This window comes from Parabacteroides sp. PF5-9 (assembly GCF_029893105.1).
GTDB lineage: Bacteria > Bacteroidota > Bacteroidia > Bacteroidales > Tannerellaceae > JARXWG01.
Window position 1 is genome coordinate 173,014 of sequence record NZ_JARXWG010000003.1, and the last position, 49,389, is coordinate 222,402.

Consider the following 49,389-nt stretch of genomic DNA (forward strand, 5'->3'; position numbering starts at 1 on the left):
AAAATGCGAAAAAGAGTGCTCTATACGCCCCCGTGAATCGGGGGTAAATGTATACTGAGCCTGGAGTCCCACACTGCGTTGTAAGAGTTGTTCCTCCCATTTGGGGTTCATAATAAATGGGGGAAGTGTCTTCTCGGTATGCGTTTCAAAAGGCGATTGAATATCGACCCGGTACTTTTTACCAATCAGGTTATATGTGGATGTCGCAATTTCGTGTGTGCCGGAATTCCGGTTGGTATAGAAAGAGACTTCCGCATTGTCATTCACCTGTCCGTTGTACAGGCGGATTTGGTCTCCGACAAATCCCAGGAATGAAGGTACCTTAAATCCCGGAGGGGTTTGAGGCGAATCGATATCCACCAGCTTACCCTGAATGATATGTCCTTCGTATTCGGGAGCAAAAGCATTCTGGAGCGGTTTCTGAGGTAATTCAGCCAACGATTTATTCCATTGATTGATTGTTATGATATTGGGAGGCAGAACAAAGTCTTTACCTGCAACAGAGAGCGAGAGTGAGTGTATATTTTCAGGTATACCTTGGATGAGTAGTTGCCCTTGACTGCGTGTAGGCAAAGTGCGGCTATCGGTTGTAACGGTAATCGTATTTTCCAAAGCAGAAGGCATTTCTGAGAACAGTAATGTGTCTGTTTGCAACGCTTCATCATTCCGGAATGTATTGATAATACTTATGGGTCGTTGAAAATAGATCGCTTCCCCTTCGTTACGCATATACCGTGTATAAGCGATCAATCGGTAGAAGCCGGTGGATAAAGAGGGTGGTAATTCCATCCATCCCTCACCGATACCGTTGTTGATCTCCACTTTTGCCTGAATATGCGGGTCTGTTTCATCGACCAACTCAACATATCCCACCTTACTGAAATCTAAAGGGATCCCTTCGGCATCCGTCAGGTAAAGTTTCATCCAGAGTAGTTCTCCGGCCAGATAAAGCTGCTTGTCGGTCTGTAGGTATATACGTTCACGAATCTCTTGCGCCGATAGATTTCCCACCTGAAGTAAAATAGCCAGTATGAAGGCTATCCCTTTATTGATCAATTGCTTTTTCATAGGGTCAATCGTTAGAATTTAATATTATAAGAGACAAACGGGATCGGTACCCCGAAAATAGCCATTTTATACCCTTTGACTTTACCCTCTTCTGAGATATAATAGACCGAATACGCATTCTTCCTTCCTGTGACATTATATACACCAAAAGAGATCGAACTATGTGTTAATAACGTTAAGTGATGGCTGGGTTCGATATTAAACGAAACATCCATCCGGAAAAAGTCCGGTATCCGGTATTGGTTCCTGTCGGAGAAATAGACATACTCTCCTCCGGCGTAACTATATTTGGATACAGGCAATGTGATCGGTCGTCCCGTACTGTAATCACAATTCACGGAAAAGCTAAACCGGTGGGTAAATTTATAGTTTCCTACCAGTTTAATATCATGCGGTTTGTCGTAATCCGCCGGATACCAGTCACCTTTATTGACTGGATTGGAGATGCGACTGTCTTCCTGGCGTAACTCTGTTTTAGAGTAGGTATAACTCAACCAGCCATTTAATTTACCTTGTGTCTTTTTAAGCATAAACTCAACCCCGTAAGCCCTGCCTTTTGTGGCCAACACATCCGTTTCGATGTGGTGATTCATCAATAGTTCCGCTCCGGCACGATAATCCAGATAATCCTCCATGGTTTTATAATACCCTTCCACCGAAGCCTCAATGGTATTGTTGGCCAGATTCTTATAAAGACCCAAAGCAAACTGGGAGCCGGTCTGTGGTTTAATGTTGGTATCACTCAGTTTCCAGGTATCGGTGGGCGACATAATGGTGGTGTTGGATAATTTATGAATATTCTGTCGCATGGTGTTATAACCCGCCTTGATGGAGAAACCATCCAGAAACTCATAACGCGCCGACAGCCGGAATTCAGGCCCGTGATAGGTTTTGAAAGCACCACTGCCGACAGAATCGGTATCCGTAATCGTCTCTAAAGAAGGTAGATATTCGTTCGCATATACATTGTATGTCCTGGGGCCCATGGCGTTGAACAGGGAATAGCGCATACCGGCATCGACAGAAAAGTGAGGTGTAATATCCCAACGGTAACCGAGGTATGCCGCCGCTTCCATCGCCTTCTCTTTTTGCATCAGGTCGGGCACTACCAGTGACTCATCCCCGCGAGGCTGATACTTGCCCGGGTTCAGGTTGTAATACAATCCGCTAACTCCAAAATCCAATGTGTGTTTATCCTGGAGGTACCAGCTGAAATCCGCTTTTCCGTAATATTGCTCTATACCGAAAGAGAGGCTGTAGGCTTCTGCTGCAATATCATCATTTTTCGTGTTGTAATCATAATGGTCGTATCCGGCCGTAAAAGCACTGGTCAATCTCGGATTAAAGATATGGCGCCATTTGATAGACGCATTGGCATTCTGATACGAATAACGTTCCCCCTCATTGAAACTGAACCGGTCGCGGCTGAAATACCCATTAATATACAGATTATTGTACTCGTCGAACTTATGACCAATCGTTGCATTCAGATCATAGAACCCGGCATTTCCATCTTTATACCCACTCTTTTCGGGCAGTTGTTTCAGTATCCAGTCCGAATAGGTCGTTCGTCCGCCGACAATGAAAGAGGTTTTGTCCTTAATGATTGGGCCTTCCAGGGTGATCCGGCTTGTCAATAACCCGATGCTTACCGCCCCGTTGAACTCCTTCTTATTCCCTTCCCGCGTATTGATATCCAATACAGAAGAGATACGTCCACCGTATTTGGCGGGAATACTGCTTTTATACAACTCCATATCTTTGACCAGATCGGGGTTAAATGCCGAGAAAAAGCCGAAAAGATGGGTCGGATTATAGATGGTACCGTCATTAAACAAGATCAGATTCTGATCGGTTGATCCTCCCCGCACATTGAACCCGCTCGATGCTTCTCCGACCGATTTGACTCCGGGCAACGACAGAACGGCTTTGATCACATCCACCTCTCCAAAGGCTGTAGGGATATTCTTAATGTCCTGTATCTTTAAACGTTCGATTCCGATAGTTGTACTCCGTACATTCTCGACCTTTTCGGAAGAGATCGTCACCTCTTTCAAGGAGTAAACCTGTTCCTCCAGTTCGATATCCAATTTGCCGGCCGAATGAAGAACTATCTGCCGGCGCGTATCTTTCAGTCCGATCCCCCGGATATGCAACTCCTGGCGGCCAACCGGCAGTTGAATGGTATAATACCCAAAAGCATCTGTTGTGACCCCGATCATCGGCTCTTCGATAAACAACGTAGCGCCAACCACCGGTTCGCCTGTTCTGAAGTCGGTCACGATACCGTTCAGATTCACCCGTCCGGTAGCCGCCGCAGATTGATCCCCGATTTCATACACCTTGCTCTCCGATGAGGCTTTACCCTCGCGCCGACCCAGTGATAATAAAAAACCGGTCGTATCGTATCCCCCTTTTCCCGATGAAATCGCTTCTTCGAAATAACCCTCGGGCAGGGAGGTGATGAGTGCGATATTTTCGGTAATGAACAAATTGTGTTTATACTGCGACACTTTCAACAGCGATCCCTGTAAAAGCTGCTCCAGAATGACGAACGGCTCTTCATTGGTCGCACTGACGGAAACAAACAATGAATCCGAATCTTCCGGAAGGCAAAAGATGCGATAAGCAGTTTGTGCTTCGATGGTATCAAAGACTCTGGATAGCGGTACAGAATCTAACTGTAAACTTATTTTTTCCTGCGCCAACAGTAGCGTCGTCGGAAAAGCCAATAACAATATCAGTAGTTGGAATAGTCTTTTCATAACTGCCGGATAAGTGTTTCATAATGTTTGGAAACAGCAACAATCGCATGTTCCGTTGCATGTTTAAAATCCAGATGCTGCTCTTTGATAAACTGGTTCAGCTCCTTTTTGTGGCTGTTAAACAATTTAAGTACCGACCCTTTACTACTGACCGGATGGTATTGCCCGTCTTTATACACATAATACCTAACCCTTTTATTGAAAAGGACATTGATCGCCATATCCGTAATCTGCTCATCCAGAAAAGCCGTCTCTCTTCGTATCACGGCATGCCTCCCTTGGTATAGAATGAAAAAATACCCTTCAGGCAGACTGTTCTCTTTTACGCGATACCCGTTGTAAAACAGTATATTCGAATTCAATGTCGCATAATCTAGGCGATCGCGTGGGATAATGACATGGAAACGTCGGTTGGGAGCTGTCACGACCAACTCCTCGCGATGCACATTCAGACGCATCAACACATCCGGATACACCACCCCGTCAAACGACAAGTCGCCATGAAGATATTGATCTGACGGAAAATATGGGTGATTGCGCACATAAGCCGGGTAACCCAGTTCCTCTTTCCCTGAGTAAATGACAGCGTGGTTATTCGCCAACGTCAAGTAAGACATCACCCGACTCTTCGAGGCGGCTGGCAAGGAAGCTATGTCGGAAATCTGTGAGAATGCTTGCCAGCCACTTAGCAAACACAAGCTAATTATTAATGGTAATTTCATATGTACACAGATTAGAAAGAACGCAATGTAAGGAAAAAAAGTAAAATAATATTCTTTTTGTCTTTTTTTTATGCAATTACACCTTATGGTTATTTCAGGTGAGCATTATGTCAATTTTTGACTTTGATGGTCTGTATTGATAGAGGCATCTTTTGCATATTGGCGAATAAGATCTTAACTTCTGGCCTGGAGAGGAGTCCAGGTAGTACTGGTCGCAACATGTTGCATCTTCACCTTTTCTTCCATTTGAAGCTTATTTTTGCAATTTACATCAACAGGTATACTCTTTGTTTTTTTGCGAGAAAATCCCGTTAGGGATTCATATGCGTAACCGCGGGTGTAATGCAGTAAACCCGTGGTTGTTGAAAATACTCCATACTAATCAACGCCGAAGGTGTTGAATTATTCAATCTGGAATCTATAGAGTTATTCAACACCTTCGGCGTTGTACTGATTAGATCTGTTCTGTATCCCCCTGTGGCTCATTTTATTTCGCTCACAGGGGGTTACGCATATGAATTCCTACGGAATTTTGGCTGAGTCCTATCTTCAAGTATTCTTCATTTAACTCCTGTCATTCTCTCGAATGATTATTCGGGTAACGGATTCTCTATGAATAGGTTATAAATCTTCTCTTGAAACAATTGATATGTTATTCATCTTCTCTCTGACCGGTATCAGTTAAGGGCTTATAATAACGTAGCGTATACTCCGGTAATAATTCGGGATGGAAGATCCGGACAAAATCTTTCAACAGATAGTCGGGGTGGATTGGAAATTCTTCATAATAAGGGGTGTTTCCTGTGTTACAACCGAACACATTCCGGTTTTTAAATGCGTCGAAATCTTCATAAGGAATGTATTCCTTTCGTAGATCTGTATAGGAAATATCTTCCGGATGGTTGTATTTCAACAACCAATAATCAGCATGAATCGCTTTGTCAAAAACAAATTCAAAAGCTAACGGCGTACTGCCTGCTCCCGGTAAATCATGAAAAAGATAGTCGGCTCCGGCATCGCGGAAAAGGTGGGCGATATAACTGTCTCCTGCCGGTACATACCAAGAGGATCCGAAACGTTTTTCTGCAACAACCGAGGGGCGGGAAGTGACCGCTGTTGTCAGCTTCTTTAATGCGAGATAACGTTTTTCTGTCGCAGCAAAGAGTGAGTCGGCAAGCGCCTCCTTATCCAACAGGAGCCCATAAAATTTAATCCACTCGGTTCGACCCAGCGGTAATGATTCCATATAATCAGCTCCTTCTATAATCGGTATACCTATTTTCTCCACAGCGCCATAGTTGCTGTTTTGAAAAGGGGAAGCGATCACTATTTCAGCACCGACATCAATCATTTTTTCTACATTGGGCGAAGTCGCTTCTCCCAAGTCGACGATGCTTCCTTGTTTTAACCCTTCCTGAACAAGGGGGGTATCCATGTAACGCGGTTCGCAAACGCCGATAATCTGATCAGCACTTTGCAAAAGGTCAATAATGGCTACATGTACCGAGGTGTAGACGGCTATTTTCTGTATAGGTGTACGAACGATCGTACCTTTAGGTAAGTTGGCTGGCAACTCTTTTGCTTTGTCAATTAACAGATACCGTTGAAGCAACTGTCCGTTTTCCCAAGGGTCGTGTACTTCTACGGCCGTATATTCCTCATACCGATCGATTGTGATGCCTCGTGCATAACGAATGGTATCTGAAGAAACCTCTTCGGCAACGGGAGATTTACCCGATGGTCCGCAAGAGACCATCAGGTAAATAGAAACAACTATTAGGGCAGAAAATAGTTTCATTTTAGTAGGCAAATATCATCGATTTGGCTTCATATCCTTTGGTGTCGATATCTCCTTTCTCCAGTTTCCCATCTGCGGCGAAAATATATAAAGAACTTGTGCTACCCCAGTCGGAATTTGTAATAAAGATCTTCCCGGACTGCTCATCTACAGCAATTGCATTTGGTGATGAAAGGACTGAAGTGTCTTCAATAAAGCTTTCAGAAAGGACTTCTTCTGTCAGTACATTGTATTTTCTGTATTTGATCTCGGGTTCACCCCATTGTGCATAAATGGTGTACAGCTCGTCATTGACTAATGTCATTTTTGAAGCATTGTCGATAATTGTGACATCATTCGTTTTTGCATCAATACGTTGTAATGTGTTTTTCACATCTCCGTAATCACCCATGGAGATCACATAGATATCACCTTGGCTATCCGAAAGGATACTTACAGGATTAATCAATACTTCAATTTCTTTTTCAACCTCCAATGTTCCGGCGTCGATCACCGATACGGTCTTTCCATAGTTGGGGTAATCATTCCCTCCCGAATTGGCTACATATATTTTTCCATTTGCGACGGTTAACTTTTCCGGATAACGTCCGACTTTTACTTGTTTTTCAATTTGAAGTGTCGCCGTATCCAGTACAGCAACAGCATGTCCGTAGAAGTAAGAGATATAGACTTTTCCGTTATCGGCAACTATCCCACGCGGATTGACCGGCTCTTCGCCCTCTTTCGGTTCAATACTCTTAATGAGTTTGCCCTCTCGGTCGAGAACGACAATACGGTTAGAGGTTGTCACCGTTGCATAGATTTTAGAACCGTACATCAATATTTGCTCGGCAGAATCACCCAGTCCGCTGCCGTTGGCCGTCTGGTAGATATGACCGGTCATCTCTCCGGTATTGAAATCATAAAAACTGATGGATGCATTGTTCTCATTCCAGTTACCGCCGTTCAACAGATACATTCCGTATGGGAGCGGAACGGGATTTTCTACAATATAATCTTCGATGGCTAAGCTGGCGATGTTTTCAGATTCGACTTCTCCTTTTTTGGTGATTACAAATAGATAAGGCTGGTAAACGGTTCCTTCCGGAATTTCAAAAGTCGATTTTCCAGCTTCCACCTCACCTAATTTCGTCCCTTTCTCAGTACTGTTATCACTACTGTAAATCACATATCCGGTAATATAACCTTCCGGGGACGGATTTGTCCAGGTTAATGTTCCACTGATAAAACCTTTCGCTTTGTCTTCATCCGCAAAAAACATTTCTGTGACAATCGGATCTCCACTGTTATCTTTTACAGTTATACTGGCCGCATTAGCAGACTCACCCGTTGCGTTATATGCAACGACTAAAAGATACGTATTCATCGCAGTTCCGGCAGGAATATCAAAACTGTTTTTCCCTTTGCTGACAGCTCCCAGCTTGGCGCTTCTGTCCGTTACGTTTTCACTGAGATAGATGTTATACCCTGAAATATTGTCTTCATTGGTTGGATTTGTCCAGGACAATGTACCTCCGATTTTTAATGGATCCATATCGGTATCATTAAAAGTCAGGTTTTCTACTTTTTCGGCAGGTGCGAAAACTTCATCTTTATCATCATCTTTACAAGACGTGAATGGTAGGGCGAATGCACAAACCAGGAATGCGTAAACTAATTTTTTCATTTTCATAATGCTATTAATAATGTAGAGTACATATGTGAGTTATTTAATCGTTTTTCTTCAATCAACGGACGACTTTTTTGATCGGTTTACATCTGTTTTTTGTTAGAGGTACCTCTAAATTATTTTAGACGTACCTCTAAATCGATTTAGACGTACCTCTGAATTGTTTTAGACGTACCTCTAACAAAAAAGTGTGCTGCATGTAAATTGTTTTTAGTCATAATCAATCAAAAAAGAGATCCAAATGGTGTTTATTTATTAATATGTATACCTTACGGTTGCCCTGAAAGAGCGTCCCGGCATGGGATAATACCGGATAATGTCGTAAGTGACATCTCCGATATTCACGATTTCAGCTTGTAATCGCAAGGATGAATGTTTAAATGTAACTGTCTTGTTGAACGATAGTTGTTGTTCGATATATCCCTCAATGAGATTGGCCTCCAGATTCTGGGGCAGTGCGTAGCGATCTCCCATAGCGGTCAGGAGCCAGCTGATGTTTATCCATGGATTTTCCACGGAGAGCGATACTGTGCCCGAATGTTCGGGGGTATAGGGCAATTGATGTTTATAGGTTTTAGCCTCTTTCTTGGTTACATCGATGGCTTTCTGCCAGGTGTATGAAACGTCTGTTTGCAGGTAAATAGCCAAAGGCAAGCTGAACCGGGCAGAGATATTGGCATCGATCCCTTTGATCTTTACCTTTCCCATATTCATCATTTTCCAGATAAACATGGTGGGGATAGCCACAATTTTATCCTTTACCGTATTGTAGTATCCGTCGGTGGTGATACTCAGGTAGTCTAATCCGACAGCCGGAAAAGCGCTGCTCCAGGTCATTCCAAGGTTGTATTGCCGGGTCTTTTCGGGATTCAGATTACGGTTCCCCAAGCGGTCATAGTAGAGGTCGTTGAATGTTGGAACACGAAATATATCTTTGTAGGAGGCTCTGATCCGTAAGTTCTCCCGACCGAACAGGCGATAAGAGAGGCTGACGGCTGGTGATAAGCGTTTGCGGTCGTCGGCAGCATCACCTGTCTCTACATGTTCGGAGGTAAATGTGCCTAATAGGCTGGCTGTAGCAGTCAACCGGCTGTTCTTATATTGGCCGGCTAAAGCCGTCAGCGAGGTATATCGTTCGGGGAAAACAGATTTGGGTGTTGTCGCATCGAGGGTGTTTTTGAAGAAATCTTCAGCCAGTGAGAATGACAGATTTTTTATCGGCTCATAAAACAGTGCGGCCGAACCATAATACTCTCTTTGGGTATACACATCGGTTTGTTTTCCATCGATATATTTGCTGTGAAAATCCTGATAGCGCGTCCATGAGTAATCGAATTTCCCTTGTGCCTTTATGGAGAAATAAGGATTGATACGGTTCGCATAGGTTGCTTGTGCAAAGGCGTTTTTGTTCTGAAGTCTTTCTTTGTGATAGTCGTTGTAAAGAATGACTGAGCCGGGAAGTCCGCGGCGTGAATCGAACCAATACCCTTTTAAACGAAGTTTTCCTCCTTTATCCCAGTCTGAGTGGAGGTTTAACTCTGTTCGCCAGGTTTTGATGTCGCTGTTTTTTCTTTTTTCTTCTGTTACGAGATCCCCATTGGTAAAGGTGTAGGGGTATTGCCCGTCTGCCTGTAACCAGTCGGCATGGAAGGAGGCGACATATTTCGCTGTTATCTGCTGTTCGTAGCGCAGGGTAGGGTTGACCAAACCGAAAGATCCTGCTTTGAGTTGAGTCAATACGTTGAATTTTTTAGCGGTGAAAACGGGAGTTTCGGTCTGGATACTTAATGCTCCGGCCGAAGCATACATACGGGCGGTTTGGAAAATATCATCTGTTTGTCCGATGGATAGGGAGATATTTTCGACATTGTCGAGTGAAAAACGACTGATGTCGACTTGTCCGCTTTGGGCGTCGGTAATGGTCACACCATCGTAACTGACGGCTGTATGTTGTGCCCCCAGGCTGCGAACCGAGACGGTTTTAAGCCCTCCGATACCGCCGTAATCTTTTACGGTGACACCCGAAAATCGCTTGACGGCTTCCGAGAGATCCTGAAGCCCTAAACGGTCTATCTCCGTGCGGTTGAGCCGCTGGAAAGGAGTTGCCTGACGTGTAACGGCAGGACGCATTTTTTCGACCACTTCCACGTCGGAAAGTGTACGATAAGTCGTTGTATCCCCCTGTTGAGCATAGGCAATCGTGATAGGAAACAACCATGCACAATAAAGGCATGCCCTTCTTAAAAACGAACGCAGCATAAGTTATCGGTTTATCAATCCCTTTACCCGAGGCATTGTATAATAAAATTAGGGCAGGTTTTCTGACTTGTTCTCCCTTTATCGGCCGCCTTCCCAACGGTTCAATGGCAATTGACAATGGATAATTGACAACTGTTTTTTGAACCTTTTAATTGTCAATTGTCGATTGTCAACTGTCAATTAATTGTCAGTGGCAACAAGATTTGCCGGGGTTTTAAGAACTTACAGCTACGGGTACAGTTCCGGATTTTCACCGGATTCCCTTTTACTAACTCTTCCAGAACAGGAATGAGTTACACCATAATTTTCCGCAAAGATAGTTGTTTTTTATAAAAAGCGGCAGCCTATTCTTTCTTTTTGAAAGAGCGGCTGCTTTTATTTATAGTTTGGCTTGTCGTTTCCGGTCGTTTTCGTCTAATAGGATTTTACGCATACGCATATAATTAGGTGTGATTTCGACATATTCGTCTACCTTTATATACTCTAAGGCATCCTCAAGACTGAATACAATAGGAGGTGCTAATGCAACTTTGTCGTCCGAACCGGAAGCGCGCATATTGGTTAGTTTTTTACTTTTAGTGACATTCACCACCAGATCGCCTTCTTTGGAGTGTTCTCCGACTACCTCTCCGGCATACACCTCTTCTCCCGGTGGGATAAAGAAACGACCGCGTGATTGAAGGTTGTTTAAGGCATAGGCAAAAGCTGTTCCGGTTTCCATCGCTATGATCGAACCGTTCATTCGTCTTTCGATTTCTCCTTTCCAGGGTTGATATTCCAGAAAGCGGTGAGCCATAATCGCTTCGCCGGCCGAGGCTGTGAGAACAGCATTGTTTAAGCCGATGATACCGCGTGAGGGGATAGTGAATTCCAGGTGGATCCGACCGTTCTTGTTCTCCATCATGGTCATTTCACCTTTACGTTTGGTGACCATGTCGATGATCCGGCTGGAACTCTCTTCCGGAAGATTTACCGTGAGTTGTTCGATCGGCTCGCATTTGACGCCGTCGATCTCTTTAATGATCACTTGTGGTTGTCCGACCTGTAGCTCGTATCCTTCCCGACGCATAGTTTCGATCAGTACGGATAAATGCAATACACCGCGGCCGTAGACCAACCAGGAGTCGGCAGAGTCTGTGGCAACAACTCGCAATGCCAGGTTCTTGTCTAACTCCTTTTGAAGCCGTTCATAGATATGACGGGAGGTGACGAATTTTCCGTCTTTACCAAAAAATGGCGAGTTGTTGATTGTGAATAACATCGACATGGTAGGTTCGTCGATCGCGATTGTCGGTAGCGGATCGGGATCATTGATGTCGCAAATCGTCTCTCCGATTTCGAATCCTTCAATACCGATGATGGCGCAAATATCACCAGATCTGACCGACTGAACTTTGGTGCGTCCTAAACCTTCAAAAACATTGATCTCTTTGATCCTTGATTTGACCATCGCGCCGTCGCGTTTACACAACATGATGTCTTGACCCTCTTTCAATTCTCCCCGGTGAACACGCCCTACAGCGATACGTCCTACATATTTCGAATAATCCAGTGAGGTGATCAATAGCTGTGAAGTCCCTTCCAAGACTTCAGGCTCAGGAATATATTCAATAATACCATCCAATAATGAAAAAATGTCTTGGGTCGGTTTATTCCAATCGTCAGACATCCATCCCTGTTTGGCTGATCCGTAAAAAGTGGGAAAATCGAGCTGGTTTTCTGTCGCATCCAAGCTGAACATCAGGTCAAAGACCATTTCCTGTACTTCCGAAGGGCGACAGTTGGGTTTGTCTACTTTATTTATAACTACCACCGGTTTGAGTCCCAGTTGGATCGCTTTCTGTAATACAAAGCGGGTTTGAGGCATAGGTCCTTCGAAAGCGTCTACCAGTAGTAGGCAACCGTCGGCCATATTTAAAACACGTTCGACTTCGCCGCCGAAATCGGCATGCCCCGGAGTATCGATGATATTGATCTTATACCCTTTATAATCGATGGATACATTTTTGGCCAGGATCGTGATCCCACGCTCTCGTTCCAAATCATTACTGTCAAGGAATTGGTCTAAATCGGCATTTTCATCCCGAAAAAGTTTGCCGGCTAATAACATCTTATCGACCAAAGTTGTTTTACCATGGTCTACGTGCGCAATAATTGCGATGTTTCTGATCTTTTGCATTGAAGACTAAATTTGTGGGCACAAAAGTACGACAATTTTATTAGAACTTTGTGGGTGTAAAACGGTAAAATAGAAAAAAGATCATCTCCGACACTTGTGATTCAAAAAATAATCCATATATTTGCAGCCGCTTAAATAACATAGTATTAATTTATTAAAGTAACAAAGAATCATGTATTTAGATTCAGCAAAAAAAGAAGAATTATTTGAAAAACACGGAAGAGCAAAGTCGGCAAAAGATACCGGTTCTCCGGAAAGCCAGATCGCTTTGTTTACATTCCGTATTGCTCATCTGACTGAGCATTTGAAAAAGAATCACAAAGATCACAGTACTGAAAGAGCTTTGAAAATGTTGGTAGGTAAACGTCGTCGCTTGTTGGATTATCTGACTAAAAAAGATATCAATCGCTACCGTGCTATCATCAAGGAACTTGGAATCAGAAAATAAGAGGTTCATAATAATCATTAAAAAGACTGCTTCAACTATCATATTGAAGCAGTCTTTTTGTTTTTAATGCATCTATATAATAGGTTCATATCCTTTTTCTTTTTTTTACAGAACCTATAACTTCAAACAGACAGCAACAAATGACAAACCTTACATATGCGTTTAATCTCCCTGTGCAGTTTAAACGTTACAAACAGAAGCGGATAAAGAGGCAACTGTTAAAGAAGTATAGCTATTTACTTCAGGATTCCAAACTACAGGAAGAGCAAAAAAAAGCGGATACACGGTTTCTTTATCCGATATGGGTATGCTGGTGGCAGGGGGAAGAAAAAATGCCTGAATTGGTAAAGGCGTGTTATCAATCACTACTTCAAGGAGCAAACGGGCATCCTGTTCATCTGATTACGAAAGAAAATTATACCGATTATATCACACTTCCATCCTATATCATGGAAAAGGTCGAAAGCGGAATGATCACATTGACTCATCTTTCGGATATCATACGTGTTTGTCTGATCTATACGCACGGTGGATTATGGATCGATTCGACGATACTGGTTACACAATCATTGCCTGAGTTTGATTCTTGCTTTTTTAGTATCAAACATAAAAAGAAGGGAGTCCATGTTTCGGATTATCGCTGGACCTCATTTCTCCTATATGGAGAAAAAGAGAATCTTTTGTGTTATTTTCTCCGATTATTTTTCTTTACTTATTGGGAGCGTGAGTGCAAATTGATCACCTACCTTATGATCGATTATGTCATATCAATTGCATATGATGCGATACCAGCTATAACGAAAATGATCGACGATGTTCCTTTTAATAATTTGCATCATAACGATCTTCGTTATCTGCTTAAAACCAATGAAGCCTATAATACACTTTTATTTCAAGAACTCTGTTCGGAAACTTATCTTCATAAACTAACTTGGAAAAGGGCGTTTGAGAAATACACCAAGAAGAATGAATGGACCTTTTATGAATACCTTATTGTACATTATTTGCATGAGGATGCAGAAGTGTAAAGTCAGATAAAAAAGAAAAAAGGACTACTCGCCCTTTCCTAAAACAATTAAAGGCTGTCTTCACAGACAACCCCTAACCAAATTTTGTTAACCTTAAATCTAATACTATTATGAAAAAACCACGATACAAAGATAGGCTTCCCAGATCCTTTTGTCAATACATTTCCGGCTAATAGATGTTAAGCAGGACGGCGTTTGCCGCTAAAAAATGTTACATAACATGAAACTAAGTATATTATAACAATAGTTCGTTAAAATTAAAGATCATTTCACCGATTTTGTATTTTTGTCATTCTCACTTTACTCAGAAAAGTATGCTTCTATGAAAAAGGTCATTTTATCCTATTTGATCAGTTGTAGTCTGATCGTTACAGCATATGCTGTTCCTCCCAAGAAACAGTCGTTGGTCTTAGGTGCCGAGCGGTTGGATGTACTTACGGAAATATTAAAGGACAAACGGGTTGGCTTAGTGGTGAATCAAACATCAATATTGGAAAATCAAAACATTCATCTATTGGACGCTTTATTGGACTTAAATGTTGCAGTAAAGAAAGTGTTTGCTCCCGAGCATGGTTTTCGGGGGACAGCAGAAGCAGGCGAAAAAATAGAAGACGGTCGCGATCAACGAACTGGTTTGCCGATCATCTCTATTTATGGCAAAAATGTCAAGCCTACCCCTGCTCAATTAGCAGATATAGATGTGTTGGTGTTTGATATACAGGATGTAGGCGCTCGTTTTTACACCTATATAAGTACCATGCATTATGTGATGGAGGCTTGTGCGGAAAATGATAAAATGTGTGTTGTCTTGGATCGTCCCAACCCGAATGACTTTATAGATGGTCCAGTATTGCAAAAAGGGTATGAATCCTTTGTCGGTATGCATCCTATTCCTCTTTTGCATGGCTTGACGGTGGGTGAGTTAGCTCAAATGATAAACGGCGAAGGTTGGTTGAAAAGCAAGCCTTCCAAATGTCAATTGCAGGTCGTAAAAATGGAAAACTGGGCACATGGTGATCCTTATTGGTTGCCTGTAAAGCCTTCTCCGAATCTGCCCAACGATCAGGCAATACGGCTTTATGCATCTCTCTGTCTTTTTGAAGCAACAACGATAAGTATTGGGCGAGGCACCTATTTCCCCTTTCAAGTTATTGGCTATCCGGACCAAAAATTTGGAACGTTTAGTTTTACACCAGTCTCTTTACCGGGCTTTGATGCCAATCCGCTTCAAAAAGAGAAGGAGTGTTTTGGTATTGATCTTCGCGAATACCCTTTTGAAGGTGGCTTTACATTGCGTTTTCTCTTAGATTTTTATGAAAAATCGGGTAGAGACGATCTCTTTTTCTTTGCCCGTCCGCAATGGTTTGACCAACTGTCGGGCACCAATGTGCTCCGTATGCAGCTTATCAGTGGCTTTTCCGAAGAAGAGATACGGGCGGCCTGGCAAGCAGATCTCGATCTCTATAAAGAGATGAGAAAGAAATACCTGTTGTATGCAGATTATGAAGAAGCCAATTAGTCGATTCAACTAACAATCTTACCCAGATAAGTCGAGATTACTTTTCGTAATTGATCTGGATTGATCGGTTTAGAGACATAATCGTTGAATCCGCTCTGTTTAACGCGTTGCTCATCTTCTGCAAAAGCCAATGCCGTCACTGCAATAATCGGAATAAGCGCATTGTCTTTTCTGATCTCACGAGTCGCTTCATACCCATCCATCAGTGGCATTTTGAGATCCATCAGAATAAGGTGCGGATGATATTTATGATACATTTTAACAGCCTCTTCCCCATTATATGCATGAATCAGGTTAAAGTCTTTCAGCATCGACCGGAAAAGCGTATAATTACTGCTGTTGTCTTCGGCGATCAGGATGGTTGTTTGAGAGGAGGACACTTCTGGAAGTTCTTCTTTCAGAGGTTTTTCTTCTTCCTCTTCTTTTGAGTGGTTCAAGATCACTGATTCGGGTAGTGTAAACCAGAACGTAGAACCTTTTCCAAATTCAGATTCAACCCCTATTTCACCATTCATTCGGTTGACAATCGTTTGGCAAATGGACAATCCCAGTCCGGTACCTTGTATAAAACTGTTCAATTTGATAAACCGTTGGAAAACCTTGTCTTTTCCTTCCTGTGTCATGCCGCAGCCGGTGTCGGTGACATAGAAGTACAATTCATTACCCCGGTGACGGTAACCGAACGTGATACTACCCTCTGTGGTAAATTTTATTGCGTTATTGATGAAGTTCGTGACGACTTGTGCCAATCGGTTTTTGTCTGTCTGAATGATGCAGTTCGGTATTTTTTCGGCAAAAGCAATTTCCACCCCATTGGTAATTTTCAACCGGGAAGATTGTTCTATATCCGTAAACAGGTCGTTTACATTGACATCGCTATTCACAAAGTCGAGTGTTCCGGCTTCGATCTTTGCCAGATCGAGGATGTCATTAATGAGTTGAAGCAACAGTTCATTGTTGCTGTTTATTATTTTGACATATTCTTCACGTTCTTCAGCCGATTCAGCCACAGACAGCAGAGCCGAGAATCCGACAATAGCATTTAATGGTGTGCGGATTTCATGGCTCATATTTGCCAGGAAAGCGGATTTCAGGCGATCGGATTCTTCCGCCTTCTCTTTGGCCTCGCGCAGTTCGAATTCGACCATTTTCTGTTTGGTGACATCCTCTTTTTTGGAGACGACGCCCAATACATGCCCTTTTTCATCCAATACAGGTTTTGCCAATACATGGATGTATTTTCCATCTTTGTTGCAATCTTTGGTGACCTCCACTATTCCCTTGGTTTTCATCGCACTAATGATAGTACACTTGTCGCAATAAGGCATTTGCGGATGATCTACTAAAAAGCAATTATTGGGACCATACTGTGGTTCACAGGGGTAGTGGAGTCCATTTTCCCATTTAATGGTATAGTCGGGGTTGATGAATTTAATGGAAGATTCCACATTGTTCATAATCAATTCGTTGTCTTTTTTTAGATCCAACAACCGGTCTTTCAGGTTTTTGGTACGTACTAAAAAGATCAACAACATGATGAGGAAAATAAACAGGATGGTTATGACAATGAGCAGAATTTCATACGTATATTTTGAAAACAAACTCTCATCTTGATTGATTAATAGCGTGTTTGCTGGTAGTTGAGCCTGACTCAGGCCAAATTCTTTTAATTTTTTCGAATCAAAGGTATAGCAGTTGGGTATTGTTTCGATATGAATATCCTCTTTCGCTGTTTCTTTAGATAGTATATGATACGCCTGTAAGGCCAAATCTTTTCCCAGGTTACGGAATTGGGGATAATACCCGCCGATTGCCCAGTGGTTTAACCCCATGGATGTTAAGGAAAAGGCCGGAATGTGCGGATTGGCGCTCATCATCGTATACGTGGCGTTCCCTACAAAATAACCGTCGTTTACATCCACCCGCCATGTTCCAATAAGTATGACTGTCTTGGGAGGGAGTTGACCGATTTGTTCAGCAATGGTATAGATACTATATTTTCGCCCATCAAGAAATATCGGGTTGAGATCAGGAACCTTATTCATCTCCTTTTTGACAAAAGTCTGAAGTGCCAGACCTCCATAGGTGTTGTCCGTTATCAGGGCAATATTTTCTGTGTCGGGATAGAAATCGCGAATGAGCTCCACATTTTTAAGCACATCGTAAGTGTAAAAGAATCCGCCGACGGTATGTCCTTTATCGGTGAAGCTTTGCACATCGACATATGTCGGTTCCCATTCCGGCAGATAAGCGGTTGAGTCCGGCAGGTAGATCGCATTCTGGCTGGTCATCCCACAAATGACAGGCACATCCTCCAAAAGCGGCTCATCCTGGGAGATATAGGCCGACCAGGCCTCTTGTCCTAAAAAGATGATGAGTTTAGGTTTGTTTTTACCCGTATATTTTGCTAGGATATCTTTTAACCGTTCTTTCCACAAGGGGGCTTCAGGCAGGTTTTTACAGTCCATGTTCTCTACCGTAACAATAGAAATGGTATCCCCCAGTTGATTCAACTCTTCATAGAATTCGGAGATATTGGCAGTCGTATTACGATTGTCCGGATTATATGAACTAATAATAAGTATGGGCTGTTTGTCTACGGCATAAATGGTGGAACATGCCATAAAAAACAACCCCATGCATAGTATCATTAAGCGCAAATCACACAAGCGTTTATTGATTGTTTGTATACGATTAACCATTTGCATATAGTTATAAAAACAGGATATACTCCTTGTATTGTAGTGCAAATATGCAAAAAAATTACGAAACAAGGATTAAATCACGATTATTAGCGCTTTTCTAAGGCTTGATTATTAGTGCCTCTTCTAAAAGAATTTCTTCGGGCATGTTCTCTATTTTGTTGTAATCGTTTCTATTTTTTTACCTTTGTTCGCTACTAATAAACTCCAATATGAAAAACCCACAATCAACTACCTGTTTTTCCGGATTTTTAATGCTGATAGGCTTTTCCGGATGTATACCTCCTGAAGCACAAACGTTCGAGCCGATCAATGTTATTTACATTTTGGCTGATGACCTTGGATACGGCGATTTAGGGTGCTATGGCCAGCAAAAAATAAAAACACCGCATATCGACCGGATGGCCAGTGAAGGTCTGTTGTTCACACAACATTATGCCGGTTGTACGGTGAGTGCACCTTCCCGTTGTTCGTTGTTCACCGGATTACATACCGGGCATACGCAGATCCGGGGCAATAAAGAGGTTAAACCGGAAGGACAGGCTCCCATGATTGCAGGCACCTATACCATCGGCCGATTGATGCAAGAGGCCGGTTATGCGACAGGGCTATTCGGTAAATGGGGATTGGGATATCCGGAATCCGAATCCGTGCCCCATACGATGGGGTTCGATGAGTTTTATGGATATAACTGCCAGCGAGAAGCACATAGCTATTATCCCGAGCATTTATGGCACAACGGTGATCGGGTTGTTTTCCCAGAAAACAACGCACAGCAGATGATCACCTATTCACAGGATCTAATCCATCAACAGGCGATGCAATTTATTCAGAGTCATGTGGATAAACCGTTTTTTGCCCTATTGACATATACCTTACCTCATGCCGAATTAAATCTTCCGCACGACTCTATTTATCACTCCTATGAAGCGGCTTTTGAAGAAGTACCGTATACTGGGGGAGGCTACCGTGATTCGGAAAAACCTTATGCCTCTTTTGCGGCAATGGTTTCGCGTTTGGATCACTATGTCGGGGAGATTATGGAACTACTCAAGCAAAACGGCTTGGAGAAAAATACGCTTATTCTGTTTACCAGTGATAATGGTCCGCACCAGGAGGGAGGGGCTAATCCCGATTATTTCCGGAGTTACGGCCCATTGAAAGGAACCAAACGGGCACTTTACGAAGGAGGGATCAGGGTTCCGATGATCGCCTGGTCTCCGGAGCGCGTAAAAGCCGGAGAGCAGACCGACCATCTCAGTGCTTTCTGGGATGTGATGCCTACTTTAGCCGAATTGACACACACCTCCTTGCCGGTCTCTTCCGATGGTATCTCTTTTCTGCCGACCCTATTGATGCAGGGAGAGCAACAACAGCACGATTTTCTGTATTGGGAGTTTCATGAACAAAAAGGGAGACAGGCCGTTCGTTGTGACAATTGGAAATTGATCCGCCAACCGATTGTGGGAGAAACAAAGTTGGAACTATACGATCTGGACAAGGATATTCATGAAGATCATAATCTGGCCGAAGAAAACCCGGAGAAGGTCGCCCAATTGGAACAGTTGATGGATAATGCCCGTACCGAATCGACCTTGTTCGATTTTGGCCGATGACCGGATGAATTTTCAAAAAAAATAGGATCATATATTCGTTTGACAATTGTCAAACGAATATTCTATAATTATCAAATGATTATTCCACAATTGTGAAACGATCATTCGACAATTGTCAAATGAATTCATGTTCAGCAAGTATCTGAAAAATAGGCGGTTGCTTTTTGTGTAAGAATCGGAACGATCAGGGGAGGGTTGATTCGTATTTTTAAAACTTTTATAATATATTTGTTCTCAATTCTTAAATAACAGACCATGATTAAAAAGATAATCGTTACCTATTTATTTTTTGCCGCTTTGCCGGTGATGTCGTATGCTGCTGATGAGGCTCGTTTGTTACGTTTTCCGGCAACGAATGGTGTCGACATTGTTTTCTCCTATGCCGGAGATCTTTATAAAGTGCCTATTGGTGGGGGCGAAGCTCAACGACTAACCGCCCATGTGGGGTATGAGATGTTCCCCCGTTTTTCACCCGATGGTAAAACGATCGCTTTCACCGGGCAATATGATGGGAATACGGAAGTGTTTACCATACCGGTCTCGGGTGGCGAACCGCTTCGCATAACCTATACGGCAACAAATAGTCGCGACGATCTGGGCGACCGGATGGGACCGAATAATATGGTCATGAACTGGCATCCCGACGGCAATCGGATCGTTTATCGTAATCGTCGGGGAGACGGGTTCGTCGGGCAGTTGTATCTGGTCGATAAAGAGGGGGGATTGTCTGATCGTATTCCGTTGCCCGAAGGGGGATTTTGCAGTTATTCTCCGGACGGGAAACAATTGGCGTATAACCGTGTGATGCGGGAGTTCCGTACCTGGAAATATTATAAAGGCGGGATGGCCGATGATATCTGGATCTATAACCGGGATAAAAAAGCGGTTGAGAATATTACGAATCATGAAGCGCAAGACATTATCCCCATGTGGATTGGCGAGGAGATTTATTTTCTTTCAGACCGCGACCGCACGATGAACCTATTTGTTTACAACACAAAAACCAAGCAAACCGCTAAGGTCACGAACTTTACCGATTTTGATATTAAATTCCCAACTGCGCATGGCACAACCATTGTTTTTGAAAAGGGTGGATTTATCTATAAAATGGATAGTAAGACAAAAAATCCGGAAAAGATCCGTATCACGCTTGCTTCCGATAATATTTATGCCCGGAATGAGATCAGAAACGGTGCAGGGTATGTGACTGCTGCCAGTTTGTCGCCGGACGGACAACGTGTGGTGGTGACTGCACGGGGTGAAGTGTTTAATTTGCCCGTAGAGAAAGGGGTAACCAAAAATATGACTCGTTCACCGGGCGCACATGATCGGGATGCGCAATGGTCGCCCGACGGAAAACAGATCGCCTATATCTCTGACATCACGGGAGAAACAGAACTTTATATGCAAGAGGCAACAGGAGGTGATCCGGTGCAGCTGACCCATCATAATGACACCTATATCCGTTCATTTGAATGGAGTCCGGATTCAAAAAAGATACTTTATACCGACCGTAAAAACCGGTTGAATTTATTAGATGTAGCCACCCGGCAGGTCAATACGCTTATGCAGGACGCGTATGGTGAATTCAGGGGCGTTAAATTTTCTCCGGATAATCATTGGTTGACCTATACGCGTATGGGTGATAACCAATATGCGATCGTCTATGTCTATCATATTATAGAAAAGAAGGAATATCCGATCACGGATAAATGGTATTCTTCTTCCTCTCCGGTCTTTAGTGCAGATGGTAAATATTTGATCTTTACTTCGGCCCGTGACTTTAATCCGACATACGGTTCTCTGGAATGGAATCATGTATACAATAATATGAATGGTGTTTATCTGGCGTTATTATCGAAAGATACGCCTTCTCCTTTTATGGCGAAAGATGCGAAAGTGAGTGTCACAGACAATACCAAAAAAGAGGAGACCAAAAAAGAGAATACCCGGAGTGTGACGGTTAAAATTGATCCGGAAGGAATCGCTGATCGGATTATCCAATTGCCGCTTCAGCCTTCACGTTATTATAACTTTTATGCCAATGGCGATAAAGTCTATTATTTCGGGCGTGGTGGGACAAAAATGTATGATCTGAAAAAACAAAAAGAAGAGGATGTGGCCGACGGTGCGAATATGTATGTTGAGCCGGGAAGTAAAAAAGCCTTTTTTATGCGAGGCGGATTGGTTTATGTCACGGATATTCCGACAGGCCGCGCCGACTTAAGAGAGCCGGTCAATATGACCAATATGTCGCTGACAATCGACTATCAGAAAGAGTGGGCGCAGATTTTTGATGAAGCCTGGCGGGCGTTTCGTGATGGATTTTATGTGGATAATATGCATGGAGTTGATTGGAAAGCGATCAAGGTGAAGTATGCTGCCCTGTTGCCTTATGTCAAAAACCGGTTGGATCTGAATTATGTCATAGGGGAAATGATCGGTGAGTTGAATTGTGGGCATGCCTATGTTAATCCGGGCGAATTAGAACGACCCAACCGGATTAAAACCGGATTGTTAGGTGCGGAGATCTCTCGTGATAAGAGTGGTTTCTTCCGCCTGGAAAAAATATTGGCTGGCGCTTCATGGAATAGTGCATTGCGCTCGCCATTGACAGAGCCGGGTATTGAGGCGAAAGAGAAAGAGTTTATTGTGGCCATAGACGGTATACCGACCAACAGTGTGAAAGATATGTATGCATTGTTGGTTGGGAAGGCTGGTGTGCCGACAGAATTATCACTGAACACCACTCCTCAATTAGCCGGAGCCCGCAAGATCGTTATCTCTCCGCTGGAGGAAGAAGAGTCGTTGTATCACTATAACTGGATACAGCAAAATATCCGGAAAGTGGAAAAAGCGACGAATGGCCGGGTCGGTTATATTTATATTCCGGATATGGGGCCGGAAGGGTTAAATGAATTCTCCCGCTATTTCTATCCGCAACTGGATAAAGAAGGGTTGATTATCGATGATCGTGCCAATGGGGGAGGAAATGTATCTCCGATGATTCTGGAGCGGTTGTCCCGTGAGGCTTACCGATTGACTATGCGTAGGGGATCTTCTCTGATTGGGACTGTTCCTGATGCGGTACAGGTCGGTCCGAAAGTGGCGTTGATTAATAAATATTCGGCATCAGACGGTGATCTGTTCCCTTGGGGATTCCGGGCATTAGGGTTAGGTAAATTGATCGGAACCCGTACCTGGGGAGGGATTGTCGGTATCAGTAGTTCACTGCCGTATATGGATGGAACAGATATTCGTGTGCCGTTCTTTACCAGTTATGATCCGAAGAGCGGTGATTGGATTATTGAGAATTATGGGGTCGATCCTGATATTGTAGTCGATAATGATCCGATCAAAGAGTGGAATGGTGAAGATCAGCAATTGAATCGTGCCATTGAAGAGGTGATGAAAGAGTTGCAAAACCACAAATCATTGCCTCAGGCACCTGCTCCACGTGTGTGGAATAAATAAGCAAATGAATTATGAATTATGAGTTATGAATTGTAAATTTAAAGAACATGAATAACCAGTCATAACTCATAATTCATAATTCATAATTGTTTTTATCATGGAGCGTTTCGCAGCAATAGATTTTGAAACAGCAAACAACAAACGCAGCAGTGTTTGTAGTGTCGGGATTGCGATCATTGAAAATGATCTGGTCGTCGATAGTATCTACAGTTTGATTCGTCCTTTACCCAATTATTATACCTATTGGACCACAGCCATTCATGGCCTGACTCCGGAGGATACCAATGACGCGCCTGATTTTGAGGAAGTATGGGCTCCGATAACACCTTTGTTGGAGGATATTCCGTTGGTGGCTCACAACAGTCCGTTTGATGAGGGGTGTTTAAAGGCGGTCTTTCAAGCCTATGATCTGGCTTATCCGAAATATGAGTTTTACTGTACCTGCCGGTTATCCCGCCGTTATTATCCATTTCTGGAGAATCACAAATTACATACGGTCTCGATGTATTGCGGGTACGACCTGACCAACCATCACCATGCGATGGCTGATGCGTATGCCTGTGCACATATTGCTGCGACGATGATGCGTGAAAAAGGGGTGAAGCGGTTGGCGGAGCTATAATTTGTCTCCTGCAATCCGGTCTACGACAACGGCTATGGCGCCATCTCCGGTGACATTGCATGCTGTGCCGAAGCTATCCATGGCAATATATAAGGCAATCATTAACGCTTGAAGTGTCTCGTTAAAACCTAGCATACTCTGCAGAAGGCCTAATGCCGCCATAATAGCTCCTCCCGGAACACCCGGAGCAGCAACCATGGCGATTCCCAGCATCATAATAAAGCCGGTATACTCCATCAGGGTGACAGGCTCGCCGGCCATAATCATGATGGCCATGGCGCAAGCAACGATTTTCATGGTACTGCCCGATAGGTGAATCGTAGCGCATAGTGGAACAGTAAATACGGCAATACTCTCCCGTACTCCATTCTTCAACGTTTGAGTTAAAGTGACCGGAATGGTGGCAGCCGATGATTGTGTACCCAAGGCTGTGGCGTAAGCCGGTAGCATATTCTTTAAAAGGCGAAAAGGGTTTTTGCCACTCACACTTCCGGCAATGCAGAACTGAATCAATAACAGGAGTACATGTAGTACGAATATGACGACAATTACTTTTAAGAACATACCGATAATGCTGGCGACTTGTCCACTAACAGTCATATTCAGAAAGATACCGAAGATATGAAGAGGCAATAAAGGGATTATGGCTACTTTGATTAATAATTCAACGATCTCTTTGAAATCGTTGAACGCCTGTCGTAAAGTCGTTCCGGCAATATGGGATAATCCCAGACCGATCGTAAAGGCCAGAACTAAAGCGGTCATTACGTCCATTAATGGAGGCATGGCTACGGTGAAATAGGGCGTCAACATAAAGTCTTCCGGATTGTCTAATGCGGTAAGCTCTGTACTGACGGATAGTATTTGAGGAAAAATCAAAGAACTGCTGAAATAGGTGAAAAAACCGGAGAAAAGCGTAGATCCATAAGCGATTAAAGCTGTAATCAATAGCAGTCTGCCTGCTCCTTTTCCCAGATCACCAATGGCCGGGGCGACCAATCCCAAAATAATGAGCGGGATTGAAAAAGAGAGGAAATTACCAAACAGGGAATTAAAAGTAACAAACAGGCGTGCGATACTTCCCGGTAGAAACTGCCCAAACAGTATTCCGGCGAGAATCGCAATAATTACTTTGCCTAATAAGGAGACTTTAATCTTTTTCATGGGGCTGATGTATTTTATAACCGGTAGCAGCGATTAATATGCTCATTAACGGACTAATCAGGTTGAAGAAACAATAAGGAAAATAAACAAATGTGGAGACACCTAGCACAGTAGCCTGTGTCATTCCGCAGGTGTTCCAAGGGATTAATACGGAAGTCACTGTAACAGCATCTTCTGTTGTCCGGCTCAATAAACGACTCTCATAACCTTTCTCGGTATAGATATCCGTATACATTTTTCCTGTCAAAATGATGGAGAGGTATTGGTCGGCCGTAAAGATATTCAATAAAATACCCGACATCACTGTAGAAGCAACCATACTGACACGTCGTTTCATGAAACGGATAAAAACAGAAGTGAGACTTTCCAGCATACCACTTGCCGTCATCGCTCCTCCAAAACACATGGCGCATATGATAAGCCAGATCGTATCCATCATACCGGCCATACCCCGGGTCGAGATGAGTTCATTGAGTGCTGTATGGTGTGTCTCTATCTGTGTGTGCCCATAAAAGGAGATCAATAAACCTTTGAATGTGGCTAGAGAATTGCCTTCCGGCATCCCTGATATTTCCTGTAAGAGATGAGGTTGAAAAAATAAGGCAAACAGACCGGCCAAAGCTGCTGATGCAAATAGAGTGATTATCGAAGGTACTTTTCGGGCAATCAGAATACCCGTGATCACCGGTACGGCTAACAACCAGAGTGAAGGATTGAATTTTTCTTTTAAAACAGAGGAAAATAAGTCGACCTGTCCGATGTTTCCCGATTGATTTGTAAAGCCATATAAGGTGAAAATAATCAAAGCGATCAAAAGGGAAGGAACGGTCGTGTAAAGCATATACCTGATATGCGTAAACAGAGGAGTTCCAGTGACGGATGATGCGAGTACGGTGGTGTCTGATAATGGAGAAATCTTATCCCCGAAATAAGCACCGGAAATAATGGCTCCGGCAATCCAACCTGGTGAGAATCCCTGCGCTTCTCCTATACCCATTAAAGCGATTCCGATCGTGGCAATGGTGGTCCATGAACTGCCTGTCATCACCGAGACAATGGCACAAATCAAACAGCTGGATACCAGAAAGAAACTGGGATGAATAATTTGCATACCGTAATAAATCAGTGTCGGAACGACTCCACTAATCATCCAGCTTCCGGCAAGTGCTCCAATCAATAATAAAATGAGAATAGCCGAGGCGACACTTAAAATATTATTGCAGATTGCTTTTTCGATTGTCTTCCATTTGACTTTACCAAAGGTCATGGCCAGTAATGAACAAACAGCTGTTGTCGTTAATAAGACGATCTGACTGGCGCCTCCCAAGGTGTCGTTTCCAAAGACCCGGATTGTAAAGAACAATAAGACAACCAATACTATAACTGGTATCAAGGAGAGGAGTGGAGAGGGTAACTTTTGTGGTTGATTTTCCATGTAATAAATATATCCAAATGCGTATATGATGACAAATCTACACAAAAAATCGAATTGTATCCGTATCTTTGTTCACTATAACATTGAATACGAACTAAAAGGATCGGATGAAACTTATAACTGATATTGCTGAACTAAAGAATGAGATATTGGCAGCCACAATCGGTTTTTTTGATGGAGTTCATTTAGGGCATCGTTATCTGATCAATGATTTAATATCCATTGCCCGTCAAAGAGGGATCCCTTCTGCGGTTATCACTTTTCCTGAACATCCCCGTGCTGTCCTTCATGCCGAATATCAACCCAAATTGCTTAATTCGTATGAAGAAAAAGTAAGTCTGCTTGAAAAAACAGAACTCGATTACTGCATTATTTTGCCCTTTACACCGGAATTGTCTCACTTGTCTGCCGAACAGTTTATCAAAGAAATTCTGGTGGGAGAATTACATCTGAAGACATTATTGGTGGGGTATGATCATCGTTTCGGACACGATCGGACGGAAGGGTATGATGCGTATGTGAACTACGGGAAGCAGTATGGCCTTGAAGTATTGCAATCGACCCCTTATGCCGAAGGTCGTTTAGCTGTAAGCTCTTCAGAAATTCGCCGTTTACTTGTGGCTGGAGAAGTGGAAGATGCTGCACGTCTATTGACATATCCCTATCTGTTAAAGGGGCGTATTGCAGACGGGCATAAGATTGGGCGAACATTAGGTTTTCCTACCGCCAATATTCAATTAAGCGAGCCTTATAAAATTATCCCGGCGATCGGTGTGTATGCCGTGTGGGTCTATCTGGAAGAAAAACGGTATAAAGGGATGTTGTATATCGGTGATCGTCCAACATTGAACAATGGTGATGATATCACATTGGAAGTGCATATTCTGGATTTCTCCGGAGATATTTATAATAATGAAATAAGCGTATCGTTTGTACATTATGTACGTGGTGATATTAAGTTCGACTCTTTGGAAGCACTATCCAAGCAGCTTGAAAATGATCGCGAAACAGTAAGAAAATACCTCTAATCTGCACAGATGGAAAATTATTATGAAGCGATTGACCTTTTAAAAGGGATGATTAGCCGCCCGTCATTTAGCCGGGAAGAGCAGGAGGTGGCTGATTATCTGGAGTCGAGTTGGAAGAAAAAGAATGAGGTCTGCCGTAAAGGCAATAACCTCTGGATGATTGCTCCCGATTATGATCCGAAGAAACCGACTATCCTTTTAAACTCACATATTGATACGGTTAAACCTGTTGCCGGATGGACCTACGACCCTTTTCAACCGGACGAAACAATAGAGGACAAACTCTTCGGGCTCGGCAGTAATGATGCCGGAGCAAGTGTTGTCTCCTTGTATACAACCTTTCGCGTCTTATCATCAAAGAGACAGCCCTATAATCTGATTTTTCTGGCATCCTGTGAAGAAGAGGTTTCCGGAAAGAACGGAATTGAAAGCGTTTTGCCCGAATTACCCAAGATCGCATTCGGTCTTGTCGGGGAACCGACCGGTATGCAACCTGCAATTGCCGAAAAAGGATTGATGGTATTGGATTGTATCGCCCATGGGAAAGCCGGACATGCTGCGCGTGATGAAGGTATTAATGCTATTTCACTGGCAATTAAAGCGATCGAATGGTTCAATACCTACCAGTTTCCAGAACAAAGCGACTTGTTGGGGCCGGTAAAAATGAGTGTGACCATGATTCATGCCGGGACACAACATAATGTGATTCCGGATCATTGTGAGTTTACGGTAGATATTCGTTCGAATGAGTGTTATTCCAACGAGGCATTGTTTGAGTTGATCTGTCAGCAGGTCGATTGTGACGTGCGAGCGCGAAGTTTTCGTTTGAATTCCAGTAAAACCGAACCGGATCATCCGTTTGTGCAGCGCGCATTATTGATGGGTAAGACGCCATTTGGCTCACCCACATTAAGTGATCAGGCGTTAATGCCTTTCCCTTCGGTTAAGATTGGTCCAGGGGATTCAGCCCGTTCCCATTCGGCAGATGAATATATCTGTCTGAGTGAGATACGGGAAGCTATCGATACATACGTGCGATTGCTGGACGGATTATCCCTATAAATATGAAAGGATTAATTCATGATAAAAGCAATCAGACCCAGGTCTTTTGGATCAGCCTTGGTAAATTAAGTTCTTTTGCCCTCGCATTTGTCAGTGCTGCTATTTTATCCCGCTTTTTGTCGAAAGAAGATTATGGTACCTATAAACAGGTGATGTATATCTATTCGGCATTTGTGCTTGTTTTTACAGCCGGATTACCGGAGACATTGACCTATTTTCTGCCTAAGCTGACCAAGCGTGAGGGGAAACACCTGGTGAACCGGTTTGAACTTCTCTTTGTTCTCTTGGGATTGATTTTTTCACTTTTCATCTATTTCTCTTCCGGCTTGATTGCCGATGTGTTGAATAACCCGGCATTGGAGAAAGCCTTAAAGATCTATGCCCCTGTCCCGTTACTATTGATGCCTACCTTTTCGATAGAGAGTGTTTATTTGCGGGAACAGAAAAGTTATTACCTCGCTGTATATACTGTATTTTCGCGTATAGTGGTCTTGGCCGGGATGGTTTTGCCGGTTATTTTCTACCGGGCGAATTACGAAGCGGCTTTATACGGATTAGTGGTCTCCTCCTTTTTTATGTTGTTGGCTGCACTGTTTTTGATTTACAGACCCTATAAAGGTTACGCATCTCAGCGATCCAGCCTTACTCTTCAGCAGATCGCCCGGTATGCCCTGCCATTGATGGGGGCCGACTTATGTGTGATGATGTCGGGATCGGCCGATCAGTTTTTTATTAGTCGTTATTTTGGAGAGATCACGTTTGCTGAGTTTGCCAACGGATTCATTCAGTTTCCATTGGCGCCTATGATCACCGCTTCTGTTATGGCTGTCCTTATTCCGGTCTTTTCCAGAGCCAATACACCCGAACTCTTCGGTCAGGCGATACAGTCGTGGCAAAAAGCGATTTTGAAGACCGGTTTGATCTTGTACCCATTGCTGCTCTATAGTCTGGTTTTTGCTTCCGAGATTATCATTCTTATTTATGGGCGGGAATATGTTGGTTCTGCCATCTATTTTCAGATTATTTTAATCAGCAATTTTGTCAATATCTACCCTTTTCTGCCTGTTATGCTGGCGTTGGGGAAAATGAAGATATATGTTAGTTTTTATCTGATCTCGGCGGTTTCGATCTGGCTGACCGAAGCGATATCGATCTCTGTCTATCCGTCGCCGGTGGTTATTGCCTGTGTTTCTGCAACCAATACGATCTTGGTGATCGTAGCGTTTTATACATATATCAGGTGGAGGTTAGGTATTCAGGTATTCAGCCGACAACTTGTTTCATCTTTGCTAAAAACAATTGTTCATGCGCTTTTGCTCTTATTTCCCGTCAGATTTTTATTATTTCCTCTGATTCAGCACCTGCCGTTATTCCTGAATCAGTTTTTATCTTTTGCTGTCTTTTACCTATTGGTCTTATTGACCGGGAAATATATGGGATTAGATTACCAGCAGATTGGTTTATCTGTTTTTCAATCATTGCTAAAGAAGAAGAAATGATAAATATCGATCTTTACAGGAGAAACTGGATTACCGCGAACGGAATTTCCACCATCGGATGGGCTACATGGAGCGGGGAGAGTTATAATGGAGAGGCTTTTCATCAATTGATAACAGAGCGGGTCAAGCAAACGAGATTCGATATCGCGGTCGCCAGTGAATTGGCCAAACAGCTGAATGGGAATTATGCGATAATTATAGAGTCTGAATGTCTGGTTTTTTTGATTGCCGATCATATTCGTTCCTATCCGATTCTTTATTTCAAAGAAGGGGATGATCTGTATATCACTGATCATCTGTTGGCCACCCTGCAAAGAAACGGGCTAAGGCCGGAAGTAGACATTTGTCAAATAGAGGTGTTTCTGGTTGCAGGTTTGACATTGGAAGATCATACCGTATTTAAAAATATCTGTGCAATCCAGGCGGCAGAGGTTGTGGTACTCAATGAGAGACAGCTTGAAAAACGACGCTATTTTATCTATTCACTGGATACGTCGCAGAAAGAGTTGGCTGTCGATGAGGAAGTGGCTCGCCAGCAAGAGTTGTTTTCCCGGATCTTTCGCCGGACATTAGCCAGTGCTCCGAATGTACGCAACTGGGTTTTACCACTTAGTGGAGGACACGATTCGAGAATGGTGATCAATCAGTTATATCAACTGGGGGTAAAGAACATTGTTTGTTATTCCTATGGATCACCGGGGAATAAGCAGTCGCAAATCAGTCGGGAGATTGCCTCAGCACTTGGATATCCCTGGTATTTTGTGGAGTATACGCCTGAACGGTGGAGGGAGTTGCGCGAAAGTTCCGATTTCAACGACTATTTCGATTTTGCGTTCAATGGGGTCAGTGATCCCCATATACAGGATTTTCTGGCTGTGTCGGTCTTGAAAGCGCAAGGGGTTATTCAATCGGGAGATATTTTTATGCCTGGTCATACCTTCGATTTCCTTACTGGCGCTTATTGTCGAGACGGGATAGAGACTCTTTCCTCCAAGAAAGAGAGTTATCGTTACCTTTCAGCCTATTTCAATCAGTGGGCTTGTAAAAGAAGGAGTCAAACTGTTTGGAAAGAATTCGCATCAATGATTCAACACGCTCCTGTTTCGTATCCTGTTTTTCCGGAATATTTTCACTGGCAGGAGCGACATGCCAAATTTATACAAAACAGTGTGCGGGTCTATGAATATTTCGGGTTCGACTGGCGCACACCTTTATGGGATATAGAACTGGTTGATTATTGGCAACAGATTCCTCTGAAGGATAAAAAACAACGCTATTTTCTGTATCTCTGTGAAAAGAACGGACTGTATCAGGAGCCTCTGGCTTCAATCCCATTTGATATAGAGATGAGCCCGAGGAGGAGTCTGAAGCGCCTATTCACGGCGGTATTGCCTGAATCTGTGAAGCGTCAGTTGAAATTCTACCTGCAAAAAGAAACCCCTCATTCGGATGATGCATTATATGCTGTTTATGCCGAAGGTTCTCCCTCTTTTTCAGAGATAATGCCTTATGAAAATCTGCCGAAGGAGTTGCGTTATTATTTGAAGCCGTATATTCATCGTCCGCTGTACTGGTTCCCGGATAATGATAATAATACGCTTTATGCGCTTCGGGATTTATTTATGTAGACCGTATTTTAGAAAGATTAGATCGCTTTTTCAGAAGCATTTCAATGACTTTTCTGTTAGAGGTACGTCTAAATGATTTTAGACGTACCTCTAAACTGATTTACACCTACCTCTAAATTTGTTTAGACGTACCTCTAACAAAAAACAGACCTACGTCTGTCTTAAAAATGTATAGCAACGAATTCAAAAAGAGTCTACATGATGTTGTAAAACGTACTATTTGGTTTCTGTTTTTGCAAAGAACAGCTGAAGTTGTTGTGCGCAAGACTGTTTTTATAAAATGTAAACTATTTGTAGTGGAAAGTATTATTTTTTTTGGGTAATGCGCGTTAAAAATAACATATTGAAAGTAGATTCATCTTCATTTTACGTTTTATTTCTATATTTGCAGCAACTAAAATAGATCAAATACCTATTTTTCTAAACGATATTTCATGAATGAACAAATCAAACAGATAGCGGAGCGCCTGATCGGTTTGCGTGAAGCCTTGGAGATTACACCAGAAGAGATGGCTAAGGTTGCGCATTTGACTCCAGAGGAGTATATGGCGTTGGAAAGCGGGACGAAAGATATTTCGGTTAGTGTGCTTCATCAGATTTCTCAGGCATATGGGGTTGAGTTAACGACCCTGATGTTTGGTGATGAGCCTAAAATGAGTACTTATTTCGTGACGCGTAAAGGGAAAGGGATTGCAGTAGAACGTACAAAGGCGTATAAATATCAATCGTTGGCTGCCGGTTTTGCGGGACGCAAAGCTGATCCTTTTTTGGTGACAGTCCATCCGAAGGCGGATGATGAACCGGTTTACTTGAACGCTCATCCCGGTCAGGAGTATAATCTGGTACTTAGTGGGCGGTTATTGTTGAACATAAACAATAAAGAACTGATTCTGGAAGCGGGTGACAGTATTTATTTCAATTCCGAATTGCCACATGGCATGAAGGCACTTGATGGTGAGACTGTAAATTTTCTGGCTGTTATTCTTTAATATAGAAGTTCAAATTCGGCGGTTTGCACGCATACGATTCGAACTTTCAACTTCTTAATTTCCAACTACAAAATATATGATATTAGAACGTTTTTTAGATCAGACGACGTTTGAGTCGCAAGATGATTTTATAGCCAATTACAAAGTAAATATACCTGATGGTTTTAATTACGGTTACGACGTGGTGGATGAATGGGCTGCGAAGGCACCGGATAAACGTGCGCTATGTTGGACCAACGACAAGGGCGAACATATCGATTTTTCATTTGCAGACATTAAAAGAGAGTCGGATCGAACAGCTTCTTACTTTCAATCATTAGGCATTGGAAAAGGGGATATGGTGATGTTGATTCTTAAACGGAGATATGAATTCTGGTTTGCGATTATTGCATTACATAAATTGGGCGCAGTGGTGATCCCGGCAACACATTTGTTGACGAAGAAAGATATTATTTACCGGAATAATGCTGCTGATATTAAGATGATTGTCTGTGTGGGTGAGGAGAGTGTGACTACTCAGGTCATTGAAGCGATGCCTGAATCTCCTTCGATCAAAAGATTGGTTTCGGTAGGTCCTGAAGTTCCTGCCGGATTTGAAGATTTTCATCGGGGCATCGAAGCGGCATCTGCTTTTGTCCGGCCACAGGAGCGGACAACCAATGAGGATATTTCATTGATGTATTTTACATCGGGAACTACAGGAAATCCTAAGATGGTTGCTCATAATTTTACTTATCCGCTGGCACATATTTCAACCGGAAGTTATTGGCATAACCTGCATAAGGATAGTTTACATCTGACGATAGCTGATACCGGTTGGGGAAAAGCGGTTTGGGGGAAACTATATGGGCAATGGATTGCGGGGTCGACAGTGTTTGTCTATGATCATGAGAAGTTTAATCCGGCAGATATGCTTCGGATGATTCAGGATTACCGGATAACCTCTTTGTGTGCTCCTCCGACTATTTTCCGTTTTCTGATTCGGGAGGATGTTACGAAATATGATCTTTCTTCACTGGAATATTGTACGATTGCCGGTGAGGCTTTGAATCCGGCAGTCTATGAATCGTTTCTCAAACTGACAGGGATCAAATTGATGGAAGGATTCGGACAGACGGAAACGACATTGACGGTTTGTACCTTTCCGTGGACGATGCCTAAACCCGGATCGATGGGGAAGGCGAATCCGCAATATGTGGTTGATCTGCTTCGTGCCGACGGTACACCGGCAGAGGATGGTGAGCAGGGAGAGATCGTTGTGCGGTATGGAGATAAGCGTCCTTTAGGACTGTTTAAAGAATACTATCGTGATGAGGCATTGACGAAAGCGACTTGTCATGATGGGATCTATTATACGGGCGATGTTGCCTGGCGAGATGAAGATGGTTATTTCTGGTTTGTCGGCCGCACGGATGATGTGATCAAGAGTTCGGGATACCGTATCGGTCCGTTTGAGGTTGAAAGTGCGTTGATGACACATCCCGCAGTGGTGGAATGTGCCATAACCGGAGTACCTGATGAGATACGCGGCCAGATTGTTAAGGCGACTATTATCCTGGCAAAAGAGTATAAAGAGCGTGCTGGAGAAATGTTGGTCAAAGAGTTACAGGATCATGTGAAGAAGGTGACTGCTCCTTATAAATATCCGCGGGTGATAGAGTTTGTTGAAGAGTTACCTAAAACGATCAGCGGAAAGATCAGACGGGTGGAGATACGGGATAAAGACAGTAATAATAATGGTTAATGTTTAATGATTAATTATTAATGGAAGAAAAAGAACCTAAACCGAATGCTTTGAAAGAGAAGAGTTTTTCTTTTGCGAAAAGGGTTGTAAAGTTGTATAAATACTTAAATGAAACGCATAAGGAGTATGTATTGTCGAAACAATTATTACGATCTGGGACTGCAATAGGGGCTTTGTATAGAGAGTGTGAATATGCTGAAAGTAAATTGGACTTTATTCATAAACTCGGAATCGCTCAAAAAGAGTGCAATGAAAGCTTATATTGGATTGAACTCTTATTTCATACAGAATATGTATCTGAGTCAGCGTTTAACAGCTTAATTCAGGATGGAGAGGAACTCCTTAAACTAATAACTTCCATAATAAAGACTGCAAAGTCAACAATTAATCATTAATCATTAACAATTAATCATTAATAAACGTGCGAATAGCAGTTAAAATAGGCAGCAATGTACTTACGCGCAGTGATGGGACATTGGATGTGACACGAATGTCTGCACTGGTGGATCAGGTGGCTGAATTACATCGGAAAGGGATGGAAATCGTCTTGATCTCTTCGGGGGCAGTGGCTTCCGGGCGGAGTGAGATTAAAGTCGGTAAGAAACTGGATGCGGTGTCGTCGCGTCAGCTTTATTCAGCGGTGGGGCAAGCGAAACTGATTAATCGTTATTATGAACTGTTTCGTGATCACGAGATCGCTTGTGGGCAGGTGTTGACAACGAAAGAGAATTTCGGTAGTCGTACACACTATCTGAACCAGAAGAATTGTATGGAGGTGATGTTGGCCAACAAGGTCATTCCGATAGTGAATGAGAATGATACGATCTCTGTGACTGAGTTGATGTTTACTGATAATGATGAATTGTCGGGGCTTATTGCAACGATGATGGGCATGGATGCACTGATCATTCTGAGTAATATCGATGGTATTTATAATGGTAACCCGAATGATGCTCAGTCGTCTGTTATCCGTGAGATTGAATCGGGAGGGGCAGATGTTTCGGAGTATGTACAGACGACCAAATCGGCTTTTGGCCGGGGAGGTATGTTGACCAAATGTCGTATTGCCCAAAAAGTGGCAGACGAAGGTATTGCAGTTATTATTGCGAATGGGAAAAAGGACAATATTCTGCCACAGGTATTAACACCTCAGAGTGAGACCATCTGTACACGTTTTGTTCCGTCGGAAAAGCCGGTCAGTAGCGTGAAGAAATGGATTGCACACTCAGAAGGTTTTGCTAAAGGAGAAGTTCATATTAATGAAGGGGCAGAAGAGGCTTTGGCTTGTCCGAAAGCGACCAGCGTATTGTTGGTTGGAGTCACACAGATTATAGGTGATTTTGAAAAAGATGATATCGTTCGGATCTATACTAAGTCGGGCAAACAGATCGGTGTGGGCCGGACAGATTACGATAGCGATGAAGCGAAATCGTTGATTGGCAAACGGGATCTGAAACCGTTGATACATTATGATTATTTATATTTGGATTCATAAGGATGACGTCGTATAAAAGAAACAATTTAATAGAGAAACTCAGTCGACCTCTTTCTTCCTTTTTTGAGGATGATGAGCGGGATGATGAAGTTTGTCCGGAAGCAACAGCTACTGTCAGTGAATTAATCGATCGTGCAGTTGTCGCATCACGTTCACTTCTTTCGCTGAATGATGCAACAATAAACAGTATTCTTTGTGATGCAGCAAAAGCCTTATTGCTGCATAGTGAGGCGGTGTTAAGGGAGAATGTGAGAGATTTAAACCGGATGGATCCGTCTGATCCGAAATATGACCGTCTCAAACTGACAGAAGAGCGTCTGAAAGGAATTGCCGGTGATATGGAGAATGTGGCTTCACTCACTTCGCCTTTGGGTAAGATCTTGGATGAAAGGATACGACCTAATGGGATGGTTATCAAAAAGGTGTCTGTTCCTTTTGGTTTGATAGGGGTGATCTATGAGGCGCGACCCAATGTCACATTTGATGTTTTTTCATTATGCCTGAAAAGCGGGAACGCCTGTGTATTGAAAGGCGGATCGGATGCGCATTTTTCAAATACGATATTGGTTGCTGTTATTCGTGAAGTCTTAAAGAAATATCAGGTTAATCCGGATAGTTGTATTTTACTTCCTCCCGAACGTGAAGCGACAACAGAACTATTGAATGCAGTAGGACGTGTCGATCTGATTATTCCCCGTGGAAGCAGTTCGCTGATTCATTATGTCAGGGAACATGCGCGTATTCCGGTTATAGAAACGGGTGCGGGCATTTGTCATACTTATTTTGATAATGCGGGGGATAGGGAAAAAGGACAGGTGATTATAACGAATGCAAAGACCCGAAGGGTGAGTGTGTGTAATGCGTTAGATTGTTTGTTGATTCATAAAGATCGTTTGGGAGATTTGCCTTATCTCTGTGAAAGATTGGTTGAACACAACGTGATTATATATGCGGATCCGACAGCCTATTCAGTATTGGAAGGGAAATACCCGAAAGAATTGCTCCAACAGGCAACAATGGAGAGTTTTGGTACCGAATTTCTGGATTACAAGATGAGCGTGCGTGTGGTTTCTTCGATTGAAGAGGCGTTGGAGCATATCGCCAAACATAGTTCTAAGCATAGCGAATGTATCGTCAGCGAATCGGAAGAATCGATCGATCTCTTTGAGCAATTGGTGGATGCGGCTTGTGTTTATGCCAATGTGTCTACCGCTTTTACCGATGGAGCCCAATTTGGTTTCGGAGCAGAAATAGGTATCAGTACACAAAAATTACATGCCCGTGGGCCAATGGCATTACCGGAATTGACGACCTATAAATATATTATTGAAGGGGAGGGACAGGTACGACTTTAATAGGATGCAAGAGGTAAATTCTATCTGCTTATTTGTGAATATACAGCATTCTTTCTAACTTGCCACCTCTTAATTAATTGTAAATGAAATGAGAAATTTCACTTGTGTAAATGATATTGGTGATCTTAAACAGGCTTTGGCAAATGCTTTTGAGATCAAAAAAAACCGTTTCCAGTTTGCTGAACTGGGAAAACATAAAACATTGATGATGGTGTTTTTTAATTCCAGTCTGCGTACCCGTTTGAGTACCCAAAAGGCTGCCATGAATCTGGGTATGAATACGATCGTGCTCGATATTAATCAAGGAGCCTGGAAACTGGAGAGTGAACGGGGGGTGATTATGGATGGTGACAAACCCGAACATCTGTTGGAGGCGATTCCGGTGATGGGGTGTTATTGTGATATCATCGGTGTACGTTCTTTTGCCCGCTTTGAAAGTAAAGAAGAAGATTATACGGAGAAGGTTTTAAACCAGTTTATTCAATATTCAGGTCGGCCGGTGTTTAGTATGGAGGCGGCTACACGTCATCCGTTACAAAGCTATGCCGACTTAATCACGATAGAAGAGTATAAAAAGAGCGCGCGTCCGAAGGTGGTATTGACCTGGGCTCCTCATCCGAAAGCTTTACCACAGGCCGTACCGAATAGCTTTGCGGAATGGATGAATGCGACAGATTATGAGTTTGTCATTACTCATCCTGAAGGGTATGAATTGGATCCTTCTTTTGTGGGGAAAGCACGTGTTGAATATGATCAAAAGAAAGCGTTTGAAGGAGCAGATTTTATCTATGCCAAGAACTGGGCGGCTTATGCGGATCCAAACTATGGACAGGTTTTGAGCCGGGATCGTAGTTGGACGGTGGATACCGAAAAAATGGCTTTGACCAACAATGCTTATTTTATGCATTGTCTGCCGGTACGTCGCAATATGATCGTAACAGACGATGTCATAGAGAGTCCACAGAGTATCGTTATCCCTGAAGCAGCCAACCGGGAAATATCGGCTCAGGCTGTTCTGAAAAGAATGCTTGAGGATAATTTCTAAAACAGAAAAGTTTTTTGTCACCTAAATACAAATATCATGGAGAATAACAACAAAATCACAAGAAGAAAGTTCTTTACAGCCTCTACCACTGCATTGGCTGCGGTAGCTATTGTTCCTTCAGGGCTGACATCCTGTGCCGAAGCACCGGCACCGGCTGCTCCTATCGAGGTGGGATCTAAATTCAACGGCGTACAGATCGGTACGATTACCTACAGCTGGCGTACATTGCCGGGTGGCTTGGCGAATATTTTAAAGTATTGCAAAACGGCAGGTATTAGTTCAATCGAATTAATGAGTGGTGATTTGGAAGAATACTTAGGTATTCCTGCGAATCCTTTGGCAGAGGCATTTGCCGGTGTCAGTCGCGACCCTATGCAAGCACAGGCTATCCGTGCCGCTAATCCGAATCAGCAGTTTACTTATCTTGCTGTCGGAAGTGGTTATGTCATGGTACCGCTTCCGTTTACAGCCGAACAACAGGCGGCGATTGATAAATACAAAGCGGATGTGAAAAACTGGCGTGTCAACTTACCGATGTCGAAAGTGGAAGAAGCACGTAAATACATGAAAGATAATGGCGTTGAAGCACATATCGTTAAATTTGGTCCAAGCAGTTGGTCGGACGAAGAGATCGATTATGCGTTTAAAGTAGCCAAAGCAATGGGTGCCAAAGCGGTGACTGATGAGACAGGACTTGCTACGGCTCAGAAATTAGCTCCGTTTGCAGAGAAACACGATATGTACGCAGCGATGCACAATCATGCACAGTTTGGTGACCCGACATTTGATGTAGATGCGATATTGGCGGTGAATCCGCACATTATGCTTAACTTTGACTGTGGGCATTACTTTGGGTCTACCGGAAAGAATCCGGCCGATTTTATCCGGAAATACCACGATCGGATCTACAGTATTCATATCAAAGATAAGACCGGTCCTAATACAGAACCCAAAGATACGAATCAAGTCTTCGGACAGGGAGAGACTCCTATTGCCGAAGTGCTCAATTTGATCAAAACAGAGAAGTATCCGATCTATGTGGATATCGAGTTGGAATACCCCGTTGCATCCTGGTCGACTTCCGAAAAAGAAGTAGCAACTTGTGTGAAGTATCTCCGCCAGATTCTGATTTGATCTTTCTGTTTCCAAAGATATCATGAACAAAAAGTCTCAGCTTGCTGAGGCTTTTTTTTGTTTGTCGCGGATATAGAATCGTTTGACAATTGTGAGACGATCGTTTGATAATTATCAAATGATCATTCCACAATTGTGAAACGATCATTCGACAATTGTCAAATGAATTATTCTTTTCAATCGCTTCGTTTTTGTATGCAGCAGAATCGGCCGATCAGTCTGAACGTTTCAGGTGATCTTTTCGGACAGACTTAATTGTATGTCTTATTTTTTTGTTTTTGGGGGAAGATAATCGTTCTGAATATTCGTCATGCTACTCCACAGGCTGAATCGGGCTTCGGGATTTATTTCTTCCATATCAGCTAATAGTTTTTTTATCTCAGAACGACTGGAGCCGGACTCGTAGGGGCAATTTTTGAGTTGTTTCCGGTAACTTTTCCATTCGGCCAGTTGTTTTAAGTCGCTCTCTTTGATCAGACATAAAGGGCGAATAATCGACATGTCGAATTTATCCATTTTGAGCAGAGGAGGCATCGTTCCGATGGCGCCCTGATGAATCATGTTCATCAGTAATGTCTCCAACAGATCATCCTGGTGATGCCCGAGTGCAATTTTAGTACATTGATGTGTTTTGGCTAAGTCGAATAAGGCTTTGCGTCGGGTCCATGAACAGAGAAAGCAGGGTGATTTCCGTTTGTCGGTAGAGGCGTCAAAACTGGTTTCATGGACAACGAACGGCAGATGGTGTTCGTCGGCACAACTCTTCAGATAGGCCTGGTCAGCCTGATAGGGGATGTTGGTCATCACCACATGGGCTACCACCACTTCGAAGCGTGGTTGGTAACATTTGGAACGTCGTCCTAAAAGGTCTACCAGTGCAAGCGAATCTTTTCCTCCGGAAAGTCCGATCAGTATCCGATCCCCATCTTCGATGAGTTGGTATTCATACATGGCTTTTTTAACTTTCTCTTCCAATTTGCGGTAGAGAAGTTCTTCTGCGGTCCACTTTGGCATAGTTATTCCTTTTCAGGGCGCAAAATTAGATATTTCTGATTCTAATTTGTTTATTGCAACTAAAAATATGCTTATCTTTACGAAAGTATCACAAAAACGTGCGTTAGAATTCGATGAAAAGGGTCATTTGTAAACTGTTTTATACGATAAGTATTCTTTTTATAGGTAGTGGGTTATATGCCCAAAGCCTGGATCAGGCCAAGAAGATGTACAATGAGGGGCAATATGAAGAAGCGAAGCCTGCCTTTGAACGCTTGGTCAAACAGGCTCCCAATAATTCTTCCTACAATCAATGGTATGGGGTATGCTGTTATGAAACAGGCGATCTGGAAACTGCAGAAAAACATTTATTGGTTGCTGCCAAACGGAAGGTGCAGGAGTCCTTTCGTTATCTGGCGGAGTTGTATTATAAAACATACCGCTTTGAGGAATCGGCAGAAATGTTTGAGGAATATATTGATATCTTGGCAGGAAAAAATCAGCCGGTGGAAACTTTTGAAACACGTCTTGATCAGGCGAATAATGCAGCCCGGATGTTGGATAAAGTGGAAGATGTGGAGATTATAGATAGTGTCGTGGTTGATAAGCGTAAGTTTTTGGCTGTCTATCCCTTAAGTGAGGAGAGCGGGCGATTAATGAGTTATTCGGATTTTTTCAAGAATGAGAAGGTGATTCTTTCTTCTGTCTATATGAATCAGAGAGGCGATAAAATATATTATGCCCGTGAAACAAATGATAACCAGCTGTGTTTGTTCAATCAATCCAAATTACTTGAGGAGTGGGGCGATGAGAAACAGTTGCCAATGAATATCAACAGTGAGGGGAATGAGAACTTTCCATTTGTTCTGTCAGATGGGGTCACCATTTATTATGCATCGACGGGTAATGGATCACTTGGAGGGTATGATCTTTTTGTGACGCGGTATACCTCCAATTCAGATACTTATTTAACTCCGGAACAGTTGGGTATGCCTTTCAATTCGCCGGCCAATGATTATATGTTGGTGATTGATGAAGGGAAAAACCTCGGTTGGTTTGTTTCCGACCGGTTCCAGCCGGAAGGGAAAGTGTGTGTGTATCTGTTTATCCCGAATACGAACAAGGCGCGTATCGAGAGCGAAGATCTTGATTTGAAACGTTCGCGCGCACTGATCACAGCGATCAGTGATTCCTGGAAAGAAGAGGGCAATTACAACGAGTTAATCGAATTGGCATATGCCGAAGTCTCTTCCGGAATCAATGAGGTAAAGAAAGATTTTGAGTTTATTGTCAATGACAATACCATTTATTATACGCTGGAGGAGATCAAAAGCCCGGAAGCCCGGAATCAGTACGAAAAAGTAGTGGCCTTACGGAAACAGATCACAGAGCAGCAAGAAAAACTGGAAGGGTTACGCCAGTCGTATACCACCGGGAATGCTGCTCGTAAGGATCAGCTACGGGCGACAATTCTACAGGCAGAGTCGCTACTTGAAGGGTTGCTTGTACAGCCTCGTGAACTGGAGAAAAAAGCACGGAATACCGAAATAAATTTTCTGAAACTGAACAGATAAAACATACTTGAACAATATATGCTTTTAGATCTATTCATTATCGTTTTTTTAATGGGAGTGGCTATTGCGCTGGTTCTTGTTGAAATATTTCTTATGCCGGGGATTACGTTGGCCGGTATCGGAGGGGCTGTTTTTGCAATCGGTGGAGTCATTTATGCCTATACAATAGGTGTTGCAACCGGACATATCACATTGATTGGTTCAAGCATCCTGTTTGGTGGTCTCTTTTTCTGGTTGCTCCGCTCAAACTCCTTTAGCAAGGTCGCTCTGCATACCGAGGTGGATTCAAAACTCACTTCCAGTAAAGAGTTGGGTATTGAGCCGGGAGATGAGGGGATGACCCTTTCCCGCTTAGCGCCTATCGGAAAAGCCAGTATCAAAGGAATAACGGTAGAGGCCAAATCGTTGGGTGATTTTATCGATGAACATAGCCCAGTCGTTGTTGTGCGGGTAGATGGATATAATGTTGTTGTCAAGTCTAAAGAACATATCAATACATAAATAATACATTCGAATATGGAAGAAATGACTTTTTTACCGGTCGTATTGCTGGGAGCCGCGGTGTTCCTGCTGATCATATTTTTCTATTATGTGCCTTTCCTGTTATGGATCTCAGCGAAAGTATCGGGGGTAAATATCTCTTTGTTACAATTGTTTCTGATGCGTATCCGTAACGTGCCGCCTTCAGTGATTACACGTGCAATGATTGAAGCGCATAAAGCTGGATTGAAAACATTAACACGTGATGAGTTGGAAGCGCACTATCTGGCCGGTGGTCATGTAGAACGGGTTGTTCATGCATTGGTGTCTGCCTCGAAAGCCAATATCGAGTTGTCTTTCCAGATGGCTACCGCGATTGATCTTGCCGGACGTGATGTGTTTGAAGCGGTACAGATGTCTGTTAATCCTAAAGTGATCGATACGCCTCCGGTAACGGCGGTTTCTAAAAACGGGATACAGCTTATCGCTAAAGCACGTGTAACCGTGCGTGCCAATATCAAACAATTGGTAGGGGGAGCCGGTGAAGAAACGATCCTGGCCCGTGTAGGAGAAGGGATTGTATCGTCTATCGGTTCGGCAGAAAATCATGAATCGGTATTGGAGAACCCCGATTCGATCTCTAAATTGGTTTTACGTAAAGGGTTAGATGCCGGGACAGCATTTGAAATTCTTTCAATTGATATCGCTGATATTGATATAGGTAAGAACATTGGTGCTGTATTACAGATGGATCAGGCGCAGGCTGATAAAAATATTGCTCAGGCAAAGGCTGAGGAACGTCGTGCAATGGCTGTCGCTGTTGAGCAGGAGATGAAAGCGAAAGCACAGGAGGCTCGTGCGAAGGTGATTGAAGCTGAAGCTGAAGTGCCTAAAGCGATGGCTGAAGCTTTCCGGAATGGGAATTTAGGGATTATGGATTATTACAAAATGAAAAATATAGAAGCCGATACCGGTATGCGCGAAGCGATTGCAAAACCTAGTGCCGGTAATTCGTCGAAACCAATCAAAGACTGACATGAAGATTATCCCGGCATCCGAACTAATCATAAATGAAGATGGAAGTATTTTTCACTTGCATCTGAAGCCAGAACAATTGGCTGATCATATTATTTTGGTCGGTGATCCTAAGCGGGTCACCATGGTCGCCTCTTTTTTTGATACGCAGGAATGTGAAGTGTCTAACCGGGAATTTCATGCGATAACAGGATCTTACAAAGGGAAAAGAATAACAGTCCTTTCTCATGGTATCGGAGGAGATAATATCGATATTGTCTTAACCGAACTGGACGCCCTGGCGAATGTCGATTTTAAAACCCGCACGGTTAAGTCGGAACTCAGGCAATTGACATTGGTCCGGATAGGAACAACAGGAGGCTTACAGCCTTCTGTTCCCGTCGGGACTTATGTGGCAGCAGAAAAGTCAATCGGCTTTGACGGGGTGATCTATTTTTATGCAAACAGCAGAGATATCCGGGATACGGAGATGGAATCGGAATTAGTGCGGCAATTGAATTGGCCATTAGCCGGTTTATGGCCGTATGTGGTTTCTGCCGATCGGTCACTTTTGGAACAGATCACTCAGGATGATATTGTCCGTGGCGTGACGGTTGCAACAAATGGCTTTTATGGTGCACAAGGACGGGAAATCCGTTTGCCTTTAGCCGACCCGGAGTTGAACCAAAAAATTATGCATTTTGAATACGAAGGGAGAAGGGTCACTAACTTCGAAATGGAAAGCGCTTCCCTCACTGGTCTGGCAGCTTTGATGGGACATCGGACAGTGACGATCTGTTGTGTTATTGCCGGACGTGTAGCCAAAGAATCCAATACCAATTACGAGGGAATGGTCAAAGGACTTGTTGAAAAAGTCCTTGACCGAATCTGACGGCTTATTCTCTTGTCTTTATTTTAAGAATCCCTGTTTCTGAAGCACATCCATCAGTACTTCCGAAAAATACTCGTTATTCTTCTTTGTATAACGGATATCCGTAAAGACTTGTGCTAATGTCTCCTTGTCGTTTTCAAGGGTGTATTGTTTGTTTACTTCCAACTCCTCTTTCGCCTGATAGAGTTTATCAATGGCATCCGGCGTATAATCGGTATAAGATTCTTTATGAATAATAGCATCCAAAGGCAATCGTTCTACTTGGGATGGTAACGGTTCTGCTGGGTAACCGACGGCAACCGATACGATCGGAATGACCAGTTTTGGAAGGTTCAATTGTTCAATGATTTTATCCGCATTATAAAGCGTAGTGCCCAGATAGCAAATACCCAGTCCTTTCGCTTCTGCTGCATCACAAAAACTCTGTGCAAAGATCGTTGCGTCCAGCATTGCGGCCATAAACATCTGAAGATTGTCGAACCCCGGTTCGGCTTTTCGTTGTTGAGCCCATTTGACAAAACGGTTGGCATCAGCACAGAACGTAAGAAATACAGGCGCTTCAGTAACCATTTTCTGATTAAAATGCAGTGGAGCCTGTTCTGTTTTTTTTGCCATGTCCCGATTGATGATTACACTATATAATTGCATATTACCCGTATTGGAGGAACGGGCAGCGATTTCAACTAATTCGTTTAATAAGGTGTCGGAGATATCCTGATCGGTGTATTTACGAATACTTCTCCTGTTTTTCATACTTTCCAACATGACCTGAATCGTTTAATAAAATGTACACAAAGATAGTCAGTTTAGATTAAAAAGAACGGTTGTCTTTCGAGGAAACAGCGATCAAAGTGGATTAAATGATTATTTTTTAATGACGCATTAAACGTTTTACGGATAAGTCAGTCTAATAAGTAGTATTAGATTTTACATGATGATTTTTTTATGGTGTTAGTTTTTAAGGTTCATTGATTTGTTGAAATGAGGCGAATGCGAGGCGTATACAGACGTCTTTTTGTTCATAATTGTTTTTATTGGGTTACAAAAAAGCCGCCCTGTTTGAGAAAGCGGGACGGCTTTTGGTTGTATGAGGTCTGGATGATTACGGATTTTCCAGGATAGACAGCGCCTGACGGTTGGGTAAATAGGGGAGCATTCCTTTTGAATAGGCAGTTTGGTGTTTCCCATTATCATCAGCGTATATGATGAAATACTCTATCTCAGGGATCGACTCAGCCATTTTGACGGCCTCTTCTACTCCCATGGCCATAAAAGCGGTCGCATACCCATCGGCTGTAATGCAGTTTTCAGCAACAATTGTTGCACTCAGCATATTTTGTCCGGCCGGATAACCGGTACGCGGATCGATCGTATGGGCATATTTCTTTCCGTCTTTGATATAAAAATTCCGATAATCGCCCGATGTGGCGATGCCGCATCTTTTACATGGTTGTACGATCTCTTCAACACTTTGTTGAATACCAGTCGTCTCGTCTTCCGGTTTGTTGATCCCTATACGCCAGCACTGGTCGTATTGATTCACTCCTTTTATGGTAAACTCACCACCGATATCGATCATATAATTTTTCACCCCCTCACGTTCCAACAGGAGGGCAATGACGTCACAGGCAAATCCCTTGGCTATAGCCGAATAAGTAAGCATCAAACGCGGATCATCCTTAATGACGGTTTTATTCTCCAGTCTCACTTTTTGATAACCGACAAACGTTTGAATACTATCAATCATTTGCGGCGTGACACTATCCATTTTATTGAACCCAAATCCCCATAAATTGATCAGTGGCGCTGCAGTGGCATCAAAGACACCATTCGATTTAACGGATATTTCCTGTGCTTTATTAAATACTTCAGTGAACCAATCGTCGACTTCAACCGCCTCATTTTTATTCACTTTGGCAATGATAGAATTAGGATTAAATGGATTCAAAGAAAGACTAAAGGCTTGGAATTCCGCATCTATCTTTTCTGTTAATGGTTTAGGCGATTGATATTTTATACTGTAGAAAGTCCCGAATATGGTTCCGCTATCCACATAATAGTCGCCTTTATCCGTGCAGCCGATAAACGTAAGGATAAGACAAAGACCGCTGATTCCTAAATTAATAATCCTTTTCATGAGCGTCATTTTTTAGTTGTCAAAAGCTTTCTTTCCGAATCATTTCATCAAGCGGTTTGCGCCTTTTGGGTGTTTCGGCAAACAGGTTCGGATCGGCAGGATAGGCGACCGGGATAATGGAAATAGGAACGACTGTTTCCGGCAGATTAAACTGTTTGTGTAATAGCGGACCATCAAAATGACAGATGATACATGTTGCCAGTTCTTGCTCTGCTGCAGCCAGACAGATATGTTCGGTCACGATACCACCATCCACCAATAAATGATCTTGATTATCGGCCGGTCTTTTCCAGGATTGACTGTAATCGCCACAAACAACAATAAAAAGAGGTGCCGGTTTCATCCACTCTTTCGGATAACACTCCACCAACTTCCGGCGTGCTTCTTCTTCTGTAATTATCAGGAAAAACCAAGGCTGGTAATTGACAGCCGATGGCGCCATACGTGCCGCTTCCAGTATGTAATTGAACTTATCTTCTTCTATTGGCGTAGAGAGATATTTTCTGATTGAGCATCGTTTTCTTGCAAGTTCCAGGAAGTTCATAATTCAGCTTCAATTTTATAATTATTGCGCCGGGAGGAGTTGCGGGAGATTAATTCTCCGATGAATCCGGCCAAAAAGAGTTGAGTTCCCAAGATCATCGCTGTGAGCGAAATATAAAAATACGGTGAATTCGTCACTAACGGACGCAGATCACCGGAGATAATAGAGGCCAACTTCATGCTTAAAACCACAATCAATGCAATAAAACCAATGAAAAACATGACACTTCCCCATAATCCGAAAAAGTGCATCGGCTTTTTACCGAATTTGGAAGTGAACCACAAGGTGATCAAATCCAGGTATCCGTTGACAAAGCGGTTCAGCCCGAATTTGGTCGTGCCGTATTTGCGCGCCTGATGTTGTACCACCTTTTCACCGATACGATGGTAGCCGGCAATTTTTGCCAAGTAGGGGATATAGCGGTGCATATCGTTGTACACCTCGATATTTTTAACGACCGCATTCCGGTACGCCTTCAGTCCACAATTGAAATCATGTAAATAAACTCCCGAAAATTTCCGGGCAGTGGCATTGAATAACTTTGTAGGGATCGTCTTCGACAGAGGGTCATATCGCTTTTTCTTCCATCCCGAAACCAGATCGTATCGCTCCTCCTTGATCATTCGGTACAGTTCCGGTATCTCATCCGGACTATCCTGGAGATCGGCATCCATAGTGATGACTACATCTCCCTGCGCTTTCTGAAATCCACAATGCAATCCGGGCGATTTTCCATAGTTGCGACGGAATTTGATCCCATGGATGTGCGGCGATTTCTGACTGAATGATTCAATAATATCCCATGAATTGTCGGTGCTTCCGTCATCGACATAAATGACTTCGTAGCTGAACTTATTTTCATGCATCACTCGTTCAATCCAGGCATTTAATTCCGGGAGTGATTCGGCTTCATTGTATAATGGTATGACAACTGATATATCCATCATTTATTATTGTTTTGCTGATTATTTTGAAAAATCTGACCGCTGTTGTTGTTTCGACACAATAACGCGGCAACGGGTATCGAAAATATAACTCCGTAAAAAATATTATTGAATATCCCCTGTATAGCCATCTGTATGGGAGTAACGCGAACCTCTTTTAGTTTGTCCACCAACTCCGAATTGACCTGCTGACTGTCCAACAGTTCCAAGGCCTGGCTGAAAGCACTGGCTAATAGATCAGGTGGAGCGACATATTGATAAAACATATAATGTACCAGTGACACGATTAATGCGGCAAAAGTGTAGAGTAAAAGACCAAACTGCCAGGCGTGAAAAAAGCCGATTTGACCGCCTGTATCTTCACGGTATCGCTTGGTGATCGTATAGGCTACGAATGGAACTGTGAAGGTTAATGCCCAATAGAGATAGTTGCATACAGGCACTGAAAAACTGAGTATAAAAAAAATGTATTTGATTACCCAATAGATGCCCATGGCTAATCCATACGTCATCGCACTTTTCACCAATAAGCCTTTATATTCTGTCATGTAGATTCTTTTTTTTGCTTTTTGAAGAAACAAAAGTAAATAAAAAAAAACAATGAACAATTAACTACTGATTCTTAGCTTACTAATTATCAATTGTTCATTGTCCATTGTCCATTCGCAAGCATTGCTTGCTTTTTCAAAACGGATTGGCTAAATGCCGATCCTTTGAGCCTCTTGTCGGATTCGAACCAACGACCCCGAGATTACAAATCACGTGCTCTGGCCAACTGAGCTAAAGAGGCAAGTGGGTAAGCTGGCTATATCGCGCCGCTACGACCAAGTACCCTTGCTGCGGTCAAGCCCTGGGGGAGTTCCGAGGGAGCATGCCGTATAGGACTTACCCGGCTGCAAAGGTAGTGATTTTCCATTAAAATGCAAATGTGTGTGTTGAATTGTTGAAAAAAATGATGTAATTGATTGTTTTATAGTTGTATAGAGTGTATTTAAAAGGCGTTATGGTTCACTGTTTTATTGAATGGAAGAATATGTGAAGATAGTGAAGGCAAACGCCTGTGGGATTTGGCCTTCGGAAAATCTTTAAATCTTACACTTTTTGAAACAATCCAAATAAAAACCCAAAACATCCCATCGCTTTATTTGTGCCTTTTGTTCCGTTTTTTTGTTAGACATAGGTCTGTTTTTTGTTAGAGGTACCTCTAAATGATTTTACACGTACCTCTAAACGGATTTAGACGTACCTCTAAATTGTTTTAGACGTACCTGTCCTGTCCTGAAATAGGTTGTCATTCAACAAAAGTAAACTTATGTTAGAAACGAAACAAAATGGCAGTATTCGTTACAGCCGCTCATTAAAAA

37 protein-coding genes, 1 tRNA gene and 1 riboswitch (1 of these 39 only partly in view) are annotated in these 49,389 nt (G+C 42.9%); of the genes, 21 read left to right on the forward strand and 17 right to left on the reverse strand.

What is annotated here, in order from left to right; genetic code table 11:
* The 7 genes from M2135_RS03080 to typA form a co-directional block, all read right to left on the reverse strand.
* Window positions 1-1,068, reverse strand: partial view of a hypothetical protein gene (locus tag M2135_RS03080; RefSeq protein WP_280747126.1) — the 5' portion only. It extends 603 nt beyond the left edge of the window; only the first 1,068 of its 1,671 coding nucleotides appear in the window; its start codon is at window positions 1,066-1,068; its stop codon lies beyond the left edge, outside the window.
* 11 nt (window positions 1,069-1,079) lie between these two features.
* Window positions 1,080-3,833: a TonB-dependent receptor gene (locus tag M2135_RS03085; RefSeq protein ID WP_280747127.1), complete on the reverse strand. Its 2,754-nt coding sequence runs from the start codon at window positions 3,831-3,833 to the stop codon at window positions 1,080-1,082.
* Entirely contained in the window at window positions 3,830-4,555 is a 726-nt protein-coding gene (locus tag M2135_RS03090) for a hypothetical protein (protein WP_280747128.1), read from the reverse strand. Before M2135_RS03090 ends, M2135_RS03085 begins: the two co-directional genes overlap by 4 nt.
* Before the next feature lie 652 nt (window positions 4,556-5,207).
* Entirely contained in the window at window positions 5,208-6,353 is a 1,146-nt protein-coding gene (locus M2135_RS03095; RefSeq protein ID WP_280747129.1) for an ABC transporter substrate-binding protein, read from the reverse strand.
* A 1-nt stretch (window position 6,354) separates the two neighbouring features.
* On the reverse strand, window positions 6,355-8,019 hold the full coding sequence (locus M2135_RS03100; RefSeq protein WP_280747130.1) for a DUF5074 domain-containing protein: 1,665 nt from the start codon (window positions 8,017-8,019) through the stop codon (window positions 6,355-6,357).
* A gap of 258 nt (window positions 8,020-8,277) precedes the next feature.
* Window positions 8,278-10,281, reverse strand: a complete 2,004-nt coding sequence (locus M2135_RS03105; RefSeq protein ID WP_280747131.1) for a TonB-dependent receptor — start codon at window positions 10,279-10,281, stop codon at window positions 8,278-8,280.
* Between the two features lie 34 nt (window positions 10,282-10,315).
* Window positions 10,316-10,599: riboswitch (cobalamin riboswitch) on the reverse strand.
* 61 nt (window positions 10,600-10,660) lie between these two features.
* The gene (typA, locus tag M2135_RS03110) at window positions 10,661-12,460 is read right to left on the reverse strand and encodes a translational GTPase TypA (protein WP_280747132.1); all 1,800 of its coding nucleotides are present in this window, start codon (window positions 12,458-12,460) and stop codon (window positions 10,661-10,663) included.
* Window positions 12,461-12,632: 172 nt separating this feature from the next.
* On the opposite strand from typA, the gene rpsO reads away from it, so the two are divergent.
* From rpsO to M2135_RS03125, 3 genes are all read left to right on the forward strand, one after another.
* Window positions 12,633-12,908 (forward strand): 30S ribosomal protein S15, encoded by a 276-nt coding sequence (gene rpsO, locus M2135_RS03115; protein WP_280747133.1) that lies wholly within the window; start codon window positions 12,633-12,635, stop codon window positions 12,906-12,908.
* Between the two features lie 140 nt (window positions 12,909-13,048).
* Window positions 13,049-13,936, forward strand: coding sequence for a capsular polysaccharide synthesis protein (locus M2135_RS03120; RefSeq protein ID WP_280747134.1), 888 nt, complete (start codon window positions 13,049-13,051; stop codon window positions 13,934-13,936).
* A 322-nt stretch (window positions 13,937-14,258) separates the two neighbouring features.
* The gene (locus tag M2135_RS03125; RefSeq protein WP_280747135.1) at window positions 14,259-15,455 is read left to right on the forward strand and encodes a DUF1343 domain-containing protein; all 1,197 of its coding nucleotides are present in this window, start codon (window positions 14,259-14,261) and stop codon (window positions 15,453-15,455) included.
* Between the two features lie 5 nt (window positions 15,456-15,460).
* Here the strand turns inward: M2135_RS03125 and M2135_RS03130 are convergent, their stop codons facing one another.
* Window positions 15,461-18,106: an ATP-binding protein gene (locus tag M2135_RS03130; RefSeq protein WP_348537101.1), complete on the reverse strand. Its 2,646-nt coding sequence runs from the start codon at window positions 18,104-18,106 to the stop codon at window positions 15,461-15,463.
* Window positions 18,107-18,369: 263 nt separating this feature from the next.
* On the opposite strand from M2135_RS03130, the gene M2135_RS03135 reads away from it, so the two are divergent.
* The 3 genes from M2135_RS03135 (at window position 18,370) to M2135_RS03145 (ending at window position 23,869) form a co-directional block, all read left to right on the forward strand.
* Window positions 18,370-19,773 carry an arylsulfatase gene (locus tag M2135_RS03135; RefSeq protein WP_280747137.1) on the forward strand — a complete coding sequence of 468 codons (1,404 nt, stop codon included), beginning with the start codon at window positions 18,370-18,372 and terminating at the stop codon, window positions 19,771-19,773.
* Between the two features lie 255 nt (window positions 19,774-20,028).
* A complete protein-coding gene (locus M2135_RS03140) occupies window positions 20,029-23,247 on the forward strand; it encodes a S41 family peptidase (protein ID WP_280747139.1) in 3,219 nt (1,072 codons plus the stop codon).
* Window positions 23,248-23,344: 97 nt separating this feature from the next.
* Entirely contained in the window at window positions 23,345-23,869 is a 525-nt protein-coding gene (locus M2135_RS03145) for a 3'-5' exonuclease (protein ID WP_280747140.1), read from the forward strand.
* Here the strand turns inward: M2135_RS03145 and M2135_RS03150 are convergent.
* Window positions 23,864-25,033 carry a dicarboxylate/amino acid:cation symporter gene (locus tag M2135_RS03150; RefSeq protein WP_280747141.1) on the reverse strand — a complete coding sequence of 390 codons (1,170 nt, stop codon included), beginning with the start codon at window positions 25,031-25,033 and terminating at the stop codon, window positions 23,864-23,866. The genes M2135_RS03145 and M2135_RS03150 overlap by 6 nt on opposite strands.
* Entirely contained in the window at window positions 25,020-26,468 is a 1,449-nt protein-coding gene (gene nhaC, locus M2135_RS03155; protein ID WP_280747142.1) for a Na+/H+ antiporter NhaC, read from the reverse strand. The genes M2135_RS03150 and nhaC overlap by 14 nt, the downstream gene beginning before the upstream one ends.
* Window positions 26,469-26,575: 107 nt before the next feature.
* Between nhaC and M2135_RS03160 the strand changes: the two genes are divergently transcribed.
* From M2135_RS03160 to M2135_RS03210, 11 genes are all read left to right on the forward strand, one after another.
* Window positions 26,576-27,496, forward strand: a complete 921-nt coding sequence (locus M2135_RS03160; protein ID WP_280747143.1) for a bifunctional riboflavin kinase/FAD synthetase — start codon at window positions 26,576-26,578, stop codon at window positions 27,494-27,496.
* 9 nt (window positions 27,497-27,505) lie between these two features.
* Complete coding sequence (locus M2135_RS03165) at window positions 27,506-28,558, forward strand: M20 family metallo-hydrolase (RefSeq protein ID WP_280747144.1); 1,053 nt, start codon at window positions 27,506-27,508, stop codon at window positions 28,556-28,558.
* A gap of 2 nt (window positions 28,559-28,560) precedes the next feature.
* On the forward strand, window positions 28,561-30,057 hold the full coding sequence (locus tag M2135_RS03170) for an oligosaccharide flippase family protein (protein WP_280747145.1): 1,497 nt from the start codon (window positions 28,561-28,563) through the stop codon (window positions 30,055-30,057).
* A complete protein-coding gene (locus tag M2135_RS03175; RefSeq protein WP_280747146.1) occupies window positions 30,054-31,685 on the forward strand; it encodes an asparagine synthase C-terminal domain-containing protein in 1,632 nt (543 codons plus the stop codon). Before M2135_RS03170 ends, M2135_RS03175 begins: the two co-directional genes overlap by 4 nt.
* Before the next feature lie 434 nt (window positions 31,686-32,119).
* Window positions 32,120-32,674, forward strand: a complete 555-nt coding sequence (locus M2135_RS03180) for a cupin domain-containing protein (protein WP_280747147.1) — start codon at window positions 32,120-32,122, stop codon at window positions 32,672-32,674.
* Between the two features lie 79 nt (window positions 32,675-32,753).
* Window positions 32,754-34,418, forward strand: a complete 1,665-nt coding sequence (locus M2135_RS03185) for an AMP-binding protein (RefSeq protein WP_280747165.1) — start codon at window positions 32,754-32,756, stop codon at window positions 34,416-34,418.
* A gap of 20 nt (window positions 34,419-34,438) precedes the next feature.
* Window positions 34,439-34,813, forward strand: a complete 375-nt coding sequence (locus M2135_RS03190; protein ID WP_280747148.1) for a four helix bundle protein — start codon at window positions 34,439-34,441, stop codon at window positions 34,811-34,813.
* Window positions 34,814-34,839: 26 nt separating this feature from the next.
* Window positions 34,840-35,913, forward strand: a complete 1,074-nt coding sequence (gene proB, locus M2135_RS03195; RefSeq protein WP_280747149.1) for a glutamate 5-kinase — start codon at window positions 34,840-34,842, stop codon at window positions 35,911-35,913.
* Between the two features lie 2 nt (window positions 35,914-35,915).
* Window positions 35,916-37,268, forward strand: coding sequence for a glutamate-5-semialdehyde dehydrogenase (locus M2135_RS03200; protein WP_280747150.1), 1,353 nt, complete (start codon window positions 35,916-35,918; stop codon window positions 37,266-37,268).
* A gap of 88 nt (window positions 37,269-37,356) precedes the next feature.
* Window positions 37,357-38,313: an N-acetylornithine carbamoyltransferase gene (locus M2135_RS03205; protein ID WP_280747151.1), complete on the forward strand. Its 957-nt coding sequence runs from the start codon at window positions 37,357-37,359 to the stop codon at window positions 38,311-38,313.
* Between the two features lie 36 nt (window positions 38,314-38,349).
* Complete coding sequence (locus tag M2135_RS03210; protein WP_280747152.1) at window positions 38,350-39,447, forward strand: TIM barrel protein; 1,098 nt, start codon at window positions 38,350-38,352, stop codon at window positions 39,445-39,447.
* 264 nt (window positions 39,448-39,711) lie between these two features.
* Here the strand turns inward: M2135_RS03210 and M2135_RS03215 are convergent, their stop codons facing one another.
* Window positions 39,712-40,461 carry a tRNA 2-thiocytidine biosynthesis TtcA family protein gene (locus M2135_RS03215; protein ID WP_280747153.1) on the reverse strand — a complete coding sequence of 250 codons (750 nt, stop codon included), beginning with the start codon at window positions 40,459-40,461 and terminating at the stop codon, window positions 39,712-39,714.
* A 113-nt stretch (window positions 40,462-40,574) separates the two neighbouring features.
* On the opposite strand from M2135_RS03215, the gene M2135_RS03220 reads away from it, so the two are divergent.
* Genes M2135_RS03220 through M2135_RS03235 form a run of 4 tightly spaced genes read left to right on the forward strand, consistent with a single transcriptional unit; the run spans window position 40,575 to window position 44,400 of the window.
* Entirely contained in the window at window positions 40,575-42,014 is a 1,440-nt protein-coding gene (locus M2135_RS03220; protein ID WP_280747154.1) for a tetratricopeptide repeat protein, read from the forward strand.
* Window positions 42,015-42,032: 18 nt separating this feature from the next.
* Window positions 42,033-42,515, forward strand: a complete 483-nt coding sequence (locus M2135_RS03225; RefSeq protein WP_280747155.1) for an NfeD family protein — start codon at window positions 42,033-42,035, stop codon at window positions 42,513-42,515.
* Window positions 42,516-42,530: 15 nt separating this feature from the next.
* Window positions 42,531-43,529 (forward strand): flotillin-like protein FloA, encoded by a 999-nt coding sequence (gene floA / locus M2135_RS03230; RefSeq protein WP_280747156.1) that lies wholly within the window; start codon window positions 42,531-42,533, stop codon window positions 43,527-43,529.
* A 1-nt stretch (window position 43,530) separates the two neighbouring features.
* The gene (locus M2135_RS03235) at window positions 43,531-44,400 is read left to right on the forward strand and encodes a nucleoside phosphorylase (protein ID WP_280747157.1); all 870 of its coding nucleotides are present in this window, start codon (window positions 43,531-43,533) and stop codon (window positions 44,398-44,400) included.
* A gap of 18 nt (window positions 44,401-44,418) precedes the next feature.
* Here M2135_RS03235 and M2135_RS03240 read toward each other — a convergent pair whose 3' ends face one another.
* The 6 genes from M2135_RS03240 to M2135_RS03265 all read right to left on the reverse strand — a co-directional run bounded on the left by M2135_RS03240 (window position 44,419) and on the right by M2135_RS03265 (window position 48,815).
* Window positions 44,419-45,165 carry a nitroreductase family protein gene (locus M2135_RS03240; RefSeq protein WP_280747158.1) on the reverse strand — a complete coding sequence of 249 codons (747 nt, stop codon included), beginning with the start codon at window positions 45,163-45,165 and terminating at the stop codon, window positions 44,419-44,421.
* A 337-nt stretch (window positions 45,166-45,502) separates the two neighbouring features.
* Window positions 45,503-46,537, reverse strand: coding sequence for an FAD:protein FMN transferase (locus tag M2135_RS03245; RefSeq protein WP_280747159.1), 1,035 nt, complete (start codon window positions 46,535-46,537; stop codon window positions 45,503-45,505).
* A gap of 19 nt (window positions 46,538-46,556) precedes the next feature.
* The gene (locus tag M2135_RS03250) at window positions 46,557-47,081 is read right to left on the reverse strand and encodes a nitroreductase family protein (RefSeq protein ID WP_280747160.1); all 525 of its coding nucleotides are present in this window, start codon (window positions 47,079-47,081) and stop codon (window positions 46,557-46,559) included.
* A complete protein-coding gene (locus tag M2135_RS03255) occupies window positions 47,078-48,025 on the reverse strand; it encodes a glycosyltransferase (RefSeq protein WP_280747166.1) in 948 nt (315 codons plus the stop codon). The genes M2135_RS03250 and M2135_RS03255 overlap by 4 nt, the downstream gene beginning before the upstream one ends.
* Window positions 48,025-48,573: a DUF4199 domain-containing protein gene (locus M2135_RS03260; protein WP_280747161.1), complete on the reverse strand. Its 549-nt coding sequence runs from the start codon at window positions 48,571-48,573 to the stop codon at window positions 48,025-48,027. The genes M2135_RS03255 and M2135_RS03260 overlap by 1 nt, the downstream gene beginning before the upstream one ends.
* 168 nt (window positions 48,574-48,741) lie before the next feature.
* A tRNA-Thr gene (locus tag M2135_RS03265) sits at window positions 48,742-48,815 on the reverse strand.
* Between the last annotated feature and the right edge of the window lie 574 nt (window positions 48,816-49,389).

Bases quoted from the DNA above. Each gene is read 5' to 3' on its own strand.
- M2135_RS03225 (WP_280747155.1), top strand. From the start codon at position 42,033: ATGCTTTTAGATCTATTCATTATCGTTTTTTTAATGGGAGTGGCTATT.
- M2135_RS03160 (WP_280747143.1), top strand. From the start codon at position 26,576: ATGAAACTTATAACTGATATTGCTGAACTAAAGAATGAGATATTGGCA.
- floA (WP_280747156.1), top strand. From the start codon at position 42,531: ATGGAAGAAATGACTTTTTTACCGGTCGTATTGCTGGGAGCCGCGGTG.
- M2135_RS03105 (WP_280747131.1), bottom strand. From the start codon at position 10,281: ATGCTGCGTTCGTTTTTAAGAAGGGCATGCCTTTATTGTGCATGGTTG.
- M2135_RS03175 (WP_280747146.1), top strand. From the start codon at position 30,054: ATGATAAATATCGATCTTTACAGGAGAAACTGGATTACCGCGAACGGA.
- M2135_RS03170 (WP_280747145.1), top strand. From the start codon at position 28,561: ATGAAAGGATTAATTCATGATAAAAGCAATCAGACCCAGGTCTTTTGG.
- M2135_RS03255 (WP_280747166.1), bottom strand. From the start codon at position 48,025: ATGGATATATCAGTTGTCATACCATTATACAATGAAGCCGAATCACTC.
- M2135_RS03145 (WP_280747140.1), top strand. From the start codon at position 23,345: ATGGAGCGTTTCGCAGCAATAGATTTTGAAACAGCAAACAACAAACGC.
- M2135_RS03205 (WP_280747151.1), top strand. From the start codon at position 37,357: ATGAGAAATTTCACTTGTGTAAATGATATTGGTGATCTTAAACAGGCT.
- nhaC (WP_280747142.1), bottom strand. From the start codon at position 26,468: ATGGAAAATCAACCACAAAAGTTACCCTCTCCACTCCTCTCCTTGATA.
- M2135_RS03215 (WP_280747153.1), bottom strand. From the start codon at position 40,461: ATGCCAAAGTGGACCGCAGAAGAACTTCTCTACCGCAAATTGGAAGAG.
- M2135_RS03095 (WP_280747129.1), bottom strand. From the start codon at position 6,353: ATGAAACTATTTTCTGCCCTAATAGTTGTTTCTATTTACCTGATGGTC.
- M2135_RS03190 (WP_280747148.1), top strand. From the start codon at position 34,439: ATGGAAGAAAAAGAACCTAAACCGAATGCTTTGAAAGAGAAGAGTTTT.
- M2135_RS03125 (WP_280747135.1), top strand. From the start codon at position 14,259: ATGAAAAAGGTCATTTTATCCTATTTGATCAGTTGTAGTCTGATCGTT.
- M2135_RS03090 (WP_280747128.1), bottom strand. From the start codon at position 4,555: ATGAAATTACCATTAATAATTAGCTTGTGTTTGCTAAGTGGCTGGCAA.
- M2135_RS03120 (WP_280747134.1), top strand. From the start codon at position 13,049: ATGACAAACCTTACATATGCGTTTAATCTCCCTGTGCAGTTTAAACGT.
- M2135_RS03100 (WP_280747130.1), bottom strand. From the start codon at position 8,019: ATGAAAAAATTAGTTTACGCATTCCTGGTTTGTGCATTCGCCCTACCA.
- M2135_RS03085 (WP_280747127.1), bottom strand. From the start codon at position 3,833: ATGAAAAGACTATTCCAACTACTGATATTGTTATTGGCTTTTCCGACG.
- rpsO (WP_280747133.1), top strand. From the start codon at position 12,633: ATGTATTTAGATTCAGCAAAAAAAGAAGAATTATTTGAAAAACACGGA.
- M2135_RS03165 (WP_280747144.1), top strand. From the start codon at position 27,506: ATGGAAAATTATTATGAAGCGATTGACCTTTTAAAAGGGATGATTAGC.
- M2135_RS03235 (WP_280747157.1), top strand. From the start codon at position 43,531: ATGAAGATTATCCCGGCATCCGAACTAATCATAAATGAAGATGGAAGT.
- M2135_RS03135 (WP_280747137.1), top strand. From the start codon at position 18,370: ATGAAAAACCCACAATCAACTACCTGTTTTTCCGGATTTTTAATGCTG.
- M2135_RS03220 (WP_280747154.1), top strand. From the start codon at position 40,575: ATGAAAAGGGTCATTTGTAAACTGTTTTATACGATAAGTATTCTTTTT.
- typA (WP_280747132.1), bottom strand. From the start codon at position 12,460: ATGCAAAAGATCAGAAACATCGCAATTATTGCGCACGTAGACCATGGT.
- M2135_RS03130 (WP_348537101.1), bottom strand. From the start codon at position 18,106: ATGATACTATGCATGGGGTTGTTTTTTATGGCATGTTCCACCATTTAT.
- M2135_RS03240 (WP_280747158.1), bottom strand. From the start codon at position 45,165: ATGTTGGAAAGTATGAAAAACAGGAGAAGTATTCGTAAATACACCGAT.
- M2135_RS03210 (WP_280747152.1), top strand. From the start codon at position 38,350: ATGGAGAATAACAACAAAATCACAAGAAGAAAGTTCTTTACAGCCTCT.
- M2135_RS03180 (WP_280747147.1), top strand. From the start codon at position 32,120: ATGAATGAACAAATCAAACAGATAGCGGAGCGCCTGATCGGTTTGCGT.
- M2135_RS03250 (WP_280747160.1), bottom strand. From the start codon at position 47,081: ATGAACTTCCTGGAACTTGCAAGAAAACGATGCTCAATCAGAAAATAT.
- M2135_RS03140 (WP_280747139.1), top strand. From the start codon at position 20,029: ATGATTAAAAAGATAATCGTTACCTATTTATTTTTTGCCGCTTTGCCG.
- M2135_RS03245 (WP_280747159.1), bottom strand. From the start codon at position 46,537: ATGAAAAGGATTATTAATTTAGGAATCAGCGGTCTTTGTCTTATCCTT.
- M2135_RS03150 (WP_280747141.1), bottom strand. From the start codon at position 25,033: ATGAAAAAGATTAAAGTCTCCTTATTAGGCAAAGTAATTATTGCGATT.
- M2135_RS03260 (WP_280747161.1), bottom strand. From the start codon at position 48,573: ATGACAGAATATAAAGGCTTATTGGTGAAAAGTGCGATGACGTATGGA.
- M2135_RS03200 (WP_280747150.1), top strand. From the start codon at position 35,916: ATGACGTCGTATAAAAGAAACAATTTAATAGAGAAACTCAGTCGACCT.